Source organism: Candidatus Clostridium eludens, from assembly GCF_045310515.1.
In the GTDB taxonomy this organism is placed as follows: Bacteria; Bacillota; Clostridia; order Clostridiales; family Clostridiaceae; genus Clostridium_B; species Clostridium_B eludens.
In genome coordinates this window covers 1-57,671 of record NZ_JBJHZX010000020.1, presented here as the reverse complement: position 1 = coordinate 57,671, position 57,671 = coordinate 1, and the positions used below count along the sequence as shown (strand labels likewise).

General features: G+C 31.2%; 54 protein-coding genes and 1 riboswitch. Of the genes, 15 read left to right on the top strand and 39 right to left on the bottom strand.

Features of this window, described 5'->3' with window-relative positions; genetic code table 11:
* Positions 1-67: 67 nt before the first annotated feature.
* The 10 genes from ACJDU8_RS14055 to aroF all read right to left on the bottom strand — a co-directional run bounded on the left by ACJDU8_RS14055 (position 68) and on the right by aroF (position 9,395).
* The gene (locus ACJDU8_RS14055) at positions 68-730 is read right to left on the bottom strand and encodes a L,D-transpeptidase family protein (RefSeq protein WP_406792780.1); all 663 of its coding nucleotides are present in this window, start codon (positions 728-730) and stop codon (positions 68-70) included.
* A 32-nt stretch (positions 731-762) separates the two neighbouring features.
* The gene (locus tag ACJDU8_RS14050) at positions 763-1,194 is read right to left on the bottom strand and encodes a hypothetical protein (protein ID WP_406792779.1); all 432 of its coding nucleotides are present in this window, start codon (positions 1,192-1,194) and stop codon (positions 763-765) included.
* Positions 1,195-1,364: 170 nt separating this feature from the next.
* Positions 1,365-1,874 (bottom strand): shikimate kinase, encoded by a 510-nt coding sequence (locus tag ACJDU8_RS14045; RefSeq protein WP_406792778.1) that lies wholly within the window; start codon positions 1,872-1,874, stop codon positions 1,365-1,367.
* A 77-nt stretch (positions 1,875-1,951) separates the two neighbouring features.
* The gene (gene aroE / locus ACJDU8_RS14040) at positions 1,952-2,755 is read right to left on the bottom strand and encodes a shikimate dehydrogenase (protein WP_406792777.1); all 804 of its coding nucleotides are present in this window, start codon (positions 2,753-2,755) and stop codon (positions 1,952-1,954) included.
* Between the two features lie 33 nt (positions 2,756-2,788).
* Positions 2,789-3,937, bottom strand: coding sequence for a prephenate dehydratase (gene pheA / locus ACJDU8_RS14035; RefSeq protein ID WP_406792776.1), 1,149 nt, complete (start codon positions 3,935-3,937; stop codon positions 2,789-2,791).
* Between the two features lie 32 nt (positions 3,938-3,969).
* A complete protein-coding gene (gene aroC, locus ACJDU8_RS14030) occupies positions 3,970-5,052 on the bottom strand; it encodes a chorismate synthase (RefSeq protein ID WP_406792775.1) in 1,083 nt (360 codons plus the stop codon).
* A complete protein-coding gene (gene aroA, locus ACJDU8_RS14025; protein ID WP_406792774.1) occupies positions 5,030-6,310 on the bottom strand; it encodes a 3-phosphoshikimate 1-carboxyvinyltransferase in 1,281 nt (426 codons plus the stop codon). The genes aroC and aroA overlap by 23 nt, the downstream gene beginning before the upstream one ends.
* A gap of 50 nt (positions 6,311-6,360) precedes the next feature.
* A complete protein-coding gene (gene aroB, locus ACJDU8_RS14020) occupies positions 6,361-7,449 on the bottom strand; it encodes a 3-dehydroquinate synthase (protein WP_406792773.1) in 1,089 nt (362 codons plus the stop codon).
* Between the two features lie 8 nt (positions 7,450-7,457).
* A complete protein-coding gene (locus ACJDU8_RS14015; protein WP_406792772.1) occupies positions 7,458-8,327 on the bottom strand; it encodes a prephenate dehydrogenase in 870 nt (289 codons plus the stop codon).
* A 33-nt stretch (positions 8,328-8,360) separates the two neighbouring features.
* A complete protein-coding gene (gene aroF / locus ACJDU8_RS14010; RefSeq protein ID WP_406792771.1) occupies positions 8,361-9,395 on the bottom strand; it encodes a 3-deoxy-7-phosphoheptulonate synthase in 1,035 nt (344 codons plus the stop codon).
* A 693-nt stretch (positions 9,396-10,088) separates the two neighbouring features.
* Here aroF and ACJDU8_RS14005 point away from each other — a divergent pair.
* A complete protein-coding gene (locus ACJDU8_RS14005) occupies positions 10,089-11,408 on the top strand; it encodes an SH3 domain-containing protein (RefSeq protein ID WP_406792770.1) in 1,320 nt (439 codons plus the stop codon).
* Between the two features lie 58 nt (positions 11,409-11,466).
* Here ACJDU8_RS14005 and ACJDU8_RS14000 read toward each other — a convergent pair whose 3' ends face one another.
* Both ACJDU8_RS14000 and ymfI read right to left on the bottom strand, forming a co-directional pair.
* The gene (locus tag ACJDU8_RS14000; RefSeq protein WP_406792769.1) at positions 11,467-12,303 is read right to left on the bottom strand and encodes a response regulator transcription factor; all 837 of its coding nucleotides are present in this window, start codon (positions 12,301-12,303) and stop codon (positions 11,467-11,469) included.
* Positions 12,304-12,409: 106 nt separating this feature from the next.
* On the bottom strand, positions 12,410-13,153 hold the full coding sequence (ymfI, locus tag ACJDU8_RS13995) for an elongation factor P 5-aminopentanone reductase (RefSeq protein WP_406792768.1): 744 nt from the start codon (positions 13,151-13,153) through the stop codon (positions 12,410-12,412).
* 189 nt (positions 13,154-13,342) lie between these two features.
* Positions 13,343-13,434: riboswitch (glycine riboswitch) on the top strand.
* A gap of 225 nt (positions 13,435-13,659) precedes the next feature.
* On the opposite strand from ymfI, the gene ACJDU8_RS13990 reads away from it, so the two are divergent.
* Together ACJDU8_RS13990 and ACJDU8_RS13985 are read left to right on the top strand one after the other, a co-directional pair.
* Complete coding sequence (locus ACJDU8_RS13990) at positions 13,660-13,929, top strand: ACT domain-containing protein (RefSeq protein ID WP_406792767.1); 270 nt, start codon at positions 13,660-13,662, stop codon at positions 13,927-13,929.
* Positions 13,930-13,947: 18 nt separating this feature from the next.
* Positions 13,948-15,306, top strand: coding sequence for a PFL family protein (locus ACJDU8_RS13985; protein ID WP_406792766.1), 1,359 nt, complete (start codon positions 13,948-13,950; stop codon positions 15,304-15,306).
* A 197-nt stretch (positions 15,307-15,503) separates the two neighbouring features.
* Here the strand turns inward: ACJDU8_RS13985 and ACJDU8_RS13980 are convergent, their stop codons facing one another.
* A complete protein-coding gene (locus tag ACJDU8_RS13980) occupies positions 15,504-16,355 on the bottom strand; it encodes a dimethylarginine dimethylaminohydrolase family protein (protein WP_406792816.1) in 852 nt (283 codons plus the stop codon).
* Between the two features lie 259 nt (positions 16,356-16,614).
* On the opposite strand from ACJDU8_RS13980, the gene ACJDU8_RS13975 reads away from it, so the two are divergent.
* Entirely contained in the window at positions 16,615-17,502 is an 888-nt protein-coding gene (locus ACJDU8_RS13975; RefSeq protein ID WP_406792765.1) for a DMT family transporter, read from the top strand.
* Between the two features lie 96 nt (positions 17,503-17,598).
* On the opposite strand, the gene ACJDU8_RS13970 is transcribed toward ACJDU8_RS13975, so the two are convergent.
* Positions 17,599-18,549 (bottom strand): metal ABC transporter substrate-binding protein, encoded by a 951-nt coding sequence (locus ACJDU8_RS13970; protein ID WP_406792815.1) that lies wholly within the window; start codon positions 18,547-18,549, stop codon positions 17,599-17,601.
* Positions 18,550-18,791: 242 nt separating this feature from the next.
* Between ACJDU8_RS13970 and ACJDU8_RS13965 the strand changes: the two genes are divergently transcribed.
* Genes ACJDU8_RS13965 through rimI form a run of 4 tightly spaced genes read left to right on the top strand, consistent with a single transcriptional unit; the run spans position 18,792 to position 21,752 of the window.
* Entirely contained in the window at positions 18,792-20,096 is a 1,305-nt protein-coding gene (locus tag ACJDU8_RS13965) for an HD-GYP domain-containing protein (protein WP_406792764.1), read from the top strand.
* Positions 20,097-20,136: 40 nt separating this feature from the next.
* Positions 20,137-20,592, top strand: coding sequence for a tRNA (adenosine(37)-N6)-threonylcarbamoyltransferase complex ATPase subunit type 1 TsaE (tsaE, locus tag ACJDU8_RS13960; RefSeq protein WP_406792763.1), 456 nt, complete (start codon positions 20,137-20,139; stop codon positions 20,590-20,592).
* Positions 20,593-20,596: 4 nt separating this feature from the next.
* On the top strand, positions 20,597-21,310 hold the full coding sequence (gene tsaB, locus ACJDU8_RS13955; protein WP_406792762.1) for a tRNA (adenosine(37)-N6)-threonylcarbamoyltransferase complex dimerization subunit type 1 TsaB: 714 nt from the start codon (positions 20,597-20,599) through the stop codon (positions 21,308-21,310).
* On the top strand, positions 21,303-21,752 hold the full coding sequence (rimI, locus tag ACJDU8_RS13950) for a ribosomal protein S18-alanine N-acetyltransferase (RefSeq protein ID WP_406792761.1): 450 nt from the start codon (positions 21,303-21,305) through the stop codon (positions 21,750-21,752). Before tsaB ends, rimI begins: the two co-directional genes overlap by 8 nt.
* Positions 21,753-21,884: 132 nt before the next feature.
* On the opposite strand, the gene tyrS is transcribed toward rimI, so the two are convergent.
* From tyrS to ACJDU8_RS13935, 3 genes are all read right to left on the bottom strand, one after another.
* Positions 21,885-23,105: a tyrosine--tRNA ligase gene (gene tyrS / locus ACJDU8_RS13945; protein WP_406792760.1), complete on the bottom strand. Its 1,221-nt coding sequence runs from the start codon at positions 23,103-23,105 to the stop codon at positions 21,885-21,887.
* 223 nt (positions 23,106-23,328) lie between these two features.
* Positions 23,329-23,742 carry a hypothetical protein gene (locus tag ACJDU8_RS13940; RefSeq protein ID WP_406792759.1) on the bottom strand — a complete coding sequence of 138 codons (414 nt, stop codon included), beginning with the start codon at positions 23,740-23,742 and terminating at the stop codon, positions 23,329-23,331.
* Between the two features lie 157 nt (positions 23,743-23,899).
* Complete coding sequence (locus ACJDU8_RS13935; protein WP_406792758.1) at positions 23,900-25,039, bottom strand: AlbA family DNA-binding domain-containing protein; 1,140 nt, start codon at positions 25,037-25,039, stop codon at positions 23,900-23,902.
* A gap of 461 nt (positions 25,040-25,500) precedes the next feature.
* On the opposite strand from ACJDU8_RS13935, the gene ACJDU8_RS13930 reads away from it, so the two are divergent.
* Positions 25,501-25,665 (top strand): zinc-ribbon domain-containing protein, encoded by a 165-nt coding sequence (locus tag ACJDU8_RS13930; protein ID WP_406792757.1) that lies wholly within the window; start codon positions 25,501-25,503, stop codon positions 25,663-25,665.
* 80 nt (positions 25,666-25,745) lie between these two features.
* Here the strand turns inward: ACJDU8_RS13930 and ACJDU8_RS13925 are convergent, their stop codons facing one another.
* Complete coding sequence (locus ACJDU8_RS13925; protein ID WP_406792756.1) at positions 25,746-26,303, bottom strand: ECF transporter S component; 558 nt, start codon at positions 26,301-26,303, stop codon at positions 25,746-25,748.
* A 461-nt stretch (positions 26,304-26,764) separates the two neighbouring features.
* Here ACJDU8_RS13925 and ACJDU8_RS13920 point away from each other — a divergent pair, with 461 nt between their 5' ends.
* The 4 genes from ACJDU8_RS13920 (at position 26,765) to ACJDU8_RS13905 (ending at position 31,557) form a co-directional block, all read left to right on the top strand.
* Positions 26,765-27,751 (top strand): phosphatase PAP2 family protein, encoded by a 987-nt coding sequence (locus ACJDU8_RS13920; protein ID WP_406792755.1) that lies wholly within the window; start codon positions 26,765-26,767, stop codon positions 27,749-27,751.
* A 129-nt stretch (positions 27,752-27,880) separates the two neighbouring features.
* Positions 27,881-28,330, top strand: coding sequence for a pyridoxamine 5'-phosphate oxidase family protein (locus ACJDU8_RS13915; RefSeq protein WP_406792754.1), 450 nt, complete (start codon positions 27,881-27,883; stop codon positions 28,328-28,330).
* 330 nt (positions 28,331-28,660) lie between these two features.
* A complete protein-coding gene (locus ACJDU8_RS13910; RefSeq protein WP_406792753.1) occupies positions 28,661-30,253 on the top strand; it encodes a peptide chain release factor 3 in 1,593 nt (530 codons plus the stop codon).
* A 242-nt stretch (positions 30,254-30,495) separates the two neighbouring features.
* A complete protein-coding gene (locus tag ACJDU8_RS13905; RefSeq protein ID WP_406792752.1) occupies positions 30,496-31,557 on the top strand; it encodes an HD-GYP domain-containing protein in 1,062 nt (353 codons plus the stop codon).
* Positions 31,558-31,698: 141 nt separating this feature from the next.
* Here the strand turns inward: ACJDU8_RS13905 and nadC are convergent, their stop codons facing one another.
* From nadC to ACJDU8_RS13875, 6 genes are all read right to left on the bottom strand, one after another.
* Positions 31,699-32,529, bottom strand: coding sequence for a carboxylating nicotinate-nucleotide diphosphorylase (gene nadC / locus ACJDU8_RS13900; protein ID WP_406792751.1), 831 nt, complete (start codon positions 32,527-32,529; stop codon positions 31,699-31,701).
* 12 nt (positions 32,530-32,541) lie between these two features.
* Entirely contained in the window at positions 32,542-34,122 is a 1,581-nt protein-coding gene (nadB, locus tag ACJDU8_RS13895; protein ID WP_406792750.1) for an L-aspartate oxidase, read from the bottom strand.
* 24 nt (positions 34,123-34,146) lie between these two features.
* The gene (nadA, locus tag ACJDU8_RS13890) at positions 34,147-35,058 is read right to left on the bottom strand and encodes a quinolinate synthase NadA (RefSeq protein WP_406792749.1); all 912 of its coding nucleotides are present in this window, start codon (positions 35,056-35,058) and stop codon (positions 34,147-34,149) included.
* A 561-nt stretch (positions 35,059-35,619) separates the two neighbouring features.
* Positions 35,620-36,435 (bottom strand): putative ABC transporter permease, encoded by an 816-nt coding sequence (locus ACJDU8_RS13885; RefSeq protein WP_406792748.1) that lies wholly within the window; start codon positions 36,433-36,435, stop codon positions 35,620-35,622.
* A gap of 411 nt (positions 36,436-36,846) precedes the next feature.
* The gene (locus tag ACJDU8_RS13880; RefSeq protein ID WP_406792747.1) at positions 36,847-38,913 is read right to left on the bottom strand and encodes an oxidoreductase; all 2,067 of its coding nucleotides are present in this window, start codon (positions 38,911-38,913) and stop codon (positions 36,847-36,849) included.
* Positions 38,914-38,953: 40 nt separating this feature from the next.
* Positions 38,954-39,895: a methylenetetrahydrofolate reductase gene (locus ACJDU8_RS13875; RefSeq protein WP_479723072.1), complete on the bottom strand. Its 942-nt coding sequence runs from the start codon at positions 39,893-39,895 to the stop codon at positions 38,954-38,956.
* A gap of 255 nt (positions 39,896-40,150) precedes the next feature.
* Between ACJDU8_RS13875 and ACJDU8_RS13870 the strand changes: the two genes are divergently transcribed.
* Both ACJDU8_RS13870 and ACJDU8_RS13865 read left to right on the top strand, forming a co-directional pair.
* A complete protein-coding gene (locus ACJDU8_RS13870; protein WP_406792746.1) occupies positions 40,151-40,516 on the top strand; it encodes a DUF1523 domain-containing protein in 366 nt (121 codons plus the stop codon).
* A 409-nt stretch (positions 40,517-40,925) separates the two neighbouring features.
* Positions 40,926-41,591 carry a CPBP family intramembrane glutamic endopeptidase gene (locus ACJDU8_RS13865; protein ID WP_406792745.1) on the top strand — a complete coding sequence of 222 codons (666 nt, stop codon included), beginning with the start codon at positions 40,926-40,928 and terminating at the stop codon, positions 41,589-41,591.
* A 141-nt stretch (positions 41,592-41,732) separates the two neighbouring features.
* Here ACJDU8_RS13865 and ACJDU8_RS13860 read toward each other — a convergent pair whose 3' ends face one another.
* The 15 genes from ACJDU8_RS13860 to ACJDU8_RS13790 form a co-directional block, all read right to left on the bottom strand.
* Positions 41,733-43,736: an oxidoreductase gene (locus ACJDU8_RS13860; protein WP_406792744.1), complete on the bottom strand. Its 2,004-nt coding sequence runs from the start codon at positions 43,734-43,736 to the stop codon at positions 41,733-41,735.
* Between the two features lie 370 nt (positions 43,737-44,106).
* Positions 44,107-45,330 carry a Glu/Leu/Phe/Val family dehydrogenase gene (locus ACJDU8_RS13855; protein WP_406792743.1) on the bottom strand — a complete coding sequence of 408 codons (1,224 nt, stop codon included), beginning with the start codon at positions 45,328-45,330 and terminating at the stop codon, positions 44,107-44,109.
* A 66-nt stretch (positions 45,331-45,396) separates the two neighbouring features.
* On the bottom strand, positions 45,397-45,804 hold the full coding sequence (locus ACJDU8_RS13850; protein ID WP_406792742.1) for a Rid family hydrolase: 408 nt from the start codon (positions 45,802-45,804) through the stop codon (positions 45,397-45,399).
* Between the two features lie 23 nt (positions 45,805-45,827).
* Positions 45,828-46,955 (bottom strand): NAD(P)/FAD-dependent oxidoreductase, encoded by a 1,128-nt coding sequence (locus ACJDU8_RS13845; RefSeq protein ID WP_406792741.1) that lies wholly within the window; start codon positions 46,953-46,955, stop codon positions 45,828-45,830.
* 1 nt (position 46,956) lies between these two features.
* Positions 46,957-47,280, bottom strand: coding sequence for a (2Fe-2S)-binding protein (locus ACJDU8_RS13840; protein WP_406792740.1), 324 nt, complete (start codon positions 47,278-47,280; stop codon positions 46,957-46,959).
* The gene (locus ACJDU8_RS13835; protein ID WP_406792739.1) at positions 47,277-48,866 is read right to left on the bottom strand and encodes an FAD-dependent oxidoreductase; all 1,590 of its coding nucleotides are present in this window, start codon (positions 48,864-48,866) and stop codon (positions 47,277-47,279) included. The genes ACJDU8_RS13840 and ACJDU8_RS13835 overlap by 4 nt, the downstream gene beginning before the upstream one ends.
* 36 nt (positions 48,867-48,902) lie before the next feature.
* On the bottom strand, positions 48,903-49,217 hold the full coding sequence (locus ACJDU8_RS13830; RefSeq protein ID WP_406792738.1) for a (2Fe-2S)-binding protein: 315 nt from the start codon (positions 49,215-49,217) through the stop codon (positions 48,903-48,905).
* Positions 49,218-49,252: 35 nt separating this feature from the next.
* Positions 49,253-50,389 carry an ornithine cyclodeaminase family protein gene (locus ACJDU8_RS13825; protein ID WP_406792737.1) on the bottom strand — a complete coding sequence of 379 codons (1,137 nt, stop codon included), beginning with the start codon at positions 50,387-50,389 and terminating at the stop codon, positions 49,253-49,255.
* A gap of 44 nt (positions 50,390-50,433) precedes the next feature.
* Entirely contained in the window at positions 50,434-51,804 is a 1,371-nt protein-coding gene (locus tag ACJDU8_RS13820) for an APC family permease (protein ID WP_406792736.1), read from the bottom strand.
* A 185-nt stretch (positions 51,805-51,989) separates the two neighbouring features.
* A complete protein-coding gene (locus ACJDU8_RS13815; protein WP_406792735.1) occupies positions 51,990-52,817 on the bottom strand; it encodes a helix-turn-helix domain-containing protein in 828 nt (275 codons plus the stop codon).
* 225 nt (positions 52,818-53,042) lie between these two features.
* Positions 53,043-53,540 (bottom strand): flavodoxin family protein, encoded by a 498-nt coding sequence (locus ACJDU8_RS13810; RefSeq protein WP_406792734.1) that lies wholly within the window; start codon positions 53,538-53,540, stop codon positions 53,043-53,045.
* 38 nt (positions 53,541-53,578) lie between these two features.
* Positions 53,579-54,241: an MgtC/SapB family protein gene (locus ACJDU8_RS13805; protein ID WP_406792733.1), complete on the bottom strand. Its 663-nt coding sequence runs from the start codon at positions 54,239-54,241 to the stop codon at positions 53,579-53,581.
* A 419-nt stretch (positions 54,242-54,660) separates the two neighbouring features.
* Positions 54,661-56,040, bottom strand: a complete 1,380-nt coding sequence (locus ACJDU8_RS13800) for a mannose-1-phosphate guanylyltransferase/mannose-6-phosphate isomerase (RefSeq protein WP_406792732.1) — start codon at positions 56,038-56,040, stop codon at positions 54,661-54,663.
* A gap of 463 nt (positions 56,041-56,503) precedes the next feature.
* On the bottom strand, positions 56,504-57,118 hold the full coding sequence (locus ACJDU8_RS13795) for an ATP-binding cassette domain-containing protein (protein WP_406792731.1): 615 nt from the start codon (positions 57,116-57,118) through the stop codon (positions 56,504-56,506).
* 336 nt (positions 57,119-57,454) lie between these two features.
* Positions 57,455-57,592, bottom strand: a complete 138-nt coding sequence (locus ACJDU8_RS13790) for a hypothetical protein (RefSeq protein WP_406792730.1) — start codon at positions 57,590-57,592, stop codon at positions 57,455-57,457.
* Positions 57,593-57,671: the final 79 nt, after the last annotated feature.

Sequence of the window (57,671 nt, the reverse complement as noted above, 5' to 3'; positions counted from 1 at the left end):
ATTTTGTGCCTTTTTTACCATATATATTCTTATTTATATAGATAAATAAAAAAACTTTACATATTTGTTACTTATATATTTTTACAGGAGTTTTAATAGAAGCATATTGTTTTAATATATCTATATCACTATCTGATAAAGCAATGCAACCATAAGTCCAATTATACTCTGCACCGCCTCCATGTATACCTATAGCTCCCCCAAGGGGAGTATTCCATGGTGGCTGCTTTTTGTTTTCTATAGCTGCTTTAATCTTTTCATAGGTAGATTTATTTATAATACTTTCATTTAGGGCTTTTTGGGCATCATCAATATTAGGATAACTTAGTCCTAAAAAATACTTATATTTGGTTTGAGAATTTACATAACATACATAATAACTTCCCTCTGGAGTCTTATTGTCTCCTTCTTTTTCTTTTTTACCTTCCGGAGCTCTTCCAAGTCCTATTTTAAATCTTCCCATTAATTGATTATCCCCGTAAAGTTCCATTATTTTTTTCCCTTTGTATATTGTTATTGATATTTTATCTGGAATCTCTTTAGGTTTTTGAAAAAATAACTTTTCTTTGCTATCTTTTTTTAATTTCTCATTTGAAATGTTATCTTCCAAAACACTTCTATTTCCATTTTGTTTAATATATTTCTTTACAGATAATACAGACACAGTTAATATTATGATTATACCAGAAATTAAAAATATAATAGGGAAAAATTTACTTTTATCTTTCATATACCTAATCACTTCACTTTTTTATTATTTTATTAATCTATTCCAATTACAGTTTTGACCCATTGTATTATATTTTCATTTTTTTGTTTCATTTTTTCATACTGTTCGTATCTTTTATTGTAGGTCTTTACCTTTTCACTATATTCATTCATCTTTGTGTTATATTCATTTAATTTGCTGTTGTATTTTATTACTGCATCATTCCACCCATAACCCCCACTTGACTTTATATTATCCATATTATCCTTTAAATTTTTTAATTCTTTAGATCCTTTTTTTATATCATCTCCTAAATCATCTATTACTTTTTTTTCTTGTTGAAGACTATAATACATATCCCGTATTACTTTTGAAGTTGAAACAGAGTCTTTTGATTTTAAATCTACAAGGGCTGCTACACATATAATAAATAATATGACAACTATAACTACAATCTCAGTTAAAATAATTTTTAACTTTTCCATAAGTATCCTCTCCTAGCTTAAAAGCTAAACTGATAAAGACTTAACTTATTTGCCATTACCCCCTTATACCAGTTGTGAAAATATCATATATTATAATATTATTTGTATCATAAAAAATATGATAAAAAAAGCTGCCAACAAAATAATTTGCTATCAGCCTTTATATGTAATTACACGCAATTTTTATAGATTTCAATTATATCATCTACCGTTTTTTCAATATCACATATATTATAAACTGAAAAATCACAGTAACTATTATATAATCCATATCTCTCCTGGAAGAGTTTTTCTATTTCTGCTGTACCATTTCTCAAAAGAGGTCTGGTTGATATATCTACATCGCCAATTATATTTTTTAAAGGTCTGTCTACAAAAATTACAACTCCATTTTTTTTAAGATTTATAATATTTTGCTTATTTTTTATCACTCCACCACCAGTAGATATAACTAGATTCTCTTCCAAACTAACTTCTTCTGCCGCCTTGGATTCTAAACTTCTAAAATATTCTTCCCCTCTTTGAAAAATTTCTGGAATAGTGCAGTTTTCCTTATGCTCTATATAATCATCTAAATCTACAAACTTTTTATTTAACTTAGATGACACCATTTTTCCAATTGTAGTTTTCCCACAGCCAGGCATACCTATGATAACTATATTTTTGATTTGCTTCTTCATAAATTAAATCCCCACCTTAACCTTAAAACATAAAATTCACTATAATTTTTAAAATATTTTAAGCTTTGTATGTTTTACTACATATCTAATAATTTATAATATATTTCATCTACGACTTTTAAGGATATTTCTCTTCCCTGCCAAATTTGTTGAGCTGCTGCTGCCTGTGCTACCAACATATATAATCCATTGGCAATATTAAGTCCCAATTGTTTTGCGGTTTTTAAAAACATAGTTTCCTCGGGATTATATATTAAGTCTACTGCTGTATTAAATTTACTTAAAATTCCTCTATCTACAGGACAATTATCCACATGAGGATACATTCCACAGGGCGTAGAATTTATTATAATATCTCCATTTTTTATATCTTGTAATTGTTCATAAGAAATAACATTAATATGATTTTTGTATACACTTTCAGGCCTTCTACTTACATATGTGATAGACTTTGCCCCTTTATCTGCAATATATCTTAGTACTGCTTTAGAAGCTCCTCCCGTTCCCAATATTATTATGTTTTTATTCAATACATTTATACCATATTTTTTTAAAGTCATTCCAAATCCATAATAATCTGTATTATATGCTTTTAATCCGTTATCAGCAAATGCTATAGTGTTTACTGCGCCTATCTTCACTGCCTCTTCAGATATGTAATCCATATACTCCATAATTTTAATCTTATAAGGTATAGTTACATTCACACCTTTACAACCTAAGGTTTTTAATGCTTCTACCGCTTTGCTTAAATTCTGTGCCTCTATTTCGAACAGGTTATATCTTCCATCTACACTTATTTTTTTTAAAATCAGATCATGTATTATAGGTGAAAAACTATGTCCTAATTTTTCGCCTATAAGTCCATAAAAATTACTCACATTAAAACACCGCCTAATTTAAATAAACTATTTTTATCCTATAATGCAATCACCTTTATAATTACCTAGTAATTTAAAATAAACACTCTCACTTTCTATTCCTTTTAATGCTTCTTTAGTATTTTCTCCCAATATATTACCACAAAAATCAATATAAAAAAAGTACTGCCACGATCTGTCTATCATAGGTCTAGACTCTATCTTAGTCATATTCAAGTTGTTTTTCTCAAAATATTTAAGTACATTATATAAACTTCCAGGTTCATGAGGCAAAGTAATTACTATACTTATCTTATCTTGCTTCTCGTTATATTCTTCATCCCTGCATATTATTATAAACCTAGTATAATTATTGCTATTATAATTTATATTTTGGCTTAATATATCAAGACCATAAAGTTCAGCTGCTTTTTTACTTGCTATAGCTGCCTTACTTTTATCATTTTCTCCACTTATATATTTGGCACTCCTAGCTGTATTAAAATAAGGTATAAGCCGCCACTTTTTATATTCCTCTAGAAATTTATTACTTTGCATAAATGCCTGACTGTGAGAATAGACTTCTTTTATATCATCAATTGAAGAACCTTTCACCCCTAACAAATTGTGGTTTACCTTAACACACTTCTCTCCTACTATGTAAAATCCATAATCTCTCAATAGATCATATACTTCTAAAATACCTCCTGTAGAAGAATTTTCAATAGGAAGTACCCCATAATTTATTTTTTTATCATTTAAAGCTTCAAAAACGTCTTTAAAGGTTTCAAAATTCACAGCTTCGGCTTCATATCCAAAATAATCAACTAGAGCCTCATAACTAAAGGAGGCTAATACCCCTTGAAACCCTACTTTACATGATTCATTTGAATTTTTTTTTATATTTGAAGCCGCATCATTTGTACAGCAGGGATTTTGAAGATTTTTCTTTTGTAAACTTCTACTTATTTTCATAACTTCTCTTAAAAAAATTTCTGCCTCATTTTTTATGGATTTATTTTTAAGTTTTTCAAGCTGAGTTTTTATAACATTTTCTTCTCGATTTTTATCTAATACATCCATTTTATTTTTCTTTTTATACTCTGCCACTTTACATACTATATCCATTCTCTCCTGGAACAATTTAATCATTTCACTATCAATTTCATCTATTTTATTCCTTAAATAATCTAAGTTTTCCAAAATACTACCTCCATAAATAATTTTAAGATGCTTTAATATTCCATTAAATTCAATATTCCTATAGCTGCCACTGCTTCTACAACCGGTACAGCCCTAGGTACAATACAGGGGTCATGTCTTCCCTTTATTTCTAGAGATGTATTTTGTGTTTTTTCTATATCTACGGTTTTTTGAGTTTTTGATATAGAGGGAGTTGGTTTTATAGCAGTCCTAAATATAACAGGCATGCCATTTGTAATTCCCCCTAAAATCCCCCCATTATTATTTGTATAAGTTTTTATCATATTGGTTTCTGAAATATAATACTCATCATTGGCTTCAGAGCCTTTCATTGTTGTTATATTAAAACCCTGTCCAAATTCTACTCCTTTAACCGCAGGAACAGAAAACAACAGATGTGAAATATTACTCTCCACAGAATCAAAAAAAGGATCCCCTATACCCGCAGACAGGTTTATTATTGCAGTTTCTATAACTCCTCCTATAGAATCCCCCTGTTCTTTTACCTTTAAAATACTTTCTTCCATTTTTTTACCGCAAGTGTCATCTAATACAGGAAATCTACTATTTGAGAGCATCTTAAGACTATCTTTATTTACAGAAACAAGATCAAAGGAACTTCCATCTTCAACTGTGCCTATGCTTTTTATGTGACTTCCAATTAATATTCCTTTATCTTCTAGTATTTTTTTACATATAGAACCTGCAAAAACCAGTGGTGCTGTAAGCCTTCCTGAAAAATGTCCCCCTCCTCTATAATCATTAAACCCACTGTACTTTACCCTGCCTGTAAAATCTGCATGCCCAGGCCTCAGAAGACTGGCAGTCTTTTCATAATCTTTAGAATGGGTGTTCTTATTTAATATAATTGCAGAAAGTGGTGTTCCTGTAGTTTTGCCATTAAAATATCCACTTAAAATTTCAAATTCATCTAATTCCTTTCTCGGTGTAGAAAGGGGACTAGATCCTGGAGCTCTCCTTCTCATTTCATTTTTTATATATTCCAGGTCAATCTCAATTCCGGGTTTTAATCCGTCTATAACCACCCCTATAGCCTTTCCATGGGATTCTCCAAAAATAGATAATTTTATTTTATTCCCCCACACTCCACTCATCTATTTTACCTCCTAAATTTCTAAAATCTTGCCAGAAGCCAGGATATGATTTTCTAACATGTTCAGCTTCTTTTATTATTAAAGGCTCTGTACACCTTGAAGATACTGCCGCTAAAGCCATGGCTATCCTATGATCCCTCCAGCTGCTAACATTACCGCCCTTAAGTTTTTCTTTCCCGTGTATTACCAGGCCATCTTCCTTTTCTATTACATCTGCCCCAATTTTATTTAGTTCGGAAGTTATAGCCTTTAGCCTATCTGATTCCTTAATTCTAAGTCTTGCTGCATTTATAATCTCAGTGGTACCACAGCTTACAGATGCCAGTGCTGCAAGTACAGGTACAAGATCCGGACATTGAGAAACATCAATAACGGTACCGCAAACCTTAGAAGGCTTAACTTCTATACTATCTTCTCTTTCTTCAATTTTTACTCCCATTTCCTTTAATATATGTACTATAACCCTATCACCTTGAAGTGAATCCATGTCAAGTCCCCTACATGTAATTCCATTTCCAAGGGCCCCCATAACAAGCCAGAATGCCGCTTGTGAAAAGTCACCCTCTATGTTACAATCTATTTCTTTATAAGTTTGATTGCCTTGAACTATAAACTCTTTGTAACTGCTTCCATCTACATAAACTCCAAATTTTTCTAACACATCAACGGTAATATCCACATAAGATTTAGATTCCAATTCTGTAGTTATTTCTATCTTTGAATCTCCTTCTAAAAGAGGGAGAGCAAAAAGAAGTCCTGTTATAAATTGAGAGCTTATGTTTCCGCTCACTTTATAATTACCTGGATTTAATTTTCCGCTTACGGTCAAAGGTAATTTCCCGTTGGAGTTTTTATAACTAATTTTTTGACTGTCAAATATATTATAGTATGGGTTTAAAGGTCTTTCTACTAATTTTCCCTCCCCAGTAAAAGTTATTTCCTCATCTAAAGTTGCTGCAAGAGGTATTAAAAATCTTAATGTAGAGCCGGACTGGAAACAATGCACACTAGACTTTCTTACATACAAATTAGGATTTCCTTTTACAGTTAAATAATTTTTACCCTTTTTTATGTCCACACCTAAACTTTCTAAAGCACCGCACGTAGCTTCTATATCCTCGGAGAAATCCACATTGCCTATATTGCTTATGCCACTGCATAAAGAAGCACATATTAAAGCTCTGTGACATACACTTTTTGAAGGTGGAACCTTTATCTGCCCACCTAATTTACCTGGATTTATTGATACATATTTCATCGATTGTCCCCTTTTTCCATTTATTTTTATTAAGATACATAAAAATTAATTTATATATTATTTTGACCATTTTCAGAAAATAAAAAACTATATACTTTAGATAATTCTATCTTCATAATTTTACATTTTCCTGCTTCCTCTATAGTTATAAGATTTATTTTATTCCCTGAAGACTTTTTATCAAGAGCTATAGAATCTACAAGGATTTGTTTATCTATATCTGGCATATCTATGGGAAGTTCATATTTTTTTAAGATATGCTTTATATAATCATAAGTTCCCTTTCTGGTCATATTCATTTCTTCAGTTCTCTTTGTTATATACGCCATGCCCATGGCAACAGCTTCTCCATGACTGTACTCTCCATAATTATAGTATTTTTCTATACCGTGTCCCAGTGTATGACCAAAATTCAACATCATCCTTTCCCCTAAATCTCTTTCATCTCTTTCCACCAATTGCTTTTTTATATTACAGCATTTATATATTATATCCTCAATGCAATTCAAAACTTCATCCTTATCTGCACATAAATCTAAATGCTCTAAAATACTTTTATCCTTTATAAATCCGTATTTTATAACTTCCGCCATTCCATCACTAAAAAATTTATGGCTTAAAGATAAAAGTACATCAGGATCTATAAATACAGCATCTGGATGATAAAAACTTCCCACCAAATTCTTACCCCAAGGTAAATCTACAGCCACTTTTCCCCCTATACTGCTATCTACCTGGGCCAGAAGGGAGGTAGGTACCTGAATATAATTTATGCCTCTTAAATAAGTAGAAGCAGCAAAACCCGCTAAATCTCCAACTACTCCACCTCCTAGAGAAATTATTGTATCTTTTCTCCTTATCTTAAGGTTACATAGTTCCCCATACACCTTTTCCAGTATGTTTAGATTTTTACTTTTTTCCCCAGGTTCTATAGATATAACTTTCACTATAAATCCACTGTCTAAAAGAGATTTCTTCAGTATTTCCATATATAACTTCTCTACATTATTATCCGTAATTATTACTGTATTTTTACCTTCATAAATAGATTTTAATTTTTCTCCTATGGAACTTAAAAGTCCCTTTTTTATATAAATTTTATAATTCTTTTCTTTAACATTAATATCAATAGTCTTCATACAAATCACTATCCTTTAACTAATTCTTTTCTTTTTGACATACCATTTTCAAAAATATATTCTATGGTATTTATATCCTTACACATTATAGCTTTTTTTAATACATCCATACTCCTTTGAAAATTTTCTATTTCATCTACCAGTTTATCTGAGTTCATAATAAATAATTCAGTCCACAATTTAGAATTAATTTGTGCTACTCTGGTAGCATCTTTAAAACTTCCCCCTGTAAATAGTTCTATATTATCTTTATAATTTTCTTCATGGGAATTCATAATGGATACAGCTATAACATGTGGAAGATGACTTGTAAAAGTAACTATCCTGTCGTGTTCCTCTGGACTTACATAGGTAACATTACTACAGCCCATACTTCTTGCCATTTTATCTATTTTCTTAAGTCCCCAAGAAGTATTTTTTTCACTGGGAGTTATTATATAATTGGCCCCTTTAAAGATATCTTTAGAGGCCCATTTTATACCCCCAGCCTCCCTACCTGCCATAGGATGTCCAGGAACAAATTCCAAATATTCAGGCAAAAACAAATTTATGGTATCTACTATATTCTCCTTTATACCTGAAGTATCCGTTATAAGTGTTCCTTTTTTAAAATATTTTAGATTATCTTTTACAAATTTAATTGTATCTTTAGGATAAAGGGCTATTATAACCATGTCTATTTCTTTTAGGAAATCTCCACCTTTTTCATAAGCTCTATCAATAATACCACTATCCAAGGCACTTTTTAAGGCACTCTTATCTTTATCTATCCCAATTATGCATTTAGGTTTCAAATCTCTAAGTGCCATAGCATAAGAACCTCCAATAAGTCCCACCCCTACAACAGCTATATTAATATTAAAGTCACAATCTTCCACTTATATTCCTCCTTCAATCTTTAGTGTATATTTTTACAACTTTACAATATCACATGATATATCGGTTTTCACATTTGTAATTTTATTTATATCTTCCATAAGATTTTGGAATACTTTTGGTTTTATAGATTGTTGTCCATCACATTTTGCATTAGCTGGATCATTATGAACCTCTATCATAAGCCCATCTGCACCTACTGCCACAGATGCCTTAGCAAGTGGTTCTACCATCCACCAAAGTCCTGCTGCATGACTTGGATCAACTATTACAGGCAGGTGGCTTAATTTTTTTATAACAGGAATAGCACTTAAATCCAAAGTATTTCTGGTATAAGTTTCAAAAGTTCTTATTCCCCTCTCACAAAGTATTACATTTTCATTTCCTTCAGACATTATATATTCTGCAGACATTAAAAGTTCTTCAATAGTTGCAGAGAGTCCTCTCTTCAAAAGAATTGGTTTTCTAGTTTTACCCAATTCCTTTAAAAGTTCAAAATTTTGCATATTCCTTGCACCCACTTGTATTACATCCACATCTTCCACAAATTTATCTATCATATCCTCAGACATAATCTCTGTAACTATAGGAAGCCCTGTTTCCTGCCTTGCTATTTTTAACAGATCTAATCCCCTAGTACCAAGCCCTTGAAAACTATATGGTGATGTTCTAGGCTTAAAAGCCCCTCCCCTCAAAAACTTGGCACCGCTTTTCTTTACATCCTTTGCAATCTCTACAATTTGTTCTTCAGTTTCTACAGAACATGGTCCTGCTATAACAGCTAATTCCTTTCCTCCTATAGAAGCGTCTTTTACTTGAATTATGGTATTCTCAGGATGGAATAATCTGTTTACCAATTTATAAGGCTGTTGAACTTTCTCTATATTTTCTACAAATTCATTAGCTCTTATTTTACTTGCATCAACTTTTGTAGTATCTCCAATAAGTCCTAGTATACAATATTCTTTCCCTTGTATTACATTTACAGACACATTGTTTTCTGCCTCAATTTTTTGTTTCAAGATAACTACCTCTTCTGCTGGTGTTTTTGGACTCATAATTACTATCATCTCAGTTCCTCCTTAAATTTTTTAATATTTTAAAATTATAGGATAACTTCTATGCTAGCTTTAGAAGTTATTTCTAAATAAAAAACAAGGCTCTAATGAGCCTTGTTTGAATTAACTAAATACATCTTTATATATGAAAATCTCTTTAATCATGCATTTTATAATTATCCTACTCATTAGAAAGGAATTTAAATTTTTTAGGGAAGCAAACATAACCAGCGCTAAAATAAAAATAGCCCCAGCTAAAAGTAAAGTTAAAGTAATATGAATTATTTATTATTGCTTCTCTTTCCCTTCTGATGATATTTTCCATTGCACATAACCCCCATAAACATGCGACTGTAGGTAATTTTATAAAAAATAAGCTTACCTAAACTACTTACAGGCAACTTAATTTAGCCCTGTAAAGTGATATATTAATCTATTTGTTCTTAATTATATCAGTTTTCATTTCTATGTCAACAGTAATTTCAAAATTCTTATATTTACTGAACTGCACTTGTTAATTCTATATGAAATATGAATAAAAAATACAATTTAAGTATGGAATAATTTTTAAAAAATAGTATAATTATATTAAATAATTTTTATTAATATACGATAATTATTTGGAGTTTAGATACTGTATTAAAATATATTTTAAATTATATTTTAATTTATATTATATTATGTTTTTTCAGGGGGGTACGCAAGATGAATAAATCTAAAAAGTTAGTGTTTGCTTTCTTTATTTCAACGGCTATAATGAGCAGTAAAAATATGATAAATACTGTACATGCTGTCAGTGATTTACCCAATATACAAAGCAGTGCATATACTGCTGTAGGAAATATATTTGCTAAGTGTGGGTATACAGGTCAATGTACTTGGTTTACATATGGAAGGGTTCTTGAAAAGCTTGGAATTGCACTTCCTTCAGAATTTTATGGTAATGCAGTGGATTGGTGGTATGCCAATGCACAAGACAACGTATATCCTTATGGTTCGGAACCAAAGGCAAATTCTATAATTGTATGGGGTGGTGGCTCTGTAGGTTATGGTCATGTAGGTTTTGTAGAAGAAGTAGATGGAGATACTATATATTTTAATGAAGGAAATTTTAGTGTAAGAGGAAGTTACGATGGAAACGTAAAAACTATTTCAAAAGAAGCTATAAAAAATAGAGGAAATTTATATCTTAAGGGATATATATATGTAGGTGAAGGTACCACATCTTCTGGTTCTACTCAAAATAACAGTTCTTCTACATCTACAAATACGTATCAGCCCGTCAGCAGCGGTAGTTATGAAAGCGGAATGGTAAATATTTCAAATACCAGTTCAGTTCTAAATATAAGAAATGGGGCCGGTACCTCTTTTTCAATATTAGGATATTTAAAAAAAGGAGACACAGTTCAAGTAGTAGGGACTGTTGGAAATTGGTATAAAATTAAATTAAATTCATCTTATGGATATGTTAGTTCTGATTATATAAGTATGGGAAATAGTTCCAGTACCACTAACAATGCCACTCAACAACTTTCTTCTAATTCATCAACACAAAATTCTGGAAACAGTACTTCACCAAGTTCAGGATATGTTAAACTAAGTAGTGCTTCTTCTACCTTAAATCTAAGAAACTCACCTCAAGGTGCTATAATAGGATCTATTGCCAGCGGAACTGCCGTAAATATTATAGGATCTAATGGTGGTTGGTACAAGGTAACTGTAAATGGAAGCACAGGATACGTATATTCTAGTTACATAAGCACTTCACAAACTCAAAATACATCCTCAACCGTAGCTGCAAATACAGCCTCAACTCAAACAGCAAGCAGCAGTAAAACTGGAACTGTAAGTTTAAGTAATAGTTCTTCAGTATTAAATTTAAGGAATAATCCTTGGACAGGCCGTGTTCTTACTACCCTGACCAATGGAAGTAAGGTTACAATTTTAAGTACTGATGGACGATGGTATAAAGTACAGGTAGGTTCCACAATTGGATATGTCCATTCCGACTATATAAAAATATAATGCTATTTTTATATAAAAAGAATCTCCTTAATTTTATTAAATAGGGATTCTTTTTTTATTAACTCTTAATCATTTCTAACTTCATTTTAACAGTCAATTTATCAAGTAATTGTTGTTTATCCTGTCCATCCTCAGGAAATATTACAAAACTAAATTGAAGAGTATATTCACTATATTTTTTATCTACAGCTTTTAATCTGGCATAAATTGCTTTCATATTATTTATAATCAAAAGAACCTTTTCCTTATCGCAGTGAGGAATTACCCCTATAAAAGTTGATAATCCATATTTCTCAAATAAATCCGGTACTTTAAACATAGTTTTCAATTGATTGTAAAGTAAATCTATTAAAATAAGATAGGTATCTCTAACATCTATCTTTGCACCTAGCTCTGTAAAATGTTCTTTTATTAAGCTTACCATAATAATTGAAAATTTCTTATTTTCAGCCTTAGATTTAACAATCTGTCTAACAATATATTGCTGAAAATTTAAGTATATTATTTCTTCTGATGCATTTTTATTTCCATGAGGTATTACAAGTTTAGATACTCTATCAATTAACATTTTATTATTAAAAGGTTTTAATATATAATCCGAAGTTCCTTCTTTTATACACCTTATAAAGGAACTTCTCGTACTTAATTTAGTAAGTATCATTACAGGCATATTGAAATTTCTTCCCTTTATCTTTCTCAGTACACTAAAACCATCTTCACTACTAAGCCCTACTTCCAATATTATTAAATTTAATTCTTTTTTATTATCATATAATTTATTAAAAAAATCAAAAGAAGTTGCTGACTCACATACCTCCATGCCTATATTTTTCAAGATGTCTTTTACTCTATATCTTACATAAGCCGTATCATCCAACATTATAATTTTATACATAATTTTCATCCTACAATATTTTAATTTTTAAAATAAACACCTATAACCTATTTTATTTATCGTTTAATCTAAATATTACTTTATGGAAATTGCCATTCTACACTATTTAAATCATACCTCCATCTACAGTTATTATCTGTCCTGTTATATATCTGGATGACTCTCCTGCTAAAAAGCATACAATTTTTCCTATGTCATCACCTTTTCCAAATCTGCCTATAGGTATCTCTTCCATTAGGCTTTTTTTTTCTTCCTCTTTTAGCCATGAATTCATTTCCGTATCAATAACTCCAGGTGCAACGGCATTTATCCTTATATTAGAGGGTCCCATTTCCTTGGAAATGGATCTAGTAAAAAGATTTACAGCTCCTTTAGATGCAGAATAAATTGCCTCACAGGATGCTCCCACATTTCCCCACATGGAGGATATATTTATTATAGAACCTGCTTTTTTAGGAACCATATGTTTTAACACACAATGAGTACAGTTAAGTACCCCTTTAAAATTAATGTTTATTATATTGTCCCATTCATCCTCCTTCATATCTACAAAAAGTCCTATTTGTGAGATCCCTGCATTATTTACCAATATATCTATTTTACCCATACTCTCTATGGTGCTTTCTACTATTTTTTGGGCACTACTATATAAACTAACATCACCCTGCAAAATTATTCCTGTAGAACCTGCTCCTTTTATCATATTTAAAGTTTTAAAAGCTTCTTTTTTGTTTTGAATATAATTTATTACTACAACAGCACCACATCTGGCTAAATTTACTGCAATACTTCTGCCTATACCTCTAGAGGCCCCGGTAACTATTGCTATTTTACCCGCTAAATTTTCCATATACCATTTCACTCCTTATCTAACTATATTTTAAAAATAATAATTAACATTATACACCATAGCTCTATAGTACATTCACAATTTCTATACCAAATTAATTTGAATTGAATCTTTAAACATGTTATAATCATTTTAGTAATTTAATACGGACGGATGAAGGTAATGGGATTAAATTTGTAAACCGTTATTGGACGAACCTCTGGAGAGACTCTTTATGGGCGCCGAAGGGGAAAGCCAAAATTTTGGTGAAACTCTCAGGTAAAAAGGACAGGGGATTTCATGTTTTAAGTTAGCAATTAGTATTTTTTGCAGCTGTATACTTAAAACTTTGTTTTCCAGAGACTAATTTTATTTTTAGTCTCATTTTATTTTTCTTAAATAGTATAAAATAAATTAATATTTAAAATTTTTGACTAAACCTATAATTTATTTTAGTATAATAATATGCTCTAGCAGGAGAGCACACTAAATACCTGTATAATATAAAAAGGAGACGTGAATATAAAATGAAGGCATTCATAACTGTAATTGGTAAAGATAAAACTGGTATTATTTATAATGTGACATCTATATTGTATGAAAATAATATAAATATTTTAGACATCAATCAAACTCTTATAGAAGATTATTTTACTATGGTAATGCTTGTAGATTTATCAGAAATGAAATTAGATTTTATTAAATTAAAAGCTTCCCTTGAAAGTAAGGCAGATGAAATTGGTGTAGTTATCAAAATTCAACGAGAAGATATATTTACTTCCATGCATGAGATTTAAACTGAGGAGTTGAATAAAATGATCAATACTAAAAACATACTAGAAACAATAAATATGATCCATAGAGAGAATCTAGATATAAGAACCATTACCATGGGAATATCCCTTTTAGACTGCATAGATAGTGATGGTAAAAATGCACGCACAAAAATCTACGACAAAATAACTAAACATGCTGAAAATCTAGTTAAAACTGCACAAGAAATTGAAGTGGAATACGGTATACCAATAATACATAAAAGAATATCTGTAACTCCTATTTCTCTTATTGCTCAAGCAAGTTCTGATATAGATTATGTAGAATATGCAAAAATTTTAGATAAAGCTACCAAAACACTGGGTATTGATTTTATAGGTGGTTTCTCATGCCTTGTACACAAAGGTTACTCCAAAGGTGATAAAATATTAATTGAATCCATTCCAGAATCACTATCCGTTACTGAAAAAGTATGTTCCTCTGTAAATGTAGGCACCACAAAATCAGGAATAAATATGGACGCCGTAAAGGACATGGGAAGGATAATAAAGAAAACTGCCTATCTTACAAGAAAAAATGAAAGTATAGGCTGCGCCAAACTGGTAGTATTTTCAAATGCTGTTGAAGATAATCCCTTCATGGCAGGAGCATTTCACGGAATAGGAGAAGCTGACTCCATAATAAATGTAGGAGTCAGCGGCCCTGGTGTTGTAAAATGTGCACTAGAAGAAGTAAAAGGAGAAGACTTTAATGTAGTAGCGGAAACAATAAAAAATACTGCCTTCAAAATAACCAGAATGGGTCAACTGGTGGCTGGAGAGGCCTCAAGGAGACTAAAAGTTCCTTTTGGCATAGTAGATTTATCTTTAGCACCTACCCCTGCTGTAGGAGATAGTGTGGCCAGAGTTCTAGAGGAAATGGGACTTGAAAGCTGCGGATGTCCAGGAACTACTGCAGCATTAGCACTTCTAAATGATGCTGTAAAAAAAGGTGGTATAATGGCTGCTTCTCAGGTAGGAGGTCTAAGTGGTGCATTTATACCTGTAAGTGAAGATGAAGGAATGATAAATGCAGTAAATGTAGGTTCCCTTAACCTTGAAAAATTAGAGGCCATGACTTGTGTATGTTCCGTAGGACTGGATATGATCGGAATACCAGGTGATACTCCTGAATCAACTTTATCTGCCATAATTGCAGACGAAGCTGCTATTGGAATGATAAATAACAAAACAACCGCCATACGATTAATTCCCGTTTATGGTAAAAAAGTTGGAGATGAAGCTAATTTTGGCGGACTTTTAGGTAAAGCCCCAATAATGGCTGTAAGTAAATTTTCCAGTGAAGCCTTTATATCAAGAGGCGGAAGGATCCCTGCTCCTATCCACAGCTTCAGAAATTAATTTAAAGCACCTTAAATACCAATTAAATTTACTGAAATATAGTGAAAATATACATTACATTTTCACTATATTTCAATTATTTGTATCAAAATTTTAAGTCCATATGTAATTAACCATTTCACCATATACCCCAAAATGAAAAAACACTAAACCCAAAATAGCAATATAATCAAAACATCTTGTACCTAAATTGTCAATTATATTCTGATTAGAGGAAATGTCATACAATGTGGTCCCCCACCACTTTTAAGTATTTCACTAATATCCAAACCTATTACATTAATACCATAGGACTTTAATTTTTCGTTAACCTTTTTATTTGATTTAAGTGACATTACTCTCCCATTACCTAAAGATTGCAAGTTACCATAGTGTTTAAACACATCCTCTTGCGAAATATCAATTAAAGAAAATTTCTTTTCTTCCAATATTTTAATAAAGCTGTCAGGTAGAGCCTCTCTGCATATCACCGCTAGTTTTTCTTCTACAATATTAAAACACATATCTAAATGTAAATTATCCTCTTCACATTTTACGGGAATTATATTATATGCAAATTTACTAAGCTGATCTTTAATTTCTTCTATGGCGGTTTCATCAGTTCTGTCAATAACCCCTATAGCCAGCGTACAGTAATCCAGAAACCAGAAATCTCCGCCTTCAAAAAAACCCTTGGAAACTTGAGCAATACACGGAATGCCAAGTTCCTCCATCTTAATCCTATAAGCTTCTGTTTCTCCTTTTCTAATTACTTCTTTAAAATTTCCTAAGATATACCCTTCCCTTATGCAGGCACCAAAATCCCTTGCAAACACCTCATTAGTTAGCCTTACATCTGGCTCCATTAAAACCACTTCTACACCATTTTCTTTATATGCCTGTATTAGTTCCTCATGTTCTTTAATACAACGATCTATATCTAGCCCAATACCTTTCCTAATCCAATTTTCAGATATAACATTAATAGGGTGAAGCTTCATATGATTGGGAGGACAAAGCAATACTTTTTTTAAAATACCCGTAGAATTTTTCACAAAACAATTACCCATAAAAATGCTGCTCCTTTCAACATAATAATATCTATATTTATTAATATGTACTTTTAATCTATTTTTTATAATACCGCACCATAAATATATAGTATTTTTATCCCAAGGAGAGTAATTAATTAATACTTCTATCTTATTCAAAGTGGAAAGTAAGCCTGCTGCACACCTGGATAAGTTCTTCTTAACAATTATGGATAAAAGATATATACTTAATATAAAGTACTTAAAAAGACAGTTTTGAGAAAGGAGAAGACAGCTTATGAATTATAAAAGAAAATCAATTATATCTTCAATTACCTTAGGATTAGTAGCTCTATTATGGGGGACAAGTTATGCAATTATAAAAGATATCTTAAATGATATAAAACCTTTTACATTAATGAGCTTAAGGTTTGGTATATCTACAATTTTTTTATTTATCTTATTTCCCAATAAACTGAAGAATATAACAAAAAAAGATATACTCCATGGAATCTTAATTGGAATATTTCTTTTTTTTGCATTCTTAACTTTAGTTATAGGAATATTTTACACAACTGCGTCAAAGCAGTCCTTTTTAGTAGGAGCCTATGTACTTATAGTTCCCTTTTTGGGTTGGATAATATATAAGGCCCCTCCTAATATTTACTCGGTTCTTGGTGCAGTACTTGCAGTATTTGGCATAGGACTGCTTACTTTAAATGGCTCTTTTTATATCAATAAAGGAGACTTACTTTCTATATTGTGTTCATTTTCCTTTGCCTGTCACATGATTGCAATTGAATACTTTAATAAAGATTCAGATCCTATAATTTTAACTATAATACAGTTTTCAATTACATCCTTGTTATTTATCACACTTACGGGAATTTTTGAATCTTTTAGTATTGAGCCAAATTTAAAAGTGTTAAAATCAATAGCTTACTTAACAATTTTTACAACAGTAATACCCTTTCTGGTTCAAAATATTGCCCAAAAGTATATCTCTTCTACCAGTACAGCCCTTATATTAACTTTAGAATCAGCCTTCGGGGGGATATTTGCAGTAATCCTTTTAAATGAAGTTATGAGTTTCCAGATGTTAATAGGCTGTATACTTATTTTTACTGGAATTGTAACACAAACTACTAAATTAAATTTTCTTAAAAAAATAAAAATTCATACTTAACCAAATGAAATACCACATACTGGCTGACACCCCCATATTCTTCAAGGTGGGGGATAATCACTACCACCATCCTGGATGTAAACTAAAATTAACATTTTATGTTCCAGATTTATTAGTTTTACAAATATTTTCTAATGTATGGATATTATTAGTAAGGGTTTCTTCATAACTAAAATCTCCATTATAAACCTCTATCTTTACAGCAGGTATATTATACTTTTTTATCAATTCTTCGTTATTTTTGATCACCGAATCATCATTATAAAGAATTATTAAATTATTATTATCTGACTTTTGCTCTAAATTTTTTTGCTGAGATGTATTCAATGTAATTATGTTGTTCTCTCCACAACCTACATCTAAAAGATTTAAATTATTATACTTTACAAAATAATTTAATTCATCTTCAACTGTAATAAAGTTATAATTACTTAACTGATTATCTATTAAATTTAATTTTTGTTTATAATCTTGTAAATTTTTTAATACCTCAGAAAAGTTTTTCTCATAAAAATCCCTGCTTCTGGGATCCTTATCTTGGACTGCATTTCTTATATTCATAAGTGCTATTATGTAATTGTCCACATTAGTAAAATAATATGGATTATCTTTTAAAACTGTATCGTTATATTTTACTACCTTATTATAGGATAATAGCCCTATACCCCTGGAAACATTTATAACTCCAACTTTATTTTTATTTAATTTATCCACAAAAGTATCTATCCAAGGCTCAAAACCTGCCCCAACGTAAAAAAACAAATCTTTCTTGGATACATTGTTTATACTATCTTCAGTAAATTTAAAATTCACCTCAGTTTCTCTATTATTAAACATATACTCTACTATATGTCTATCCTTTACTATGGACTTTACCATATTATACAAAAGTTTATCTGTAGTTACTATATTTAATTCTATATTTTTTCTTATTTCTAATTTATTAATACTGGTTGGATCTTTATAATTTTTGTTACTTCCACATGCAGTAAAAAATAACATAGAAGAAAGTATGCCCCAAACTAATACTTTTCTCAATCCTATCACCTCCATATGCAAAACAATACACAATTTCCACATAATATTTATATTTACTATACATTAATTCATAACACATATATTTTACATAATGTAATTTAACAATGCAAACATTCATTTACTTTATTTTTTTACATTTACTTAAAATATAATGGTTTATCAGTTTATTTTATTGTGTTAAAATTAGGTATAAAGCATTAACATAAGGTATCTGAAATTGAAGATGTCCACTATTAAAGGGAGGTTTAGCCATGAAAATTAGTATGGATAAAACCATAAGAGCTATGTCAGTAGCACTAGACTTAGCTCAGGCAAGTTCTGAATATGATAATTTGGGCAGCAATCCTGTAATTGAAGATGTGACCAATGTGAATTACTCTAAACATAGATTCATGCATCATTCGTTAAGAACTACCTATATAGCACTAGAAATTTCCAATTACTTAAACTTGGATGAAAAAAGTAAAAAACAGCTCTATATATCATCCTTGTTACACGATATAGGCGCAGCAAATTGTCTTGGAAAAAGTCATTCTGCTGACCTATTCATAAAGGCCCATTGTGAAACCGGTACTAATATAACTAGAGCTTTTCCCCACTTTTATAATTTATCAAATATAATATTATATCATCATGAAAATTTTGATGGGAGTGGTCCTATGCTCCTGAAAAAAGATAATATACCCATAGAAAGTCAAATAATAAGAATCTCTGATTTAGTAGAATTACTGTACGATGAAAAAATATCTAATTTTAGCCAAAGAGCTGATATTATAAAATGGGTTAAGAATAACTGCAATAAAATCTTCTCCGAAACAATTGTAAATGCTTTTTTAAAAAATGCTTCTAGGGATACTTTCTGGCTTAATATTGAAAACATATCTTTCGCTGAGTTTATATTAGATAAAATTCAGCCTAAATTGAATATATTTATGGATATAAAAGAATTTGAACAAATATCCAAGATATTTGCCAACATAATAGATAATAAAAGCAAATTTACTGCAATTCACTCTAAAGGCATAGCAAACCTGGCTTATACAGTTTCAAAGTTCATTGGATATGGGGATGAAAAATGCTGTGAAATGAAAATTGCAGGATTACTGCATGATATCGGTAAACTTGCCATTCCACTTCGCATACTAGATAAAAATGGTTCATTAACTTCACAGGAATTTGGTATAATAAAATCTCATGCTTATTATACTAAAATTATCTTAGATAAAATAGGAGATATACCTAATATAAGTGAATGGGCATCAAATCACCATGAGAAACTAAATGGCCAGGGATATCCACGAGGTTTAAACGCTAATGATTTATCAGAAGAATCCCGAATCATGGCAGTGTGTGATATATATCAGGCACTTACAGAAAATAGACCTTACAGGAAAAGTTTAAACACCGAAAGTGTATTCAAAATGATGGATGAAATGGTATCCGGAGGTTTCATATGCGGCATGGCATTGAAACATTTAAAGGAAACCATATTTTCTTTAAATCTAAATTCTTATGATCAATATATAGCTGTTGCCGACAACCATACAATTATTTAACATTTTATATTTTATATGAAATATTTTGAGGTGAGTTAATATGGAATTTACTTTAAATAGCGTTGAAGATACCATAAAGTTAGGTGAAAAATTAGGTAACCTATTAAATCCAGGCGATATAATTTGCATTACAGGTGATTTAGGTACTGGAAAAACCTATTTTACTAAAGGAATAGCAAAGGGACTTGATATAATAGAACCCATAACAAGTCCTACTTTCACAATAGTAAATGAATATACAGGTAGACTAAAACTCCATCATTTTGACGTATATAGGGTTAATGATGTAGATGAATTACTGTCTATAGGATTTGATGAGTATATTTACAGCAATGCTGTAAATATTATAGAATGGGCTAATTATATTGATGAACTAATACCTAAAGAACATATATACATAAGTATTTATAAATTATCAGATAAAAACCCAAATTGTAGAAAAATAATAATAAAATATTATGGTAATAGATATGATTATATAAAGGAGTTAAAATAAAAACATGAAAATATTAAGTTTAGATTCTTCTACTGAATCAGCAACTTGTGCTATATTAGATAATTACAAACTATTAGGGGAAATTACTTTTAACTGTAAGAAACAGCACTCAACAGTTCTTATGCCCATAATAGATACCCTTTTAAAAAACTTAAATATGGATATTAATTCACTGGATGGATTTGTAGTCTCTAAAGGTCCTGGTTCTTTTACCGGACTGAGAATTGGGACGGCTATAATTAAAGGACTAAGTCAAGGCACTGGCAAACCTTTTATAGGAGTTTCCTCCCTAGACGCTTTGGCTTATAATTTATGCTACACTCCAGGTATTATATGTCCCATATTAGACGCACTAAGAGAAAATGTATACACTTCACTTTATAAATTTGTCCATGGAAATCTAAATAATATTAGTGACTATATGGTTATATCTGTTGACAATCTGATTGAATTGCTAAATAAATATAACCAACCTGTGTGCTTTGTAGGAGATGCTGTTCCAAAATTTAAAGATAAGCTAGCTTCAAAAATAAAAAACCTTAGTTTCGCACCTATAAGCTTGAATGTAGTAAAAGCTTCTTCACTGGGAGAATTAGGCCTAAATCTTTTAAGTTCAGGTACAAAAGATAACATATATGATTTTGCTCCTTTTTACTTAAGAAAATCCCAGGCAGAAAGAGAATATGAAAAAAAATTGGAGCTTTGTAAAAATGAATGATATAGAAATATCTTCTCTAAAACCAGAACATATTGATAGTGTGCTGGAAATAGATAATCTATGCTTTACCACATCATGGAGCAGTGAATATTTTAAAAGAGAAATCGAAAGCAATACTCTTGCTAAATATGTGGTAGCTAAAAAATTTGGAATAGTAATTGGCTATGCCGGCATGTGGACTATATTGGACGAGGGACATATAACAACTATAGCCGTTCATCCTAAATATAGAGGAATAGGTGTAGGAAATTTGCTACTTGAAGCACTTGTAGAAATCTCTAAAATTGAACTTATAAATAGTATGACATTAGAAGTTAGAAAATCAAATATAGTAGCTCAAAACCTTTATAAAAAATATGGATTTATAGAGTGTGGTATAAGAAAGGCTTACTATTCAGATAATAAAGAAGATGCTATAATAATGTGGAAATATCATATTTAAAATTATACAGTTCAAATCATAAAGCTGTTTTTATATCCTTGCAAATCTATAAAAACAGCCCCTACAAATTTTACACATCCAGGTAACTTTAAAGAAATAATCTAAAAATATATCAGTTTATTTTCATATACCTTATTTAATCATAATTCTATTATAATTCTTCTTTCCTCTTCTTATAATCATTTCTCCATCTTTAAAATGAGCTTTTGTAACTATTAAATTTGAATCATTTATTTTTTCACCATTCACAGTAAGTCCATTTTGCTTTATAAGTCTTCTTGCCTCACTCTTGGATGGTACCACATGCATGTTAACCAGCAGTTCAACTATAGAACATCCTAGATGACTTTCATCCATTTCTATTGTTGGTACACTATTTAAATTTTCCCCTCCAGAAAATAAGGCATCAGCAGCTTCTTTGGCCTTTTCAGCTTCTTCCTGTCCATGTATAATTTTGGTGACTTCATAAGCAAGTGCTTTTTTAGCTTCATTTATTTTTTCCCCTGAAAGGGATGACAACCTCTTTACCTCATCCATTGGGAGAAAAGTTAAAAGTGACAGGCATTTTTCTACGTCTGCATCATCCACATTCCTCCAATATTGATAAAAGTCATATGGAGATGTCTTTTCCTTATCTAGCCATATAGCTCCACCTTCCGTTTTTCCCATTTTTTTGCCATCACTTTTAGTCAAAAGTGTAAAAGTCATTCCAAAAGCAGGTTTTCTTTCTTTCTTTCTAATTAAATTCACTCCTGCTATTATGTTTGCCCACTGGTCATCCCCACCCATTTGAAATGTACACCCATATTCTCTATTTAACTGCAAAAAATCATATCCTTGCATTAACATGTAATTAAACTCAAGAAAAGTTAATCCTCTTTCAAGTCTTTGCTTAAAACACTCTGCCCCAAGCATTTTATTTACAGAAAAATGTACTCCTATTTCTCTTAGAAATTCAACATAATTTAAATTCATCAGCCAATCTGCATTATTTGCCATTATTGCCTTTCCATCTTCAAAATCTATAAATCTGGAAAACTGTTCTTTAAAACAATCGGCATTATGCTGTATTTGTTCTCTGGATAACATCTTTCTCATATCAGTCTTTCCTGTAGGATCTCCAACCATTGCGGTACCTCCACCAAGCAATGCTATAGGTTTATGTCCAGCTTTTTGCATATAAGACATAACCATCATCTGTAAAAAATGTCCTACATGTAGACTATCTGCTGTAGGATCAAATCCTATATAAAATGTTATCTTTTCTTTTCCTAATAGCTCCCTTACTTCATCCTCATGGGTAATTTGTTTTATGTAACCACGTTCTAATAATATGTCATAAACATTAGCCAACCTGAATCCCTACCTTTCAAATAATTAGCACAGTTGTTATAACTTATAGTATATATTTAAACGCTGTTTTTATCAATATTTAATTACTTTTAGTGAAATTTCACCCTGCCAAATATATGTCAATTAAAATTTTTAAGACTGGAAAGGTTTCCAGTCTTAGTATATAAAAAAATCATAATTGTTTTCTAATTAATAACGCAGTCATTAATTATTGAACTATTAACTACGCTGCCATATACTTCATAATAAATTCAGGCACTTTTTCTTCTTCTTCATTTACACTTATATAGAAATTTACGTTATATTCCTCTGCTAATTTTTCAATAGCATAAAACAAATGTGACACATTTTCAAGATTTTCATCTATAATATTGAGTAATCCATCAACAAAAATTGTATCAATATCATAATCTTTTGAAAGTATGCCACACAAAAAACCATAAAAACTTTCCATTTTTCTTAATTTAAAATCACTTGTTACTATAAATCTAACTTCCCTGTTCAATTGGCATAGTGGTCCCTTATCATCATCTATATATACAATATGCCCCCTTCCTATCATTGCTTTTTCATTAGCCAAATTAATCAACTCTTTGGTCTTCCCTGAACCTCTTTTACTACAGAATACATGAATCATTTTTACCACCCCTTTAATTTAATACTTAGGTGCCATTCTCATAATTAGATTATATCTAAATTATATAATGTTCAGAATATTTTTTCAACATATAAATATAGAACTTTTACAAAAATATTATTACATATTTTTACATTATTTTCAAGACGAATTTTCTCTATTTAAACTTCTTAATTCCAGGATAGATAATTTTAAAATCGTTATTTTTTACAGAATTTATGAATTTAACTTTCCCTTTATTTTTAAATTCCTTTTGTATTTTATTAAATCCTCCAGAAGTTCCTATAAGCCTTTTTTTTGTATCTAATGCAATTATTCTTTCATATATCCACATGTTTCTTTTTGTATAGTATGAATTTTTTCTATCTATCAAAATACCTGGACCTGCTACTATAATGCTATTAAGATTTATAATAACTTCTATCCCCCTATAAAAATCAGAATAATCCCTATATATTACTGCATCCCTTATTCCCTCATTTACCGACTCTACAGGATAAGATTTTACGGTTATGATTTTTTTTATAATATCTTCCGCTTTATCCATTATTGATATAAGATCTCCCTGAATTATATTAACTTGTTTAAAATTTTTATTCACCTTATTAATTATTTTTATCATATTATGAGGTATGTATACATTATTATTTTTAGAAAAGATTAATAGTCCTCCTAAAGTTGCCATATATTTTCCTGAGTCTTTATCCATACATATTATCGAAGCACTTTCCATTAATTCTAATTTATTTTCACTTGTAACTTTTATCCCTTGAAATAAAAAATATTTATCTACAATATCTATATCTATACAATTTAAATTACTATGTGGTATGGGACATAACTCTATACTTATGTTTAGATTTTCTTGAAGTGCAGAAATTATTTCTTGCTTACGCATAGTATCATTTGTGGAGCCCCTTCTTATATAAAAGGCACCATTATCTCTCATCTGATAAGGTTTTTGAGGACCATCATATATGCTTATAATAGCTATTTTTTTGTCCTCATAATCTAAAATTTCTAAAGAAATTGGTATTGGAGGATCTATTCTGGAACTTATTATTTGCTGTATTTTCTCTTCATTGAAGTTTGTTTTACCTATGCCCAATATTCTTTTAGTTTTATCTTCAACTCCTATTATAAGATAGCCTCTTCCCCCTCTAGAATTAGCTATAGCACATACATCCTTGGCTAATTCCTTTCTTCCACTGTCATTGTCAACATTTATACATTGTTTAAAATCCAGTTTAGGTCCTTCTATCTTTTTTAATAAATTAAGAAATTTCTTAGTATCCATAAAAACAACCTCAATTTTATTTTATATGTCCATATGCTTTTAATTATACTTAATTATAAAAATATTTAATATACTACATATAATTAATTATACTCTATAAAAGTTAATTTAATTATGCCCTATTGTTATTATTTAATATATTTTTAATGAGCTTTTATTTAAGGTGGCTTAAGATAAGTTAACATGATAATTGATTATTTATTTTGAAACATATTATTATGTAAACACCAAAAATTCCCACCACCTTTTCACCCAGTTATATCAACCTATTGGGAAAACAATATTTTTGTAAAACATTGTTTTTTTATTACAATATGGTATAATTAGCATAGAGTTTTACTCTAACTATAAATATTTTTATATAATGTTAGGTCAAATTTTTTCAAGGTACTATATTCTCCTTAATCCTGGAGGTAGATTATCAAGAATAAAATTAGTCCTAGGTTTAAGGAGGTTTTTTTATGACAGACAAGACAATTGTATGTAAAGACTGCGGAAAAGAATTTGTATTTACAGAGGGTGAGCAAGCATTTTATAAAGAAAAAGGATTTGAAAATGATCCTGTAAGATGCGTAGAATGCAGAAAAAAAAGAAAAGCTGAAAAAAATAGAATGAGAACCAGATAATAATCTTAGGAGGGTGTTTATCCCTCCTAATTTATTATTTAGGCCTGTTTAACAATAACTTCTTATCCATCCTAGATTACCTAAATCAATTTTTTTGTTTTTAATATTTTACTCAAAGGCAGCGCTATAGCTATACCCACAAGACTTTGAGCTATATTCCCCGGAATTTCTGCAGCAGATAAAACAATTGCTTTAGAAAAACTTATATTTGTTACAAAATGCATCATAAGCACACCAACTGCATAATATGCTATTACCATCCAAATACATGCTGCAACAAACGCAAATACATTATTCCAAAATTTTTCACCATCATATCCTTTTCTGTAAGCAATAGTAGCAGCAGTCCAGGCCATAATTCCTTTTATGAAAAATGTAAACGGCGCCCAGATAGCATATGGTGACAAAATGTCAAATAAACACATTCCTACAGCCGCAGAAAAAAAACCTTTCTTTTTCCCAAGTAATATAGCTCCTAAAAGTACCATACTATCTCCAAGGTGTACAACACCCTTGAATATAACACCGGTAGGTATATTAATTATAGCTGTAGCAATATAAGTTATTGCAGCCATAAGTGCTACTTGAACCATATCTCTGACTTTGAAATTATTAAGTTCTAATTTTTTTTGTTCCATTATTACAATGCCCCCTTTTATAATTACAAATTAATATTATTATATTTTTATTCACAAAAAAATCAAAATGTATCCATACAATTTTTAACGTAACTTTTATTTTAATAACTTTATGAATTAAAGGCAATACTATATTATATAATATTTAAAATATAGACTATTAAACTATTAAGGAGACTTAATATGACATTTTTCAAATGGCTATGCAGCCTTATACTAATATTTTGTTTTGTAGGTATAATACTTAAAATGGGAGGTATATTTATAAATATACTAATTTTAGGATGCGCCTTCATTTTTATGATAGATACATTATTTATTAAGAAAAAGGGTCTGTAATACATGACCCTTTTAATATAAAATTCAGTGAGCTTAAATTTTTATACTTTTAAATATTCTCATATACTTACCCTTTTACTAGTGATATAATTTATTGTGTACGCAAGGGGGAGGTATACTTCATGTATAAATTTATAGAAAAAAACACATTGAATGTATATGAAGGTAAATTTTCAAAATTATTATTTTTTATAGAAAATTACTATTTTATACTTATAGGCTTGTATTTCTTAAACAAATCTTTACATATTGCTTATTATTCACCTATTAATTCAACTAATGATATATACATGTTCGCATTAACCTTAATATGTTTTTCTGCCTATTCTGATATACGAAAGGATGTAAGGCTAATTCCATTTTTAATATTATGTGTTTTATTTTTTATGATTATATTTTACATAAATAAGCACGGTTACAATTTTTGGGGAAAGATGCTTAGATGGCAAATAAATAGACATATAGTGATAAACTTAAATCCTATATTTGCTAATATACCTTTTAATGACGGTAATTTTGCAAGAATTTATAAATCCGAAACTTTAACCTGGTTTTTTAGAATGGTATACAATAATGGATTTGTATTACCTGTACTATTTGCATTATACAGATCTGCTATTATAAAAGATTTAAAGAAGATGGTAAGATATGCCCTGTCAGCACATATTCTACAAATATTTCTAATAACTCCATTTTATCTTACTTTTCATCTTCAAGAAGTATGGTATGTACTTAAACAGCCTGATGGACTGGCTAGACATTTAAATCCTAATGCCGCTGCAGGAATTACCCTTAATTGTTTTCCATCCATGCATACATCTATATCTTTTGCTATGTTTTTATTGGCACTTAGAGAAAAGAATAAATTATTTAAATTTATATTTGGTTTTTTCTGCCTTAGCATAATATACTCCACTCTATACTTAGAAATTCACTGGATACTGGATGTTATTGCAGGAATGATACTAGGTTATATTACTGTAAAAATAGTAGATTTTATATTAGATAAAGTTAAAATACTCTTTAAAAAACCTATGGATATGTTCTATTACAAAAATAACCAAACTACATATGAGATAAATAACTTTTACCTGGATACCATGAATTAATCTAAAATTATAAATAAAATGATTTATAACTTTAAATACTACAAGAAATACTTACAGTATAATTGACAAATTATTTATATGCAAGTAATATGTAAATATCATTATATATATACGAAAGGATGATTAAAAATGAGTAAAATTTTAGGCAATACCCTTCCTGAAAACGCTATAGACTTGTTTAATAAAGAGTTGACTACAGCTGTGTTATCAACAGTTACGGATGAAGGTTTTCCTCATGCTATGCCTGTACATCTAATGTTTGCACCCGATAACACAACTATCAGATTAGCTTTAATGAAAATACATAAAACTGTAGCAAATATTAAACATAATTCAAAAGCATTTATAACAATTACAGAAAAAGAAGATACAGCACTAGGAATACGCGGAAGTGCTAAAGTAATAAGAGAACCTATGGAGAATAATTCTGCAATGTGTATGGTTGAATTCAAAGTTGAAGAAGTAAAAAGCGATACAACCCCTACAGTAATAGTAATTAACGGCATTCGTAATATCCACAGAACTGAAAAAACCAAGCCTTTTTTCAGAGGAATGTTTGACGAATTATATAAAGGTTAAAATTTAACATATAAAGTGATTCTAAGGTTTAGATTGGAGTTTTCCCATAAGCAATGCTTTTTCTCCATCTAAACCTTAGAATTACTTATCCAGTTTCTCAGAAATATCCTCAATGCATTTAATATCTACATTCATAACAGCTTAACTTCTTCAAACCTCCCCACAGCTGGATATACTACTACTTCAATAGTACATTACATGATTCAATCCCAAAGTAGTATACAACCATTGAAATTCAGCCTTTAAGTTGATAATAAGCATAAGTTGACATTAATATATAATAAAGTTAAAATCAGTGATGAAACCAATAAAAGAAGGAGCGAAAAGGCAGTGACAGACTTAAAAAAAGAGATAGAAAGAAGACGAACATTTGCAATAATCTCTCATCCTGATGCAGGCAAAACAACTCTTACTGAAAAATTACTGTTATATGGGGGTGCTATAAGGCTTGCAGGCTCAGTTAAAGCCAGAAGGGCATCTAAACATGCTGTATCGGATTGGATGGATATAGAAAAGCAAAGAGGTATTTCTGTAACCTCATCAGTAATGCAATTTAACTATAATAACTATTGTATAAATATATTAGATACACCAGGTCACCAAGACTTTAGTGAAGATACATACAGAACCTTAATGGCGGCAGATAGCGCTGTAATGGTAATAGATGCAGCAAAAGGAGTAGAAGCGCAGACCAAAAAACTTTTTAATGTGTGTAGTTTAAGAGGAATTCCTATATTCACATTTATAAATAAAATGGATAGAGAAAGTAAAGATCCTTTTGAATTAATGGAAGATCTAGAAGATGTTTTAGGCATAAAGTCTTATCCTATGAACTGGCCTATAGGTTCAGGAAAAGACTTTAAAGGTGTATATGACAGAAAAAAAAATTTAATAGAAATATTTGATGGTGGTAATCACGGTCAAACAACAGTGGAATCCATAGAAGGAAATGTTGAAGATACCGCATTTAAAGACCTGCTGGGAGAAGCTTTACATCAAAAGCTTCAAGAAGATATAGAACTTTTAGATGTGGCTGGTGATGAATTCGATTTAGGAAAAGTGGGAGAAGGCTCTCTTACACCTGTATTTTTTGGCAGTGCCTTAACTAATTTTGCAGTAGAACCATTTCTAAAGGAATTTTTAAATTTAACTACACCACCTCTACCCAGACAATCAGACATAGGAGAAATAGAGCCCTTTGACTCTAAATTCTCAGCCTTTGTATTTAAAATACAGGCCAATATGAACCCAGCTCATAGAGACAGAATTGCATTTATGAGAATATGTTCCGGTAAATTTAAAAAGGGAATGGAAGTATATCATATCCAGGGAGAAAATAAAGTTAGACTTTCCCAGCCACAACAATTTTTAGCCCAGGATAGAGAAATTATTGAAGAAGCCTATGCTGGCGATATAATAGGTGTATTCGATCCAGGTATTTATAGTATAGGAGATACTTTGTGTTCCCCAAATAAAAAATTTAAATTTGAAAGTATTCCTACCTTTGCACCTGAACATTTTGCAAGAGTTAAAACTGTAGATACTATGAAAAGAAAACAATTCATAAAAGGTGTTAGTGAAATCTCCCAAGAAGGTGCTATCCAAGTGTTTAAGGAACTAAATATAGGCATAGAAGAAATTATTATAGGAGTAGTTGGAGTACTTCAATTAGAGGTATTAGAATACAGGATGAAAAGTGAGTATAATACAGATATAAAAATAGAAATATTACCTTACAAATTTATAAGATGGATAGAGCATTCCCAAGTAAACCTAGAAAATTTAATTTTAACAAGCGATACCAGAAAAGTAAAGGATCTAAGAGGAAGACATATTCTAATATTCCAAAGCGAATGGTCAATCAGCTGGGCTCTGGATCATAATAAACACCTAAAACTATCAGATATAGGAGTATTAGAATAAAAAATAATATTAAAATTAATATAGCTCATCTGCAGAAGCAGATGAGCTATATTGGTTCTATTCTGCCCTATACATGACCACATTTTTATTAATTTGAATATAAACTTCAATATAAATAAATTTTTCTTTAAAAACAATAGCTAATTTTTCTCATAATATATATAGAAATATTAAAACAATACGATAAAATGCGTAGAGTTTTATATATTGTCAATGTAATTAATTGTAATGAGGTGAAATATGTGTTATGGAAAAAGAAGTTACTACAAATTAATGAATTAAAGCCAGGAATGGTACTGGCAAAAGATATAATTTTTGAAGATAGAGTTCTCTTAGCTAAAGATATTGCCATTACAGAATCAGCACTAACTCAGCTAAAACGCAACTATATTATAGATAGCGTAGAAGTTTACTTGGAAGGAAGCTATGATAATGAACTTTTGACTTTGAAAATTAAAAGTGTAGAAGAAATTGAAAATACATTCAATGAATTTTCTTCCAATCTAGAGGATATATTTGATAGAATATCTAACTTAAAAGTTCACGAAATAGATGAAATAAGAACTTTCTCAAAAAAAATACAAGAAGAATTTAACTCAACTGGACTAGTTATTAGAAACATCCTCTTTCATGGCAATGTAAAAAATAATGTCTATAAGCATAGTGTAAATGTGGCAGCCATTAGCTTTATACTGGGGAAATGGTTAGGACTTGACGAAAGAGAAATAAATCTTTTAACCTACTCTGCCATATTACATGATTTTGGCAAAATCAAACTGGATAAAAACATATTAAATAAGAACACCCGTCTTACTTCTGAAGAATATAAAATTTTTAAAACCCATCCTGTGATTGGTTACAGATTTGTTAAGGAAATCTCTTACTTAGATAATTCTGTAGCATGCGGCATACTAATGCATCACGAGAGAATAAATGGGTCAGGATATCCATTAGGTATTAAGGAGGGTAAAATTCATAAATTTGCTAAAATAATAGCTATTGCGGATTTATTTGACAGAGTTAGCTCTGATACCTACTCTAAAAAAATCAATGGTCCCTTCGAAGCTTTAAAGGTTATTCAAGATGAGAGTCTTGAGAAGTTTGATCATGCATATTGCAATATGTTTTTGAATCATGTTATAAATTACTTTATAGGTGAAAATGTCATGCTAAATAATCAACGTTCCTGCAAAGTTATTCAGGTTAATATAAATGACTTGACAAGGCCGCTTCTACTCGGAGATAATGGATTTCTTGACCTAAAAAAAGAGAAAAATTTATATGTTACAAAACTAATTATATGATAGTGAATTTAACTTTTATACTAAAATTTCAATTTTGGAGAATATCTAGACATTTGAATAGGGCTAAGAATAAATTATTTGGAATTTATCCTTAGCCCTATATTTATAATATAAAGTTTATGTGGTTTGCATTAATAAATATTACTGGAACTTTAAGCTTATATCCAATGCCTTTACAGAATGAGTAAGACTTCCCATAGATATTATATCCACTCCAGTAGCTGCAATATCTGCTACAGTATTTTCATTTACATTTCCTGAAGCCTCTAAAATAACTTTCTTATTTACAATCTCTACTGCCTTTTTCATGTGATCTATATCCATATTATCCAGCATAATTACATCTACTTCTGCATGAAGTGCCTCTTCAAGCTGTTCAAAATTTTCTACTTCCACCTCAATTTTGGTAGTAAAAGGAATTTTACTCTTTATTCTTTCTACAGCCACCTTTATAGAACCTGCTGCTTTTATATGATTATCCTTAATCATTACAAAATCTGATAAATTTAATCTATGATTATATCCACCACCCAGCTTTACAGAATATTTATCTAAAATTCTGTATCCTGGTAAAGTTTTTCTTGTATCTACTATTTTCACATCATAATCCTTTACAAGCTGAACTATATTAAAAGTTTTAGTAGCAATTCCACTCATTCTCTGTAATATATTCAAGGCAACTCTTTCACCTTTTAATATACTTTTAGAACTACCTTCTATATGGGCAATAATATCCCCACTCTTTACCACATGTCCATCTTTTAGGCACTTTTTAAATATTATATTACTGTCTAAAATTTGGAATACTCTCTCTGCCACATCAATTCCAGCTATAACTCCCTGTTCCTTTGCAATAAATTTCCCATTTGAGATTTCACTACCATCAAATAAATTATCAGTAGTAACATCTCCATAATTTATATCTTCTATAAGACCATTTTTAATTAGTTTATCAACTATCAAATAATTCAAAATTCTATCACCTCAAACTTGCTGCACTAAGCTGCGTTTAGAATATTCTTCTACATAATTACTTCCTATAGAAGTCTTGCTATTTAAAATTGATGTAATGATAGCAGCAGACACTTGATACATATTATAAACTTCTATGGAATAAATATCATCAAAATTATAATTTTCTATTTTTGACAATACATCGTTTATATAATTTAATACACTATTAAGCTTACCAACACTTCTAATTATACCAGCATTATCTTCCATTAACTTTTTTAAATTTTCCCTTAATGCAGAAAAATTAATTTCTATGCTTTCAATGTTAAGCTTAGTTTTTATATTTATTTCATTAGTATCTTCACAGTGAAGATACTCATACTGCTTTATCTTATTAGAAATATCTACGGCAGTTCTTTTACCAAAGACTAATGCTTCCATAAGAGAGTTACTAGCAAGTCGATTGGCTCCATGAACTCCCGTACAAGCACACTCTCCCACAGCATAAAAATTTTCAACACTGGTTCTGCCATATAAATCTACTTTAATTCCTCCCATAAAATAATGTGCTGCAGGAGTTACAGGAATATAATCTTTATTCATTTCTATACCATTATTTCTACACTCAGAGTAAATTGTATTAAACCGATTTTTTAGAAAATTTTTATCATACATAGTTACATCTAAGTAAACATAATCAGAATTAGTTTTATCCATCTGATCCTTAATAGCTCTTGCTACAATATCTCTAGGTGCCAGCTCCATTCTCTTATCATATTCATCCATAAATCTTTTTTTATCTGCATTTCTAAGTACGGCACCTTCCCCTCTTACCGCTTCTGATATTAAGAATAACTTATCCTTAACAGTTTTAGAATAAAAAGCAGTTGGGTGAAACTGTATATACTCCATATTTTCCAAATTTACACCAGCTCTAAGTGCCATGGCAACGCCATCTCCCGTGAGCACATCTGCATTTGTAGTCTTCGAGAACAATTGTCCAATTCCTCCTGATGCTACCACGCAAAATTTAGTTTTAAAATAAAAGAATTTGTTATTATAATAGGCAGTTATACCCTCATATTTTTTATCATTATCAACAATATCTATGGCAAAAATATCAGTTATAACTTTTATATTTGAAGCATTCTCAACATGTTCTATAAGTGTGTCCATTATTCCCTTTCCTGTGGAATCTCCATTTACGTGAAGAATTCTCGGATAAGAGTGGTTCCCCTCAAGAGATCTATAAAAATTCCCCTCTGAGTCCTTATCAAAATTTACACCAAGCTTAACTAAACTATCAATTGCCTCCTGTGATTCACTTATAAGTACATTAACAGCATCTAAATTGTTTACATAGCATCCTGCATTTATGGTATCTTTTATATGAAGTTCTCTGTTATCATTTCTTATACTAGCCGCAATTCCTCCTTGGGCTAAATAAGAATCACAGTCGTGCATATCCCTCTTGCTTAAAATTACTATTTTTAAATCTTGAGGCAGCATTAATGCTGTATATAATCCTGCTATTCCTGCTCCAATTATAGCTACATCAAAATTTTCATCCGTAACAAAATCTTCATTATAATCAACTAAATATCTTCTCAATTTATATCCCTACCTTATATAAATTTATTCAATACGTATCATTTTTTCAAGAGAACCTAGGGCTTTTGTTCTTACATCTTCAGGAACAAAAATTTCATGCTGCATATTCATTAAAGAATTATACACATCTACAAGCCTTGTCATCTTCATATTTTCGCACACAAGCCTTGGGCTAAGTAAATAAAACTGTTTTTCAGGATTATCTTTCTTCATCTTGTGCAATACACCTATCTCAGTACCTATAATAAATTCCTTACCATCAGAATTTTTTGCATAATTGATTATAGCGGAAGTACTTCCTACAAAATCTGAATTTTCTCTTATTTCTTCAGAAACTTCAGGATGTACCAGCATTTCAGCCTCAGGGTGATCCTCTTTAGCTTTAATAACATCATCCATTGTTATCCTAGCATGAGTAATACAATGCCCTGCCCAAGGTATAATTTCCTTGTCAGCAACTTGTTCTGCTACATATCCTGCAAGATTTTCATCTGGTACAAATAACACCTGACGAGATTTTGCATTTTCTACCACTTTAACTGCATTAGAAGACGTACAGCTTACATCACTTACCGCCTTAACTTCAGCTGAAGAATTTACATAGCATATAACCTCAGCCTCAGGATATTTTCTTTTTTCTATTTCCAGCTGTTCCTTAGTTATAGAGTCTGCCAGAGGACACCCTGCATATTTTGAAGGAAGTAAAACTACTTTATCGGGAGATAAAATTTTTGCACTTTCTGCCATAAATTTCACTCCGCAGAAAACTATAACTTTATTTGTAGTCTTTGCGGCCGCCCTGCTAAGTGCAAGGGAGTCTCCCACAATATCTGCTATATCCTGGACTTCTGGAAGTTGATAATTATGTGCCAGTATACAGGCATCTCTTTCTATTTTTAGTCTGTTTATTTCATTTACCAAAAACAAATCATCCATTGTTTACACCTCTGAATTGATATTTTATACATATTAATTGAGTAAATTGTGTAGTTAGCCTTAATACAATTGAGAACATTTAAATATAAGATTCATTCACTCGCTGTATATACATCAGTATATACTATTTTTTCTTTTTTAACAATACATACAATAAACATAAAAAACAATATTATAATCCTTTTCCTATCAAATATTATTATCCCACCCATTTCAATATGTATACTGAAAAAAAATTTGCCATTAAATCTTTAATGCCGCACTTGATTTCATGACAAAAATAGTTCATCCATATTATCCTCAACATTTTATCTAACAACATTTTAGTAAAATAAAAAATAAGCACCTGACATAATGGTACTTATTTTAAATATATACAATAATTTTGGGATTAGGTATTGTTCTAAAATTATAACATAGTTTTGCATGATTTTCCATATATTTTAAAACTATGTTTATTTTTTAAATAATTGAGTCTATTTTTAAATATTTTTGTAAAAGACACCTAATTATTTGTCATATGTTGAATATTATATAAATAGCTTTCTAAAAAAGTGAGTACTACTCTTTACCTTTTTTCTTATATATTACACTTCTTTTTAAAACTTCAAGAGCGTCAAAATATTTAGTAGATTTAACATGAGGAAATGCCTTAATAAGCCTTATATAGAATCTATTACTTTTCTTCATGAGATTTATATATCTTCTCTTAAGTTCAATTGTTTCCTTTGAAAAATTTTCATACTTTTTCTTAAATTCAAGTGCCTCTTCCGATATGTCCTCCCCTAGGGCATTTGATTTCTCTTTTATTTTTGCACATATTTTCTGAATCTTTTCTAATCTTATATTAAGTTTTAATACAGTGTTAATTGAAGTTACTAAATCAACAATAAATAAACTTATAATAATTACAAGAAAAACATTACCTAAGAAATACGGAATCAATCCAACAATACTTGAAATCATAGGATGAAAAACTTTAATGAGAAAAATACATGCAGCACCCCAGGCAAGGGAAAACTTTAAACATATATAGCCATTAATATTAAAGGGCATATTTGAATAATCCCACCATTTATTATAAAATACTTTCTCAAGTATAAAACCTGTTATGTACTCAAGTAACGAAGTTACAAAAACAGAGCCCAAAAACAGTAAAAGTAAATTATTTTTAAATGGAGTAAAACAAACTATTACTATTACAGAGCCAAAACCATATATAGGACAAATAGGTCCATTTAGAAATCCTCTATTTATAAATCCCCCTGTATTAACTGCTGAATAAACTACTTCAAGACACCATCCTAAAAACCCATATATAGCAATGTAAAATAATATATCATACAATGAAAATCCTAAAATTGTTAAGTTCTGCATAAACACTCCTTAAAATATAATCCTAAAATATATTATAGTAATATAATAAATACCAACTATTTTATTCGAAGGCGGTAATTAGCTAATACACCCATCGCACTCTGTGAAAGCGATTCACACAAAATTAAAAATTTTGGTTCTCTGCTTTTCTATCAAAGTGGGGATAACACTGCTGCGCCCCTGGATAAATTCTTCCCCTAAAGGATAACGTATTCTAAGTGCTAAAGGCACTAAGAATACTGTTAATAAGGTTCAGATGAAAAAAAGTATTCCTCATGATTAAACTCCACCTGAACCTAATAATTCACTTGATATATTTTAGGATTAGTCTTGATATGTGAATATGGTTTAAAACTAAAAAAACAATAATAAAAACCACCAAAAATATACTAAATTAAAAATTAAACGATCTTAAAGATTATATGCGTTCTCAAATCCTGTTTCCATAGCATTTCTTATTCTGCCAGGTTTGTTGGCATCTCCTATTACTTTTACTTTGTCAAAATTTGCTTTTAGTTCATCTAAGAATTCTGTATTTGGTTTTCTTCCTAAAGATATTACTATATAATCAAAACTATATTCTTTTATTACTCCACCAGGAAGTATTTCAAATATAACTTTATGATTTTTGATGCTTATTAATTTATGCTTTGTATACATTTGAGTTTTATAATTGTTTAGTCTTCCCTGAATATCTGATAAATTTTGAAAAAACACATCTGCACCTATGTTATCACTCATTTCAAATATGCTTACATCATTATCTTTTGATTCCAAAAATTCTGCTGTCTCCAAACCCGTCATACCAGAGCCTATGACTGCTACTTTCTTGTTATGGATCTTTACATTTCCCGATAATATTTCCCCAGCCGTAAATACATTTTCTCCATCAATGCCACTTATGGCTTTAGGTATAATAGAACTTGAGCCTTCTGCCACAAATACTGCATAAGGATTTAATTCTCTAATCTCATCAACAGTAGGCATTTTATTAAGTCTTATTTCAATACCCAGTTTATTAGCCTGTACTTGAAGATAATTAATAAGCCATAATATCTTCTCTTTTTTGGGCGGTTTACTAGCAAGAAGTAATTGTCCTCCTATTTGGGAGCTTTTTTCAAATACTATAGGTCTAAACTTCCTTTCGGCTAACACCCTTGCAGCTTCAAGCCCTGAAGGACCAGCTCCTAAAATAACTACCGTTCTTCCATCTCCATTTTTATTAATATTGCCATACTTAAATTCTCTCCCTGCCTGTATATTCACACTACATTCTACAGGGCTTCCTGTCTCCATTCCCACAAGTAGGCTTTCTATGCAGTGAAGGCAGGATATACACAACCTGGATTCATGATCCCTATTTTCTTTTGCCTTATTTGACCACTGAGGATCTGCGAAATGAAGTCTTGCAGATCCTACAAAATCAGTACGACCTTCTCCTATTATCCTATCCGCATAGGCTGCTTCTCTAATCACTGCAGCTGATATTACAGGAATACCCACTGCCTTTTTTATCTCTTCACCCAGATACAATTTCCAGCCTTGTGGAAATGATATAGGTTCCCAGGATACATTCATTGTTTCATAAATACCAGCACTCACATCTATTGCGTCAGCTCCTATTTCCTCCAAACGTCTAGCAATTTTTATTCCATCTTCTAAAAGTATGCCATCATCAACACCGTTAGTTCTTAGAAATTCATCAACTGACAATCTAACTATAACAGGGTATTCTCTGCCGCATTTTTGCCTAACACCTAAGATTATCTCTTCAAGAAATCTCATCCTATTTTCAAGACTTCCACCATATTTATCTGTCCTTTTATTTGTATAAGGACTTAAAAATTGATTAATTAAATATCCATGAGCACCGTGTATTTCAACTCCATCAATACCTGCTGCTTTCACTCTACAGGCAGCACTTATAAAATTTTGTACCAGTGATTCTGCCTCTTCTGTGGACATTTCTCTAGTTTCCTGCTGTACTACATTACATTGTACTGCACTTGGTGCCATCATTGGCTTGTTACCGTTTACTCCACAAAAGCCCTGCCTTCCGGGATGATGAAGTTGAATAACTATCTTACCGCCATTTTCATGTACAGTATCAGCAAGTTTTTTAAGTCCCGGAATATATTTATCATGGGCAGCAGATAACTGTCGTATATCAGCTACTCCATTTTCATCATTTACCCTAGTTACCTCTGTAATTATAAGTCCAATTCCACCTTTTGCCCTTTCAGCATAAAAAGCAATCATGTCATCAGATACAGTAGCATCTTTATTATTTAAACAATTTTCCATAGGAGTCATTACTATTCTGTTTTTTAATTCCAAACTACCAATTTTGCCTTTTGAAAACAAATTTTTATACATACTTTGTTCTGTATTATCAGATGTATGATCATTACAACTCTGCATATCTTTCATTATATCTTTTACCATATTTTGAATTTTATTCATATAAAAATCTTCCATAAATTTATCCCCTTTACTTTTAACTAGTTATTCTTAACCCTTAACGGCATTTTTTATCAATAATAGTTTTGATATCCTTAGCCAGTTGTATTGAAGCCTCTATTTCTACTTTTCTAATGGATAGACTCTCAATATTACATCCAATAGGTATGCCTTTTTCCAATGCAAAATCAAATAATTCTTCAAATATATCCTTTGATAATCTTGTAGATTTATCTAGTATATCCTGAGAATGCATTAAATCATTTTGAAGCCATTTTGGTATATCTATTCCAAGCCACTTCATAAACTCTAGGGTCTTTACGGAACCACAGGGACTAATAGTAAATATTATAGGGCTCATTTCAATATTATTATCCTGACAATAATAGAAATAATCCGATAAAAAATTTTTCGAAGCCTCTATATTATAAATCACCTGGGAAACAAAAAATTCACATCCATTGTTTATTTTATTAATAATTTTTATATGCTCATCACCATATTTAATATGTCTTTCTGGTATCACAACGCCGCCCAAAACTACGTTAGTATTTATCTTTTCCTTTAAATTATAGGCTTCAGACAATTTTAATTTAACCTTTTGTTTCCTGGAGGAAGCTCCAACAAATACAGAAAACTTGTCTTCTATTAAATCATTCATCATCCATTCTGATAGTTCCTTTTCAGTATATTTCCCCACACATCGGTAAATAATTTTAGGTATGTGTAAATCTAGCAAATATTTTTTATCATAAATCACAGGATCTATCGTTTGAAGAAACGGAAATGGGCGTTCACTACTCTGCCTGTCCACTTCGTCTTGAATATCATAAATAATTAATCCATCAATATCTAACTTTTTTATTCTTTCTACCTGTTTTTGTGAAACCTCTAATACTTTTTCAGGTGTATTATTTAATTTGGGCGGTGTTATAGCATATACTAATATTCCTGTATTTTTATTTAATATCTTTTCTTTAAATATGTCTTTTTCCCCCAATCTGTATTCATTTTTTTACTTAAAATTAATTTGTTTTTAAAAAACACTTCTACTCATTTTATTATATCACATACAATTTTTCTGTGAATATATATCTAAAAAGAAAGCTGAAAAACATCCAGAAAACTTCAAATTGTAATAATTGAATTTTTTTGTACATGATTATATCTGCAAATTTTAAAATATTCACTCAGGTATATTAATATACATATATAGAAAGTAATTGGAGTATACATTTGGTGTTTAGGAGATTTTATGAGAAAAATTAATTTTTATAAATTGAAATTTAAAATAATATCAATAATAATTACTATCATTTTAATATTTGGCCTAATTATGCTTTTCCCTCATTTTTTTAGAAACACTTATGTAGTAACTATTGCAAGTAAACAAGTAAAGAACCAAGGCAATGGTATTCAATACCTAATCTATACGCAAGTAGAAGATGGTACCATAAGAGCTTTCAAGGATACTAATAGTATAATAGAATTTAAATTTGGCTCAGAAGACATATATAGAGGCCTAAGAATTAACAGGAAATACAAAATCAAAACCTATGGTATTAGAATAATACCATTCTCATCTTATGAAAATATTATAGAAGCTCAACAGGTAAAATAACATTATAAAAATATATAAGCAAGAAAAAAGGCACCAAAATTTGGTGTCTTTTTCCCGTCTAATTATTTAATACTTCAAACATATATCATATATTATTTAATAGGAGATTAATATTTTTAATGGGTTTATTTCTTAAATTATATCTTATATATAATATATTACTATTTTAATAAAAAATCAACATATTTTATAATATTTTTATTAAATAAGCATGAAATTATTGTTTCTTTAATAAATCAGTGAGTAATTACTATGGTGCCTTAACTTTTTGTTGATATTTAAGAATATTATGATAAAATAAGTACATATTTGAAAATTTTATTATCAGAAATGCAAATTTTAAAATCCAATACGCAGAATGTTAAATAATATGTAAAACTGCAAATAAATTGAAAGGAACAGCTCTATTATGATTCAATTAGGAAATAAAGATAAAATCAACAAAAAGGAACTACTATATATTAGCGGATACTTTTTGTTTCTATTGGTTTTCTGGAGTATATCCAGGTTAGTAATATTGCCTGCACTGGAGAAAACTTTATCTAACACATCATTTGTTTATGCATTATGTGAGGCAATTTTAAAAGGAATCATTTGGATAGTTCCTGTATATATTATTTTAAAATTACAAAAAATCAATCCAATTTCATTCTTAAAATTAAACTCTAATGTGGTGAAGGGAATATCATTCGGATTATTATTAGGAATTGCATTTTTAATTGTAAATATTATAAAAACAAGAAACTTTAATACACACATAAGCTATTCAGATTTTATAAATACATTTCTGGTAGTAGGCATCATTGAGGAAATAGCCTTTCGAGGATATATTATGCAGAAACTAAAGTTATATATGGGCTTTATTCCATCAAATATACTAGCTAGTTTAATGTTTATCATGATACACATACCTATAGCTATATATAGTCATAACATAGACATTTTGTATTTTATTCAAGTGGGAATTTTATCCTTAATTTTCGGGTATTTCTTTGAAGAAACTGATTCTTTGATATGTCCAATTATAATGCACAGCTTATGGGATCTGAGTATAGTACTAACACAATTATCATAGATAATTATTTATATAACTTTCATAATGAATATTATCCCCAAATACTACCGGCAATTTATAGTAATACATAATTGCCGGTAGTATTCATATTCTTATATCAAGCTCTTAAGTAAATACCGTAAAAGTAAATCTATATTTCCTTTAACAGTTAAGAGCAATTTCATTGGCACTCCAAATTGCATTCATTATATTGGCACTCTCATATGCATCACCAACAAGATACAATTCAACTATTTTATCTTTGAGTTCATTATATAATTCCCTGCCAGCTCTAAATCCAACAGCAATTACAACTGTATCAGCAAGTATACTCTGCTTCTGAAATTTATTATCAATAATAACAGCCCCCTCATCAGTCACCTCAAGTAAAGAACTTTCTGTAACGATTTTTACCCCACTATTTTTGAGAAGATCAACGAGCATAGTCTTATTCATATGTGGAACTGGCCTAGAAGCCTTTAATATACTGTCCTTGGCCTCAATAATTGTAACTTTTTTGCCCTTATTTGCAAGGTAAAGAGCCGTTTCACAGCCTACAAGTCCACCGCCTACCATAAGTACATTTTCTCCCACTTGTTTATTACTCTTTAAGATTTCAACTGCAGTTGCAACTTTATCTTTCTCTATACCAGGTAAATCTAGCTTAATATCTTTTGCACCTGTTGCAATAATGACAATATCAGGAGTTTCTTTTTCAACAATATTTTGTGTTACTTTCTCATCTAAAACTATTTTTATTTTAAGTTCTTCCATTTCATTTCTGTACCAATCAAGCAGCCTTCTGTCATCCAATTTAAAATCAGGAACTGAACCCGGAATAACTTGTCCTCCAAGTTCTTTTGTGACCTCATATATAGTAACTTTATGACCCTTCATAGCTGCAATTCTAGCTGCTTCCATCCCTGCCACTCCTCCTCCTACAATCATTACATTCTTCGAAACAGGTGCAGATTTCACTTCATAATACCGTTCCCTTCCAGCAGCAGGATTTACTGTACAACTCAAAGGTTTTCCCTCAAATCCTCTTCCCATACATCCCGTGTAGCATCCTATACAAGGTCTAATTTTTTCTGGATGATCTTCAAGAACCTTTTTAGGCCAGTATGCATCACAAAGAAGCGGCCTTCCAAGGGCAATCATGTCAGCAGCTCCATCTTCAAGTGCTTCTTTGGCCATTGCCGGCACCCCAAGTTTTCCTGCCACTATAACGGGAATTTTGACAGATTTCTTAAGTTCTTTGGTATATGGAAGATATAATCCATCTTTTTGATAAAGAGGTGGATGCGCCCAATACCATGCATCATAAGTTCCTAAATCTGCATTGAATGCATCATATCCTGATGATTCAAGAATCTTTGCCCCTTCAATACCTTCTTCTAAATCACGTCCTCTTTCTACATAATCTTCATCTGGAAGTCCTCCTTGACCCCAATCTTTTATGCAACTTTTCACACTATATCTTAAACTCACAGGAAAATCATCTCCAACTTCAGCCTTTATAGCCTGTACTATCTCTATGGGAAGTTGAAGTCTTCCTCTTAGATCTCCACCATACTTATCTGTTCTTCTATTAAAAATAGAAAGTGTAAATTGATCAAGTAAATATCCTTCATGTACCGCATGTATTTCAACTCCATCAAACCCCGCTTTTTGTGCAATTCTAGCACCTTCAGCAAATTTTTCAACTATCCATTCTACCTCTGAGGTGGTAAGTGCCCTACAGGTAACAGTTGGATCCCAGTAATTTGGAATATCTGAAGCTGAAACAGGTTGTGAAGTTAAAAGTCCACCTGGAGCACCGCTTCTTCCAAATCCCATTGACAATTGTAAAAATATTTTTGCACCATAAGCATGAACTCTTTCTGTCATTTCTGAAGATGTCATAATAAATCTTCCTGGGTTTATTGAAGTAATTGGCAGTACACCTGTTAAAACTTTATCCAGTTCATTTTCTACTTTCACTACACTTGTTATAATAAGTCCTGTGCCACCCTTAGCTCTTTCCACATAATAGTCAACAGCTCTCTGATTAAAACAACATTCATTGTCTACGAGTCCAAATGCTCCCATAGGTGCCATTGATATTTTGTTTTTCACTTCCATTTTACCTATTCTAATAGGTTCAAATAAAGACTTATTTTTCACATTAACTCCCCCCTGTGTACCTTAATCTTAAATACCAGTAAAGCTTTACAAGTGTTAGTTCAGCTAATCTTAGAATTTCCTATATTTAATTTAAATATATCCTTCAATACACTATTTAGGACTATTATAGGAAGTTTTATCCTATTTTTAATTTTATTATATAATATATATTTATGTATGTCAATTATTTTTCTGACTATTTTGAATATATTTCATATTTAAAATAGTCAGAAAAATTTCTATTATGTGCTCCCAACTTCAAATTCATTATTTAAATTTCTTTGAAGTAAGACACTATCCACGATTATATAAAGATAAATCATCTACTTTCTATTAATGAAGTTACTCGTATTATCTACGCTACAGTATTTTATTTTGTATATACACTAAATTTTTCTTCAAGTTCTTTATTAATCTTTTTGGTTTGTTTTCTAAGCTTACTATTTTCAAACCTAAGGTGATTTAATCTTTCTTCTGCCATTATTAATGCATGTTCATATGTGATTTTCTCTGGGTTGACTTTTATCTTGCTGCAAAGTTCTTTAATATTCTTCTTTATTCTAACATCTATACACTGTTTAACTCTATTCCATTTTTCATCTATAGATAACTGAATTTTGTTTTCATTTTCAAGAATCCATTCTTCATAGCTGGATATTACTCCACCAGAATTTGCAATAATTCCCGGAATGGATAAGATTCCTTTATCATTTACAAGCTTTCTTGCTAATTTCGAAGAATACGCTATATTTGCACCTTCAGCTATTAATTTAACTTGAAGCTTTTTAGCATTTTCCTCATTTAAACTTCTGCCAGGCCCTGCAAGTACTAATACATCTGCCTTTTTCACAAGCATTGTAGATGGGCTTATATTAAACTCAGCATCTTTAAATTCCTTCGTCATATCCTTTACACTTCTCTTTTCTTTAATAAATTGTTTAAGCATATCTGAGTCTAATCCATTCTCATCATATATGGAGCCAGTAATATCACTTATTCCACAGACTTTTATGCCTATATCAACAAGAAGTTTAATGGCGTTTCCACCAACTTCACCTATACCTTCTATAATAGCAGTTGATCCTTCAAATTTTATATCTATACCCATATTTTTTACTACCTCAGTTATACAAAGAACTACTCCATATGCAGTACTTCCTAGTTCATGAGGTATTCCTGTACTTTTCCCCGTAGCCGCTAATCTGGCTTTTCTCCATCCTCTAACTGAAGCACACCCTGCAACATAAGCATCTACTGCTTTACTGTCAGTATTTACATCTGGTGCTGCACACCATTTATATGGTATGAAGTCAATTTTTGCAAGCTCTCTTCCAAAAGCGTACATAGCTTGCTCAACTTGCTCAAGATTCTTAAGTCTTATTCCACCCTTAGCCCCTCCAAAGGGTAAATCTGCAAGTAGACACTTTTTAGTCATTTCAGCCGAAAGCTCAGCTATTTCTTCCTCTGTAACGTTAGTTCTGACCCTAATGCCACCTTTAGCTGGGGCGCTCCTCTCTACTGTATCAATAACAAGTATTGCTTCACCATCAATATTGTACTTATCTAGGTTTATCTTTATCACTGTTTCACTCATTATTGTATTTACCTCCAATTTAACTATTTTGCATTATGCACTAATCCAAATTTTACTCGAAGATAGCTATAGTGCTGCCTTTGATCCAACAACAGCATCTATTTCCAGTTCAATTAGTTGTGTGGGACGATTAAGCATGGTGGTACCCACAAGTGTGAAAAGAGGTCTCACATCATGAAAAATTTCCGAATAAGCCTTGGCAATTTCCGGTGCATATTTCATATCAGTGGCATATCCTTTTATCTTTACAACTTCCTCTTTTTTAGAACCTGCTTTTTCTAATAATTTTACCAGCTTTTCAAGAATGTATTTTGTTTGTTCATAAGCACTTTCTTCCCCATAAACTGTACCATCTGGCTGCACAGCTGTGGTTCCTCCAATATAAATAAAATGACCAACTTTAACCATGCGTGAATATCTAGTTTTTTCCTCTAATGGGGCACCTGATAAATAATTTGTTCTAATTAGTTCCATATAAATTCTCCTCTTTAAAAATATTATATTTTTGCTTTAAATCTATCATAACGGAAAGCAGATACATCAATAGATGTTTTACCTTCTACTACCATCTCTGATAAAAGCATACCTACCGTTGGGGATATTCCAAAACCATGTCCTGAAAATGCACAGGCAAGTATTAGTCCTGAAACCTCTTCTACAAAACTTATAACAGGTATGTGATCTGCACAATCATCTATCCATCCGGCCCAGGTACGCACAATTTTGGCATCCTCCAGTATAGGAAAATACTTCATAATACCACGGCAGATAGCAGATGCTGTAATACTAGATGTAGTTGGTGTCCCATTATCTTTATTAAAAGCTTCATAACCTGATGAACCACCAAAAACAAATGATCCGTGCTTACTCTGATGGCCATAAAAGTCAGCTGCTGCAGTACCTAACATTTGGTAAAACATAGGAGGCTGTGCCTCTGTAACAAGAACCTCTAGTAAAACCTTATTCATTGGAATATCAATTCCAAAAGTAGAAGCTATTTTACGACTTTCATAACCTGCAGCTAGAATGATATTTTCTCCTTCATATACATTATTCTGAGTTACTACCTGTCTTGCTTTACCCTTTATCTTTTTTATCTCCATAACCTCTTCTCCAGTTATAAAACGAACCCCTATCTGTCTTGCCCTGCGGTAATAACCTAATGTTGTCAGCAGTGGATTAGCATGTCCATCAGTAGGACACCAGCTTGCACCAATAACTTCTTCTGAAAGATAAGGGCAAATATTTCTTCCCTCTTCAGCTGAAATCATTCTTACATCAAGACCACAGTCGTTAGCATTTTGAGTAAGATTATTTAAGATTCCAATATGCCCCTCCGTCTTGCCTAGTCTTAAATTACCGTGCTGATAATATTCCACATCTATTTCCAATTCTTCTGACAATGTGGGCCAGATATTTTTTACTCCGTACATGGCAAGGGGAAGCTCTCTTTTATCACGTCCTGACTGACGAACTCCTCCACCATTTCTTGTGGAACCTCCATTGCCAATACTATGGCTTTTCTCAAGGACAATAACAGAGCAGCCTTTTTTCGCCAAATAATATGCTGCAGCATTTCCAATTACACCACTTCCTATAATTATTACATCAGCACAATTTCTCATGTTATTTCCTCCTTTCATTCCCAAAAACTTTCATTTCTATAGGCCTCATAGGTGCACGTGACATTGCTGATTCTAACCTTAACGGAGAAACATTTAATTCTCTTGCCACAATACCTTTTACTAATTTACTACAGGTCTGACCCTGACAGAGCCCCATACCTGTTCTTAAATACCTTCTTATCTCCGTAATGGTAAACATTCCATCATGTACTGCTTTTCTAATTTCGCCCTTTGTAACTTCCTCACAGCGGCAGATTATCATATTATCATCACACTGTGGAATAAATTCACCTATATCCCTTGATCTATCATTCACTTTGTTCATATTCCCACCCCTTGCTGTTTAAAAAATCTAGCCTTCATCCCCATTTCTCTAGGGACCTTTATAGTTAATAAATTTGTGTGATCAAAGGCAGAAAGTGATTTAACTTCAACAACTTCTGCTTCACAGATCTCTTGTCCGTTTCGACCTAAAGCAGCACCTCTCATACCTTTCTCCGGTAGTGGTAAAAACTCGTAGGGAAGTGTTACTGCAGTATATCCTTCTTCATAATCTTCATTTATGAGGAATATTGACTGTCCTGAACAAGATGCCACACATAGTCCGCATCCAATACAAGCTGCTTCTTCATCCACAATAGGAAGGGATGTGATTTTTTCTCCAACCTTAATACATTGCCTAAGACAGGAATCTTGACATGGATTGCAGGGAATATTTTGAGAACATTCTATTACAGGATGAATTCCTTTAATAAACTTTACTCCTGGATATTTCATTACTTCTTCATCTGTCAAATAACCCTTCTTTAAAAGATTTGTTGAAATATCATAACCTTCCTCTGTTTTAGAAATATCCTTTCCTTTATTCTCAGGTCCGAACATTCCCTGTCTCAAACTAAATAATGCATTTTCCAATTCTGCCGTTCCTTCTTCTAATTCTTCTTTATGAATAAATCCTAATTTATAAGCAGCTGCTGCCCCTGAAATTCTCCCTTCAAGCATAGCTGAACTTGCTTCTTCTATTCCTGAAACGTCCCCTGACACAAATATATTTGGGATTGAAGTTTCACCATATTTATCACAAAGAGGAACAAACCCTCCCTTTTTAGGATTTTCCTCCATATTACATCCAGCCATTTTGAGAAGCTGTGACATAGGAGAAAGACCTACTGCAACACATATGGTGTCAACATCAAAGTGTTTCTCTGTTCCATGTATTACCTTAAACCTGCTGTCAACTTCACCAATAGTAACCCCTGTTACATATTGATCTCCTTCGGCCTTAATTATGGTATGGGATAAATAAAAAGGTACTCCACACCTAGCTGCCTTTGCAGCATGAACTCCGTATCCACCAATTTTAGGTGCTGCATCTACAATGGCAACCACCTGGCAGCCTGACTGTATAAGCTGATAACTAACAACTAACCCAACATTTCCGCTGCCAAGCATAAGTATTTTCTTTCCCGGCTTTACACTATGAAGATTCATCATGGTCTGTGCTGCACCAGCACCTATAACTCCTGGAAGAGTCCACCCTTCAAAAGTAACCATGTTTTCTGATGCACCTGTTGAAACTATAATTGCATCTCCTTTATAATGAACAACTTCCTTATTTATATTTACAGTAATCTCCTTATCCAAAAACAACCCCATTACTATGGCATTTAGCACAACTTCTACTCCAGCTTCCTCTGCTTCCTTTAAAAGCTTCTCACCTATCTTAAAACCTCTCATCTTAGCCCTATGCTCTTTGGAACCAAAAAACTTGTGAATTTGTTTAAATAACTGTCCACCTGGTTTAGAATTCTCATCAAATATAACAACCTTTAATCCTCTTTTTGCCGCTTCAACAGCCGCTGAAAGTCCTGCTGGTCCCGCACCCACAACTATTACATCATATCTTTTCATACGACTCTCTATCCTTTCCTAAAAGTATTTTTAAGTTTAATCCAGTTTCTTTGCAGAAACACCATATTGAGTTTGGACCTTCATACCTTCAACAAGAGGAGTTACACAAGTTCTTACATTAGGCTTACCATCTACTACCATGACACAGTCTGTACATCTTCCGATAGCACAAAATATACCTCTTGGAGAGTTTCCTTTCTTTGTATGCCTGTGCACCATTACACCTGCCGCCTTTAATGCAGCAGCTATTGGCTCTCCTTCATAGCCTTCAAGTATTTTCCCATCCAAATTAAAAGTCACTAAACGTCCTTTATTAGCTTCACCCAAAATTGGATGTTCTGTAATCCTCATCCAAATCATCTCCTTATAAACTTGATCCTATAAAATTATGCAAGCTCCGGCATATCCCATAAGTTTAATTTAACTCCGATTCCTTTTTCAATTGCATTTCTATATACAATTGTTCCCCATGCAACGTCTTCAATTGGCATACCACCAACAGAGTAGATAACAACTTGATCTTCTTTACGTTTTATTGGAATTTTTCCCATCAATATATCCCCTAAATCATCAATCTGATGTCTAGTCATTTTTCCTTCTTTTATAAGATCCATACAATGAACAGCTGGAATTGGAATTGTGTTGTATGCCGGATAAGCCATTTCTTCAGCCCAGGCCTCATATAATCCGATGTTATCTGTTACAGTTCTTGCTCTATTTAAAATAAAATCATCATCAAATCTTGCAGCAGCTGGACAGCATAAAAGTGCCCCTGGTTTAATCCATGCTTCATTAATATATGGATACTGACTTGGATCTCCTGTTGGACTTGAAGTTGCAACATGGATAATATCACTGTCCCTTACTACCTCTTCAATTGTTTCAACTACTCTAATATCTTTTATCTTGGGATACTCTTCATTTAAATATTTAATGAAACCCTCTATTGATTTCTGACTCCTACCTTTGATTTTAACAGTTTCAATTTCTGCTCTTACTGCTATTGTGGCTGCAAATGCAGTCTTACTCATAACACCAGGTCCAATGATGCCAACAACTTTTGAGTTTTCTTTTGAGAAATATTTTACACCAACACCTGGAACAGCCCCTGTTCTGTAAGCACTCAAAATATTGGCTGACATATATGCAAGGGGTGCTCCTGTATCTTTATCATTTAATGTGAGCATAAGAATTGATCTTGGAAGTCCTTTGCTCTTATTTTCAACATTAGAACCATACCATTTCATACCTGTCATACGGAACCTTCCACCAAGATATGCTGGCATAGCCATAAATCTTCTGTCTGGGCCGTCTTTTGGCATATCAGGAAATTCAGAATTCTCTGGAAAAGAAAGCATTACACCATGTGAATTTCCATTAGGGCCACCCATGCGGTAATCGCCCATTTTTAGTAATTTGAACATTTCCTCCATTACATCGACACAAGCAGCCATATCTTTAACACCTGCCTTAATCATGTCTTTTTCATTTAAATAAATAAAATCTATTTTTGTTTCTTTCATTCCCCTTTACCTCCAAATAATTATAAATTTCATTAATAAAAATATTAGGACGCTTCTTTAAAACTAACATTTGAAATATTTTTCTTAAAGTCTTCCGATAATCCACATCTTATAATAAGGTATACTATACCTAATCCCATCCAAGTAAATCCTACAATTTTAGCAATAGTAGAAAGTCCTAATAATATATACACACAAACACACATTCCAAGCAGCGGCACAATTAAATGTCTTACTACTTTTCCGCTTTTATTTTTAAAGTAGTAATGAACTATAACTGATAGATTTACACATGTAAATCCGAACAGGCCTCCAAAAGCAGTTAACTCTGATACCGTTCCTACACTTAAAAGCAGCGCTCCAGTAGTACCTATTATTGACATAAATAATATGCTATTAAAAGGTGTTTTAAATTTAGGATGAAGATATGAAAATATCTTCTCAGGAAGAACCTTATCTCTGCCCATACCATACAATAAGCGGCTGGCTGCTGATTGCCCTGCCAATGATGTTCCTACCCCTGCAATCATAATTACAACAGATACAAAAATTTGCAAAAAGCTGCCTCCAACTTTTGAAGCTATATCAAAGAAAGCTGTATCTGGATTAACTATCTTGGTATAATCGGGAATTATAACTGTTGCTAAAAATGCAACTGCAACATAAATAAATGTTTGAATAAGACAAGCTAACATAATTGCCGATCCTATTTTTCTGCCTCCAACATTAGTTTCCTCAGATAGTGTTGTTATGGCATCAAAGCCTAAGTAACATACAACTGCTATTGCTGAACCACTTACTAAAGCCTTAAAGGTAAATGCATTTTTGTTGTATATTGTAGCCATAGAAATTCCACTACTTACATGTCCGGTAATAATATATTTTAATGCTAAAATTACAAAAGCTATAACGGCTGCAAACATAACAGCTGCTATAATGAAATTTGCCCTAGCTGCAACTTCTATACCTATTAAGTTTATTACTGTAACAGGTATAGCATACATTAATACCCATCCCCATATAGGTATTTGTGGGATCATTGCATTGGCAAAGCTTGAACTAATTAAATAGAGCAACATAGGAATCAGGACGTAATCTAATATCATTACCCAGCCAGATATAAATCCAAGTTTAGGATTAACGGCTCTTTGAGTATAACTATAGGTAGATCCAGCTATAGGAAATGCTGTTACCATTTCACCATAACTATATGCTGTAAAAAGCATAGCTACAAAAGCAATGGCATAGGCTAGAACAGAGTGCCCTCTCGAAGTAACATGCATTATACCAAATAGCGTCATAACAGATACTGGTCCCATAAATACTATTCCGAAAATCACTAAATCTTTTAGTCCCAATACCTTTTTCAATTCTTGCTTGTAACCAAAAGACTCTAATTTTACATCATTATCCAACTTTTACTCCTCCTTTAAGCTTAAAATAATAATACGATTCGAATAATTCCAAAGCCTCACTCTAATCATATTATTAATATATCACCAATATTTTTGATTGTATTGTAAAAATCGGAACTAATTAATGATAAATTGCAAATTTTAAAAAAGTCTCTATGTTTAAAACCCATAGAGACTTAACTATATCAAAAGTTTTTCAATTTTATTTGATTTGGTGTAAGATAAGTAAATTTTTTGAATTCATTAATAAAATGAGATTGATCATAATATCCGCATTCCAATATTGTATCCATCACATGGTAATTACCCTCATTAATAATCATATATAAACAGTTTTGGAATCTGACAATCTGACTTAACAGTTTTGGTGATATTCCCACAAAAGTTTCAAATGTTTTCCTTAGGTATCTGGTTGAATACCCCGTATATTCTGCCAATTCACTTATACTTACTAGGCCTTTATTTTCACATATTCTATTTATTGAGTTTTGAATTATAATTGGTATATGTGTATCTAAAAGAAAACTTGTAATAAAATTTTTAAATACAGCTATTCTATCATAAAAATTCTCTGCTTTAGATATTTTTTCGCTAATAAATAAATCCTTTTTAACTATGTCAGTTAAAGGTATTTCATTATCAATAAATTCTTTAATTGAACACTTTAAAACTCTAATAGCCTCTCCCGGCAAAAATCTAACTCCAAAATATTCACATCCATATAAAAAAGATATTTTTTTACTTTTAATAACACTGCCACAAATATTTGAAAAGGAATTATCTGAACTACAGTAAAATATAATGTCAACACATCCATCTGGAATTACCGGGATAAAATTCTCCACACTTTCAGTAACTTTAAATTGATAAAATACAGATATTGTTTTGCTCAATGCATCAGTTTTATCTAATTTCATCTCCATATAGTTTTCACACTTAATTTCGAAACCTGGCTGCAAAGGTAGATAATTATATTTAAGTAACCTTATATTTTCATTTATGTTCTTTTTCATAACTAAATACAATTCTCCTTTACATGAAATTTCACAACAAATAACCAAATGATATTTTTAATATTAATTTATTAATAAAATAACATTTTTAATAACTAAATGTCAATAAAATATTAAAAATATATTTATATATTTAAATATTAATATCTATTGTGTTTAAAACAAATCTTATAATATTGTAAATAAAAATACTCATAGATTATATAAATCCATGAGTTAAATAACTTACTTTATATTTAATTTACAAATATCCTGGGCCCACTTTTTAGCCTTCTCTACATTTTCTCCTCTATCATTTTTTAGAGGATCCTTAAATTCAATTTCACCTAAAAATTCATTTTCCCCAAGTTCTGCTTTCATATTTTGAAAAGTTTTTCCGTTAGCTCCTCCATTACAACTAAATAGTGCTATCTTTTTATTCTTTAAATTTGTGTTAGCAAAAAAACTTCTTATGGCAGGTGCAAAAGTCCACGCCCAAACCGGAGTTCCAATAAATAAAATTTCATAATTTTCAATATTCACATCATAATGTACAAGTTCCGGCTTCTCTTTGGTTATAGCTTGCTTCCCACCTATTAAATATTTCATTTTACTATGAGGCTCTATGTCTTTTTTTGGTTTTACTTCCAATATATCAGCTGACACTTCATTTGAAATAGTTTCAGCTATTAATTTGGTATTTCCTTCAAGTGAATAGTACACAACTAAAATTTTACTTTCCACAAACAACTCACTCCTAACTTTAAATTATTTACAGTACACTATTCTATGTTTACATCTTTTACATAAGGTACCTTCAGAATATTTACCATAATATCTTTTGTCTGACTCTGATTTACACCATACATTCTAAAAATAATTTTAGCTTCAGAATCCTTATTATTTTTATTGTAATGTCTATTAACTTGAATATTAGATATTCTCTCTTTAGAATTTTTTAATATATCAAGCACTGGGTTAATTCCGTCTAGAGATAAAATTACTCTGCCTAAACAATGAACAGAATTTTTTTGTACTCTATTAAATATCTCAAGTCCTATTAATATAAATATAGTAGCTCCTATACCAGGTATATACATTCCTGCTCCAATTGCTATACCAATTCCCGCAGTAGCCCACAATCCAGCAGCAGTAGTCAGTCCCCTTACAAATTGATGTTCCACAATTATAGTACCTGCTCCAAGAAACCCAACTCCACTTACCACCTGGGCGGCTATTCTACTTGGATCAATTGAAACTGAAGATACATTTAACAAATCCTGAAAACCATATTTAGATACCAGCATAATAAGTGCACTTCCAACTGCCACAACAAAGTGGGTTCTGAGTCCTGCCTGTTTAGAACGACTTCTTCTTTCAAATCCTATCAGAGCTCCAAGTACTCCTGAAAGAATCAACTTCAGCATCATTTCCCACTGATCCATAGTATTTCTCCCCCCATTCTAATGTATAGATTTTATTATAATACATGTATGTAATAAAATATATATATTTATGGGAAAAATTTCAACATTAAAATATAAAGTAACTACTCATGATCTTGTTACCATAGCCCGAATTTTAGACACATCAAGAAGAGCTGGTTTACAGATAGTAAAAAAAGCATGTTAACCAAGGATTAAATTATTAATAAAAAAGTATAGAAAAAAACATAGCCAGGTCCTAAAATATAAGTTAAATACATAAAAACAAACTTATAAAAAAGGAGAAAATGGCTATGTAGATCAGTGTTAATGGCTGTTGGTTGAACTTTACCATGCAGCGCTTCCCACCTACTATATATATTAAGCCCTTTGTTTGGCACACGCTTTCCCCCTTAGAAGGGAAAGCTTCACCGAACTTACTACTTTCTTCCGTAATCATCATCAAATCTTACAATATCATCCTCTTCCAAGTAATCACCCATCTGTACTTCTATAATATCCAATGGTATTTTACCTGGATTTTCTAACCTGTGCTTCTGTCCGGGTTTTATAAAAATACTTTCTCCTGCAGGTATAAATTTCTCTAAACCATCAATTGTCACCTTAGCCATACCTTTAACAACAATCCAATGTTCGCTGCGATGATGATGCAGCTGATAGCTTAGCTTATTTCCCTGACTTACCTCTATTCTCTTGATCTTAAAAGAACCCTTATTTTCTTCAAGTACTTTGTAATATCCCCAAGGCCTATAATCTTGAACATGATACTCCGCTCTGCTGTCATTTCTTAACTTTAAAGTTTCTACAATCTTTTTTACTTTTTGTGATTGGTCTTTTTTACATATTAGTAAAGCATCCCTATTGTCTACCACAATTAAATCATTAATCCCTACTGTTGATACTATCTTATCCTTTTCTGAGTATATGTAATTATTCTTTGAATCAATAACTATATCGTCAGGAGCAACTATGTTGTTATTTTCATCTTTATCAGAAACATCATAAATAGCATCAAAACTGCCAAGATCACTCCAACCGATATCTACAGGTGACACAGCAACATTCTTGCTTTTTTCCATAATACCATAGTCAATTGAAATATTTTCATCTATCTTACTAAAAGCTTCTTCAATTCTACTACTATTTTCAAAGGCATTATAGATATTTTCAGCATACAATTTTACTTCCTTTATAAAAAGTTCAGTATTAAACATAAATATACCGCTATTCCAAAAATACCCGTCATTAACATATGTAGCTGCAATTTCATACTCTGGTTTTTCTTTGAATTCTTTAACTTCATAAGCATTTAACCTTTCAGCACCAGGTGCAATATAACCATATCCAATATTTGGTTCACCCGGTTTAATGCCAAAAGTTATAATTGAATCTTTCGCTAGCACCTCTGAATCTTTAATAATATCAGCAAATTCCTGTTCTTTTAAAATCATGTGATCAGAAGGAAAAACCACTACAGAGTCTGTCCCTTTTTTAGTTATTTCATGAACACCTGCATAGATTGCTGGCAGAGTATTTTTAGCTTCAGGTTCAACAAGAATATTAGATTCATTATATTCATTGCCTAATTCTTCGATTTCACCCATAACTAAAAATTTATATTTTTCATTGGTAACTACATATATATCATCTGGATCTGCCAATAATAAGCTTCTCTTAAATGTTTGCTGAAACAATGAAGGTTTACCATCCCGCAGCTTTATAAATTGTTTGGGGTATCTACTCCTACTTAATGGCCATAATCTAGTACCATTTCCACCTGCTAGTATAATTACTTTCATTTACTTACCTCCATTTCCTAAGATTTTATTAATATTAATAAAGTAATTTCTTTCAATACCACTTTCATATTCTTCATAAAATCGAATGGAATCGAGGAAATACTTTACCCGGAGTCCTTAAATAATGATATCCTGCAATATTAGGACATGCTAATAATTGCAGCTAATCAATTATTTACATTTTACTTACTTTCCTATTTTTTCACATCATGCCCTAGTTTAATCTTTTTTTCCCCAGTGTAATCCTCCGTATATTCATCTATTATACTTAAGTGTTATATAATCGTAAGCATCAAGAGATTTCACGTAGTGAATATAAAAAAGTGGAAATACTTAAGGGATATAGGAAATTCGGCGGCATAGTTTTATAAGATATACTGAGAGGTTAAGCCGTAGAAAATAATTTTTGTTTAAAGAATATTAGAAACACTTAAAAGTGACGTACCTTTTCCTTACGTCACTTTTAAACTGCATCAATGGAAACATCCTTACAAACTACCCTACCCTGTTCTACAATATTCCTATCCTCTATTCTAAATACTCTATCACATATTCTTAATGCTGTATTTCTATGGGTAATAATTATGCAGGTTGGTGCAGGTTTTAGATTTTTAATAGTCTGTAAAACCTTTAGTTCTGTTTCTGAATCAAGAGCTGAAGTGGCCTCATCTAATATTAATATTGGAGTTTTGTGAAGCAGAGCACGAGCAATAGCAATACGCTGTGCTTGTCCTTCAGAAAGCCCTACTCCCTTTTCACCTACCATAGTATTAAGTCCTTCTGGGGATTGACTAATAAAATCCCATGCACAGGCAGACTTTGCAGCAGAAACGAGTTCTTCATCAGTGGCATATGGACTACCTAAACGAAGGTTTTCTGCTATGGTACCAGAAAAAAGAGTATTACCCTGGGGAACATAAGACATAAACTTTCGGGTGGAGGCACTAACTTCTTTTGTAGTTGAGCCATCATTTATGTATAAATGACCTTTTTTAGGGTTTATCAACGAAAGTAATAAATGTATAAATGTAACTGCTACTCTCGAACCTATATCCAAAATTATAGTAACCGCAAGCATTCCCAAAACTCGAAATAAATTACTCAATTGAGACGAAGTAGCTATAATCAATCAATCTTTTTGTTATTAGAGCCCTATATATACCAATCAATGAAGAAATACTGCCAAAAATCACTATGGATAGAAGATAATAAGTAAAGGGCTTAGCTTGTAACACTAACCATTTTGTTTTTAACCATAACTCCTTCAATCTAATACTCCTCCTCCATAGAATTATAGTCCAAGTCGACCCAAAAAAATGCCGCTAGTATAAGCATTTAAAATGTTACCAATTAAACCACTGTTTAAAACAGTGGTTTAATCACTGCAGTTTAATCACTTAAATAAATTTAATTATTAGTTACTATTAGCTCCGTAACCAAAATGACCATTACCTAGACTTATCCTAACATTATCTTGTCCATGCCCGTCTAGACTAGCTTGTGTGTATTCAGCAGCTAATTCCCACATTTCAGGATTTTTCCATTCTTTCATATTTATCACCCCTCGTATAATAAGTTTATGGTCAGTTAAATAACTGCTATAGACTTATTTATTTTTTATATTTTGTATA

Coding starts and splice junctions, on each gene's coding strand:
- ACJDU8_RS14055 (WP_406792780.1), bottom strand. CDS start 730: ATGAAAGATAAAAGTAAATTTTTCCCTATTATATTTTTAATTTCTGGT.
- ACJDU8_RS14050 (WP_406792779.1), bottom strand. CDS start 1,194: ATGGAAAAGTTAAAAATTATTTTAACTGAGATTGTAGTTATAGTTGTC.
- ACJDU8_RS14045 (WP_406792778.1), bottom strand. CDS start 1,874: ATGAAGAAGCAAATCAAAAATATAGTTATCATAGGTATGCCTGGCTGT.
- aroC (WP_406792775.1), bottom strand. CDS start 5,052: ATGAGTGGAGTGTGGGGGAATAAAATAAAATTATCTATTTTTGGAGAA.
- aroA (WP_406792774.1), bottom strand. CDS start 6,310: ATGAAATATGTATCAATAAATCCAGGTAAATTAGGTGGGCAGATAAAG.
- aroB (WP_406792773.1), bottom strand. CDS start 7,449: ATGAAGACTATTGATATTAATGTTAAAGAAAAGAATTATAAAATTTAT.
- aroF (WP_406792771.1), bottom strand. CDS start 9,395: ATGATAGTAATTATGAGTCCAAAAACACCAGCAGAAGAGGTAGTTATC.
- ACJDU8_RS14005 (WP_406792770.1), top strand. CDS start 10,089: ATGAATAAATCTAAAAAGTTAGTGTTTGCTTTCTTTATTTCAACGGCT.
- ACJDU8_RS14000 (WP_406792769.1), bottom strand. CDS start 12,303: ATGTATAAAATTATAATGTTGGATGATACGGCTTATGTAAGATATAGA.
- ymfI (WP_406792768.1), bottom strand. CDS start 13,153: ATGGAAAATTTAGCGGGTAAAATAGCAATAGTTACCGGGGCCTCTAGA.
- ACJDU8_RS13990 (WP_406792767.1), top strand. CDS start 13,660: ATGAAGGCATTCATAACTGTAATTGGTAAAGATAAAACTGGTATTATT.
- ACJDU8_RS13985 (WP_406792766.1), top strand. CDS start 13,948: ATGATCAATACTAAAAACATACTAGAAACAATAAATATGATCCATAGA.
- ACJDU8_RS13980 (WP_406792816.1), bottom strand. CDS start 16,355: ATGGGTAATTGTTTTGTGAAAAATTCTACGGGTATTTTAAAAAAAGTA.
- ACJDU8_RS13975 (WP_406792765.1), top strand. CDS start 16,615: ATGAATTATAAAAGAAAATCAATTATATCTTCAATTACCTTAGGATTA.
- ACJDU8_RS13965 (WP_406792764.1), top strand. CDS start 18,792: ATGAAAATTAGTATGGATAAAACCATAAGAGCTATGTCAGTAGCACTA.
- tsaE (WP_406792763.1), top strand. CDS start 20,137: ATGGAATTTACTTTAAATAGCGTTGAAGATACCATAAAGTTAGGTGAA.
- tsaB (WP_406792762.1), top strand. CDS start 20,597: ATGAAAATATTAAGTTTAGATTCTTCTACTGAATCAGCAACTTGTGCT.
- rimI (WP_406792761.1), top strand. CDS start 21,303: ATGAATGATATAGAAATATCTTCTCTAAAACCAGAACATATTGATAGT.
- ACJDU8_RS13940 (WP_406792759.1), bottom strand. CDS start 23,742: ATGATTCATGTATTCTGTAGTAAAAGAGGTTCAGGGAAGACCAAAGAG.
- ACJDU8_RS13935 (WP_406792758.1), bottom strand. CDS start 25,039: ATGGATACTAAGAAATTTCTTAATTTATTAAAAAAGATAGAAGGACCT.
- ACJDU8_RS13930 (WP_406792757.1), top strand. CDS start 25,501: ATGACAGACAAGACAATTGTATGTAAAGACTGCGGAAAAGAATTTGTA.
- ACJDU8_RS13925 (WP_406792756.1), bottom strand. CDS start 26,303: ATGGAACAAAAAAAATTAGAACTTAATAATTTCAAAGTCAGAGATATG.
- ACJDU8_RS13920 (WP_406792755.1), top strand. CDS start 26,765: ATGTATAAATTTATAGAAAAAAACACATTGAATGTATATGAAGGTAAA.
- ACJDU8_RS13915 (WP_406792754.1), top strand. CDS start 27,881: ATGAGTAAAATTTTAGGCAATACCCTTCCTGAAAACGCTATAGACTTG.
- nadA (WP_406792749.1), bottom strand. CDS start 35,058: ATGGATGATTTGTTTTTGGTAAATGAAATAAACAGACTAAAAATAGAA.
- ACJDU8_RS13885 (WP_406792748.1), bottom strand. CDS start 36,435: ATGCAGAACTTAACAATTTTAGGATTTTCATTGTATGATATATTATTT.
- ACJDU8_RS13880 (WP_406792747.1), bottom strand. CDS start 38,913: ATGGAAGATTTTTATATGAATAAAATTCAAAATATGGTAAAAGATATA.
- ACJDU8_RS13870 (WP_406792746.1), top strand. CDS start 40,151: ATGAGAAAAATTAATTTTTATAAATTGAAATTTAAAATAATATCAATA.
- ACJDU8_RS13865 (WP_406792745.1), top strand. CDS start 40,926: ATGATTCAATTAGGAAATAAAGATAAAATCAACAAAAAGGAACTACTA.
- ACJDU8_RS13855 (WP_406792743.1), bottom strand. CDS start 45,330: ATGAGTGAAACAGTGATAAAGATAAACCTAGATAAGTACAATATTGAT.
- ACJDU8_RS13850 (WP_406792742.1), bottom strand. CDS start 45,804: ATGGAACTAATTAGAACAAATTATTTATCAGGTGCCCCATTAGAGGAA.
- ACJDU8_RS13845 (WP_406792741.1), bottom strand. CDS start 46,955: ATGAGAAATTGTGCTGATGTAATAATTATAGGAAGTGGTGTAATTGGA.
- ACJDU8_RS13840 (WP_406792740.1), bottom strand. CDS start 47,280: ATGAACAAAGTGAATGATAGATCAAGGGATATAGGTGAATTTATTCCA.
- ACJDU8_RS13835 (WP_406792739.1), bottom strand. CDS start 48,866: ATGAAAAGATATGATGTAATAGTTGTGGGTGCGGGACCAGCAGGACTT.
- ACJDU8_RS13830 (WP_406792738.1), bottom strand. CDS start 49,217: ATGAGGATTACAGAACATCCAATTTTGGGTGAAGCTAATAAAGGACGT.
- ACJDU8_RS13825 (WP_406792737.1), bottom strand. CDS start 50,389: ATGAAAGAAACAAAAATAGATTTTATTTATTTAAATGAAAAAGACATG.
- ACJDU8_RS13815 (WP_406792735.1), bottom strand. CDS start 52,817: ATGAAAAAGAACATAAATGAAAATATAAGGTTACTTAAATATAATTAT.
- ACJDU8_RS13805 (WP_406792733.1), bottom strand. CDS start 54,241: ATGGATCAGTGGGAAATGATGCTGAAGTTGATTCTTTCAGGAGTACTT.
- ACJDU8_RS13800 (WP_406792732.1), bottom strand. CDS start 56,040: ATGAAAGTAATTATACTAGCAGGTGGAAATGGTACTAGATTATGGCCA.
- ACJDU8_RS13795 (WP_406792731.1), bottom strand. CDS start 57,118: ATGCTTGCGGTTACTATAATTTTGGATATAGGTTCGAGAGTAGCAGTT.
- ACJDU8_RS13790 (WP_406792730.1), bottom strand. CDS start 57,592: ATGAAAGAATGGAAAAATCCTGAAATGTGGGAATTAGCTGCTGAATAC.